The organism is Labilibaculum sp. DW002, assembly GCF_029029525.1.
Lineage (GTDB): Bacteria > Bacteroidota > Bacteroidia > Bacteroidales > Marinifilaceae > Paralabilibaculum > Paralabilibaculum antarcticum.
The window spans coordinates 1,211,102-1,268,772 of the sequence record NZ_JAKJSC010000001.1; the positions used below are offsets into that span (position 1 = coordinate 1,211,102).

The 57,671-nt window shown below is 35.2% G+C and carries 51 protein-coding genes; 13 read left to right on the forward strand and 38 right to left on the reverse strand.

Annotation, left to right across the window (positions count from 1 at the left end):
- Positions 1 to 38 precede the first annotated feature (38 nt).
- On the reverse strand, positions 39 to 1,367 hold the full coding sequence (locus L3049_RS04705; protein ID WP_275108640.1) for an aminotransferase class V-fold PLP-dependent enzyme: 1,329 nt from the start codon (positions 1,365 to 1,367) through the stop codon (positions 39 to 41).
- A 513-nt stretch (positions 1,368 to 1,880) separates the two neighbouring features.
- On the opposite strand from L3049_RS04705, the gene L3049_RS04710 reads away from it, so the two are divergent.
- The 3 genes from L3049_RS04710 (at position 1,881) to L3049_RS04720 (ending at position 6,628) form a co-directional block, all read left to right on the forward strand.
- Positions 1,881 to 3,782, forward strand: a complete 1,902-nt coding sequence (locus tag L3049_RS04710; RefSeq protein ID WP_275108641.1) for an AMP-dependent synthetase/ligase — start codon at positions 1,881 to 1,883, stop codon at positions 3,780 to 3,782.
- A gap of 80 nt (positions 3,783 to 3,862) precedes the next feature.
- Positions 3,863 to 5,392 (forward strand): alkaline phosphatase, encoded by a 1,530-nt coding sequence (locus L3049_RS04715; RefSeq protein ID WP_275108642.1) that lies wholly within the window; start codon positions 3,863 to 3,865, stop codon positions 5,390 to 5,392.
- A 93-nt stretch (positions 5,393 to 5,485) separates the two neighbouring features.
- Entirely contained in the window at positions 5,486 to 6,628 is a 1,143-nt protein-coding gene (locus tag L3049_RS04720) for a YibE/F family protein (protein ID WP_275108643.1), read from the forward strand.
- A gap of 29 nt (positions 6,629 to 6,657) precedes the next feature.
- Here L3049_RS04720 and L3049_RS04725 read toward each other — a convergent pair whose 3' ends face one another.
- A complete protein-coding gene (locus L3049_RS04725; RefSeq protein WP_275108644.1) occupies positions 6,658 to 6,951 on the reverse strand; it encodes a two-CW domain-containing protein in 294 nt (97 codons plus the stop codon).
- Between the two features lie 394 nt (positions 6,952 to 7,345).
- Here L3049_RS04725 and L3049_RS04730 point away from each other — a divergent pair, with 394 nt between their 5' ends.
- The gene (locus L3049_RS04730; RefSeq protein ID WP_275108645.1) at positions 7,346 to 8,467 is read left to right on the forward strand and encodes a hypothetical protein; all 1,122 of its coding nucleotides are present in this window, start codon (positions 7,346 to 7,348) and stop codon (positions 8,465 to 8,467) included.
- Positions 8,468 to 8,542: 75 nt separating this feature from the next.
- Here L3049_RS04730 and L3049_RS04735 read toward each other — a convergent pair whose 3' ends face one another.
- The 28 genes from L3049_RS04735 to L3049_RS04870 all read right to left on the reverse strand — a co-directional run bounded on the left by L3049_RS04735 (position 8,543) and on the right by L3049_RS04870 (position 37,212).
- Positions 8,543 to 9,349: a Cof-type HAD-IIB family hydrolase gene (locus L3049_RS04735; protein ID WP_275108646.1), complete on the reverse strand. Its 807-nt coding sequence runs from the start codon at positions 9,347 to 9,349 to the stop codon at positions 8,543 to 8,545.
- A 147-nt stretch (positions 9,350 to 9,496) separates the two neighbouring features.
- The gene (locus L3049_RS04740; protein WP_275108647.1) at positions 9,497 to 10,252 is read right to left on the reverse strand and encodes a hypothetical protein; all 756 of its coding nucleotides are present in this window, start codon (positions 10,250 to 10,252) and stop codon (positions 9,497 to 9,499) included.
- Between the two features lie 126 nt (positions 10,253 to 10,378).
- Positions 10,379 to 11,257: an SDR family oxidoreductase gene (locus tag L3049_RS04745; protein WP_275108648.1), complete on the reverse strand. Its 879-nt coding sequence runs from the start codon at positions 11,255 to 11,257 to the stop codon at positions 10,379 to 10,381.
- 481 nt (positions 11,258 to 11,738) lie between these two features.
- Complete coding sequence (locus L3049_RS04750) at positions 11,739 to 13,424, reverse strand: serine hydrolase (protein ID WP_275108649.1); 1,686 nt, start codon at positions 13,422 to 13,424, stop codon at positions 11,739 to 11,741.
- Positions 13,425 to 13,604: 180 nt separating this feature from the next.
- Positions 13,605 to 14,606: a metallophosphoesterase family protein gene (locus tag L3049_RS04755; protein WP_275108650.1), complete on the reverse strand. Its 1,002-nt coding sequence runs from the start codon at positions 14,604 to 14,606 to the stop codon at positions 13,605 to 13,607.
- 24 nt (positions 14,607 to 14,630) lie between these two features.
- On the reverse strand, positions 14,631 to 15,851 hold the full coding sequence (locus L3049_RS04760; protein WP_275108651.1) for an Lcl C-terminal domain-containing protein: 1,221 nt from the start codon (positions 15,849 to 15,851) through the stop codon (positions 14,631 to 14,633).
- Positions 15,852 to 16,069: 218 nt separating this feature from the next.
- A complete protein-coding gene (locus L3049_RS04765) occupies positions 16,070 to 16,429 on the reverse strand; it encodes a DUF1801 domain-containing protein (protein ID WP_275108652.1) in 360 nt (119 codons plus the stop codon).
- Between the two features lie 212 nt (positions 16,430 to 16,641).
- Positions 16,642 to 17,199, reverse strand: a complete 558-nt coding sequence (locus L3049_RS04770) for a hypothetical protein (protein WP_275108653.1) — start codon at positions 17,197 to 17,199, stop codon at positions 16,642 to 16,644.
- Positions 17,200 to 17,253: 54 nt separating this feature from the next.
- Positions 17,254 to 17,508: a putative signal transducing protein gene (locus tag L3049_RS04775; protein WP_275108654.1), complete on the reverse strand. Its 255-nt coding sequence runs from the start codon at positions 17,506 to 17,508 to the stop codon at positions 17,254 to 17,256.
- Positions 17,486 to 17,881, reverse strand: coding sequence for a hypothetical protein (locus tag L3049_RS04780; protein ID WP_275108655.1), 396 nt, complete (start codon positions 17,879 to 17,881; stop codon positions 17,486 to 17,488). The genes L3049_RS04775 and L3049_RS04780 overlap by 23 nt, the downstream gene beginning before the upstream one ends.
- A gap of 71 nt (positions 17,882 to 17,952) precedes the next feature.
- A complete protein-coding gene (locus tag L3049_RS04785) occupies positions 17,953 to 18,627 on the reverse strand; it encodes a TonB family protein (RefSeq protein WP_275108656.1) in 675 nt (224 codons plus the stop codon).
- 263 nt (positions 18,628 to 18,890) lie between these two features.
- Complete coding sequence (locus L3049_RS04790; RefSeq protein WP_275108657.1) at positions 18,891 to 19,214, reverse strand: DUF3192 domain-containing protein; 324 nt, start codon at positions 19,212 to 19,214, stop codon at positions 18,891 to 18,893.
- A gap of 167 nt (positions 19,215 to 19,381) precedes the next feature.
- Complete coding sequence (locus tag L3049_RS04795; RefSeq protein WP_275108658.1) at positions 19,382 to 20,029, reverse strand: hypothetical protein; 648 nt, start codon at positions 20,027 to 20,029, stop codon at positions 19,382 to 19,384.
- Between the two features lie 236 nt (positions 20,030 to 20,265).
- Positions 20,266 to 22,794 carry a YCF48-related protein gene (locus L3049_RS04800; protein ID WP_275108659.1) on the reverse strand — a complete coding sequence of 843 codons (2,529 nt, stop codon included), beginning with the start codon at positions 22,792 to 22,794 and terminating at the stop codon, positions 20,266 to 20,268.
- A 307-nt stretch (positions 22,795 to 23,101) separates the two neighbouring features.
- Positions 23,102 to 23,983 (reverse strand): energy transducer TonB, encoded by an 882-nt coding sequence (locus L3049_RS04805; protein ID WP_275108660.1) that lies wholly within the window; start codon positions 23,981 to 23,983, stop codon positions 23,102 to 23,104.
- A 269-nt stretch (positions 23,984 to 24,252) separates the two neighbouring features.
- Positions 24,253 to 24,657 carry a hypothetical protein gene (locus tag L3049_RS04810; RefSeq protein ID WP_275108661.1) on the reverse strand — a complete coding sequence of 135 codons (405 nt, stop codon included), beginning with the start codon at positions 24,655 to 24,657 and terminating at the stop codon, positions 24,253 to 24,255.
- Between the two features lie 456 nt (positions 24,658 to 25,113).
- A complete protein-coding gene (locus L3049_RS04815; protein WP_275108662.1) occupies positions 25,114 to 25,824 on the reverse strand; it encodes a hypothetical protein in 711 nt (236 codons plus the stop codon).
- 759 nt (positions 25,825 to 26,583) lie between these two features.
- Positions 26,584 to 28,152: a glycerol-3-phosphate dehydrogenase/oxidase gene (locus L3049_RS04820; RefSeq protein ID WP_275108663.1), complete on the reverse strand. Its 1,569-nt coding sequence runs from the start codon at positions 28,150 to 28,152 to the stop codon at positions 26,584 to 26,586.
- A 5-nt stretch (positions 28,153 to 28,157) separates the two neighbouring features.
- Positions 28,158 to 29,168, reverse strand: coding sequence for a lipase family protein (locus L3049_RS04825; RefSeq protein ID WP_275108664.1), 1,011 nt, complete (start codon positions 29,166 to 29,168; stop codon positions 28,158 to 28,160).
- Positions 29,165 to 29,932, reverse strand: coding sequence for a glycerophosphodiester phosphodiesterase family protein (locus L3049_RS04830; protein ID WP_275108665.1), 768 nt, complete (start codon positions 29,930 to 29,932; stop codon positions 29,165 to 29,167). The genes L3049_RS04825 and L3049_RS04830 overlap by 4 nt, the downstream gene beginning before the upstream one ends.
- 447 nt (positions 29,933 to 30,379) lie before the next feature.
- Positions 30,380 to 31,030 (reverse strand): HD domain-containing protein, encoded by a 651-nt coding sequence (locus L3049_RS04835; RefSeq protein ID WP_275108666.1) that lies wholly within the window; start codon positions 31,028 to 31,030, stop codon positions 30,380 to 30,382.
- A complete protein-coding gene (locus L3049_RS04840; protein ID WP_275108667.1) occupies positions 30,972 to 31,577 on the reverse strand; it encodes a hypothetical protein in 606 nt (201 codons plus the stop codon). The genes L3049_RS04835 and L3049_RS04840 overlap by 59 nt, the downstream gene beginning before the upstream one ends.
- 355 nt (positions 31,578 to 31,932) lie before the next feature.
- A complete protein-coding gene (locus L3049_RS04845; RefSeq protein WP_275108668.1) occupies positions 31,933 to 32,073 on the reverse strand; it encodes a hypothetical protein in 141 nt (46 codons plus the stop codon).
- Positions 32,074 to 32,130: 57 nt separating this feature from the next.
- A complete protein-coding gene (locus L3049_RS04850) occupies positions 32,131 to 33,123 on the reverse strand; it encodes a Kelch repeat-containing protein (RefSeq protein WP_275108669.1) in 993 nt (330 codons plus the stop codon).
- A 40-nt stretch (positions 33,124 to 33,163) separates the two neighbouring features.
- Complete coding sequence (locus L3049_RS04855; RefSeq protein ID WP_275108670.1) at positions 33,164 to 33,934, reverse strand: ThuA domain-containing protein; 771 nt, start codon at positions 33,932 to 33,934, stop codon at positions 33,164 to 33,166.
- Between the two features lie 136 nt (positions 33,935 to 34,070).
- A complete protein-coding gene (locus L3049_RS04860; RefSeq protein ID WP_275108671.1) occupies positions 34,071 to 35,114 on the reverse strand; it encodes a sugar phosphate isomerase/epimerase family protein in 1,044 nt (347 codons plus the stop codon).
- A 22-nt stretch (positions 35,115 to 35,136) separates the two neighbouring features.
- Positions 35,137 to 36,294, reverse strand: a complete 1,158-nt coding sequence (locus L3049_RS04865; protein WP_275108672.1) for a Gfo/Idh/MocA family protein — start codon at positions 36,292 to 36,294, stop codon at positions 35,137 to 35,139.
- Positions 36,295 to 36,321: 27 nt separating this feature from the next.
- On the reverse strand, positions 36,322 to 37,212 hold the full coding sequence (locus L3049_RS04870; protein WP_275108673.1) for a 3-keto-disaccharide hydrolase: 891 nt from the start codon (positions 37,210 to 37,212) through the stop codon (positions 36,322 to 36,324).
- 222 nt (positions 37,213 to 37,434) lie between these two features.
- Between L3049_RS04870 and L3049_RS04875 the strand changes: the two genes are divergently transcribed.
- Positions 37,435 to 38,433 carry a helix-turn-helix transcriptional regulator gene (locus L3049_RS04875; protein WP_275108674.1) on the forward strand — a complete coding sequence of 333 codons (999 nt, stop codon included), beginning with the start codon at positions 37,435 to 37,437 and terminating at the stop codon, positions 38,431 to 38,433.
- Between the two features lie 18 nt (positions 38,434 to 38,451).
- Positions 38,452 to 39,171 (forward strand): J domain-containing protein, encoded by a 720-nt coding sequence (locus L3049_RS04880; RefSeq protein ID WP_275108675.1) that lies wholly within the window; start codon positions 38,452 to 38,454, stop codon positions 39,169 to 39,171.
- A 9-nt stretch (positions 39,172 to 39,180) separates the two neighbouring features.
- On the opposite strand, the gene L3049_RS04885 is transcribed toward L3049_RS04880, so the two are convergent.
- The 5 genes from L3049_RS04885 to L3049_RS04905 form a co-directional block, all read right to left on the reverse strand.
- A complete protein-coding gene (locus L3049_RS04885; RefSeq protein WP_275108676.1) occupies positions 39,181 to 39,855 on the reverse strand; it encodes a GOLPH3/VPS74 family protein in 675 nt (224 codons plus the stop codon).
- Between the two features lie 122 nt (positions 39,856 to 39,977).
- Positions 39,978 to 40,220 (reverse strand): hypothetical protein, encoded by a 243-nt coding sequence (locus L3049_RS04890; RefSeq protein WP_275108677.1) that lies wholly within the window; start codon positions 40,218 to 40,220, stop codon positions 39,978 to 39,980.
- Between the two features lie 216 nt (positions 40,221 to 40,436).
- Entirely contained in the window at positions 40,437 to 41,465 is a 1,029-nt protein-coding gene (locus L3049_RS04895; RefSeq protein ID WP_275108678.1) for an ATP-binding cassette domain-containing protein, read from the reverse strand.
- A 28-nt stretch (positions 41,466 to 41,493) separates the two neighbouring features.
- Positions 41,494 to 42,201, reverse strand: a complete 708-nt coding sequence (locus L3049_RS04900) for a GTP-binding protein (protein ID WP_275108679.1) — start codon at positions 42,199 to 42,201, stop codon at positions 41,494 to 41,496.
- 48 nt (positions 42,202 to 42,249) lie between these two features.
- A complete protein-coding gene (locus L3049_RS04905) occupies positions 42,250 to 43,539 on the reverse strand; it encodes an ABC transporter substrate-binding protein (protein WP_275108680.1) in 1,290 nt (429 codons plus the stop codon).
- A 269-nt stretch (positions 43,540 to 43,808) separates the two neighbouring features.
- Here L3049_RS04905 and L3049_RS04910 point away from each other — a divergent pair, with 269 nt between their 5' ends.
- The 5 genes from L3049_RS04910 (at position 43,809) to L3049_RS04930 (ending at position 50,574) form a co-directional block, all read left to right on the forward strand.
- Positions 43,809 to 46,097 carry a T9SS type B sorting domain-containing protein gene (locus L3049_RS04910; protein WP_275108681.1) on the forward strand — a complete coding sequence of 763 codons (2,289 nt, stop codon included), beginning with the start codon at positions 43,809 to 43,811 and terminating at the stop codon, positions 46,095 to 46,097.
- 78 nt (positions 46,098 to 46,175) lie between these two features.
- Positions 46,176 to 47,102, forward strand: coding sequence for an ABC transporter ATP-binding protein (locus L3049_RS04915; protein WP_275108682.1), 927 nt, complete (start codon positions 46,176 to 46,178; stop codon positions 47,100 to 47,102).
- A 59-nt stretch (positions 47,103 to 47,161) separates the two neighbouring features.
- On the forward strand, positions 47,162 to 48,397 hold the full coding sequence (locus L3049_RS04920; RefSeq protein WP_275108683.1) for an ABC transporter permease: 1,236 nt from the start codon (positions 47,162 to 47,164) through the stop codon (positions 48,395 to 48,397).
- 106 nt (positions 48,398 to 48,503) lie between these two features.
- Positions 48,504 to 49,175 carry a Crp/Fnr family transcriptional regulator gene (locus tag L3049_RS04925; RefSeq protein ID WP_275108684.1) on the forward strand — a complete coding sequence of 224 codons (672 nt, stop codon included), beginning with the start codon at positions 48,504 to 48,506 and terminating at the stop codon, positions 49,173 to 49,175.
- Between the two features lie 199 nt (positions 49,176 to 49,374).
- Positions 49,375 to 50,574, forward strand: coding sequence for an FprA family A-type flavoprotein (locus tag L3049_RS04930; protein WP_275108685.1), 1,200 nt, complete (start codon positions 49,375 to 49,377; stop codon positions 50,572 to 50,574).
- A 54-nt stretch (positions 50,575 to 50,628) separates the two neighbouring features.
- Here L3049_RS04930 and L3049_RS04935 read toward each other — a convergent pair whose 3' ends face one another.
- Together L3049_RS04935 and L3049_RS04940 are read right to left on the reverse strand one after the other, a co-directional pair.
- Positions 50,629 to 51,252, reverse strand: coding sequence for a hypothetical protein (locus L3049_RS04935; protein WP_275108686.1), 624 nt, complete (start codon positions 51,250 to 51,252; stop codon positions 50,629 to 50,631).
- A 160-nt stretch (positions 51,253 to 51,412) separates the two neighbouring features.
- Entirely contained in the window at positions 51,413 to 52,606 is a 1,194-nt protein-coding gene (locus tag L3049_RS04940) for a pyridoxal phosphate-dependent aminotransferase (RefSeq protein ID WP_275108687.1), read from the reverse strand.
- A 183-nt stretch (positions 52,607 to 52,789) separates the two neighbouring features.
- On the opposite strand from L3049_RS04940, the gene L3049_RS04945 reads away from it, so the two are divergent.
- Positions 52,790 to 53,314, forward strand: coding sequence for a DUF7935 family protein (locus L3049_RS04945; RefSeq protein WP_275108688.1), 525 nt, complete (start codon positions 52,790 to 52,792; stop codon positions 53,312 to 53,314).
- Positions 53,315 to 53,417: 103 nt separating this feature from the next.
- Positions 53,418 to 54,758: a DEAD/DEAH box helicase gene (locus L3049_RS04950; RefSeq protein ID WP_275108689.1), complete on the forward strand. Its 1,341-nt coding sequence runs from the start codon at positions 53,418 to 53,420 to the stop codon at positions 54,756 to 54,758.
- A 112-nt stretch (positions 54,759 to 54,870) separates the two neighbouring features.
- Here L3049_RS04950 and htpG read toward each other — a convergent pair whose 3' ends face one another.
- The gene (gene htpG, locus L3049_RS04955; protein WP_275108690.1) at positions 54,871 to 56,922 is read right to left on the reverse strand and encodes a molecular chaperone HtpG; all 2,052 of its coding nucleotides are present in this window, start codon (positions 56,920 to 56,922) and stop codon (positions 54,871 to 54,873) included.
- Between the last annotated feature and the right edge of the window lie 749 nt (positions 56,923 to 57,671).

Consider the following 57,671-nt stretch of genomic DNA (forward strand, 5'->3'; position numbering starts at 1 on the left):
GGATTAATATAGTATTAATATACAAAGAATAATATTGGCTAAAGATTAAATAAATCATTCACAACAATTTCCTTTTTTGGCTTCTTTATGCCAGAGTAATAAAACTCATTTGTTTTTCTGTTGTAGGTATAATCCTTCTTCCATTCTTCAAAATTATCAACAACTGACTTTAAAGCCTCAATAAAAAACAAAACTTCCTTATTTGTCGTTGTCGGGTGTAATGACCAACGTACCCAACCTGGCTTATGAGTCAAATCGCCAATATTAATCTCATCAGTAATCGATTGAGATTTCTCGTGAGTTACATCAAGCATAAAGTGTCCATAAGTACCAGCACATGCACATCCTCCACGAACTTGAATACCAAAATGATCATTCAATAATTTAACCAATAGGTTGTAATGAATATACTCAACGTAAAAAGACAAAATTCCCAAACGATCTTTAACCGTATCGGCTAGTACATGAACATCTTTAACAGCTTTCAATTTATCGAAGGCTAAATCCAAAAGTTCTTCCTCTCGTTTTGCAATATTATCGGTACCCATTTGATTTTTTATATCAATGGCCAAGGCTGTTCTTATAGATTGTAAGAAACCCGGGGTTCCACCATCTTCACGCGCTTCAATATTGTTAACAAACTTGTACTCACCCCAAGGATTTGTCCAATCAACTGTTCCTCCACCCGGATGATCAGGGGCAGATTTAGGATCGTATAATGCCGCATCAAAAATCATAACACCAGAAGAACCAGGTCCTCCTAAGAATTTGTGTGGCGAAAAGAATATACCATCTAAACGACATTCAGGATCGGCTGGATGCATATCAATATCAACATAAGGAGCAGATGCGGCAAAATCGACAAAACAAATACCGCCATGTTTATGCATCATCTTAGCCATTTCGTGATATGGGGTAATAATACCTGTTACGTTTGAACATGCACTAAAAGAACCAATCTTCATTTTACGATCAGCATATTTTTCAAGCTGTTTTTCCAATTCATTCAAATCAATTGTTAAACCTTCCCCAGGAGGTACAACCACAACATCAACATTGGTTTCGTACCAAGATGTTTGGTTTGAGTGATGTTCCATATGGGTGATAAAAACAACTGGTTTTTCTCTTTCTTTTTGACAAGCATGTCTTCCAATGATACCACACCCCTTTAATCCAAGAATACGTTGCAACTTATTAATTACAGCTGTCATTCCAAATCCTGCATGTATAATTACATCCTCAGGTCCTGCATTTACATGTTTCTTTATTAATTCTTGTGCCCGATGATAAGACCGAGTCATTAAAGTTCCAGTCACATTTGTCTCAGTATGCGTATTTGCAACATAAGGACCAAAATCCTTTAACATTCTTTTTTTCGATTGGAGCATACAATCTTCCACTGGCGATCCAATCACCGTAAACAATCTTTTGCTTCCCAAATGGGGAATAAAAACAAGCATCGTGTCCAATGGTGTTTTTTCTAAACTTTTTAAAATATTTTTCTAGATTACTCATTCGGTTTGGTTAGTTTGAGGTTAATTCAGTTAATCATTTCTATTACTAAGACAATTAAAATCCTATTAAGGGTGAAAAAATTGCTAAATAAATAACCAATACACCTCAATAATTTGTTTGTTTAAGTATTGCTCGGGAAAATAGATATTCTTGAATTGAAAATCAAGGAGTTTAATCATGTTTTTCGCGCTAATTTTGAGAATAAAAATATCCTTTCATTTATTTATGTTTTTTTAATTCAAACTGCTTGTTTTGGATAGGCTAATCTGTTATTTTTGAAATCCGTAAAATTAGGCTGCAAACATACTTAATTTACTTTTAAGTAATTTTTTCTTGGCTAGCTTACCTTAAGATTTTTGATAGAAATGAAAACAATTATAGAACTCTTTGAAAATAGCGTTGATCAGTTTGGTAAAAATCCATTTTTATGGGAAAAAACCAATTCTAAGTATCAATCTGTTAGTTACGAAGCTTTATACGAAGATGTACAATTATTTGCCGCTGGTCTTTTCTCTTTAGGGATAAAAAAAACAGATCGAATTGGATTACTTTCTGAAGGAAGAAATGCTTGGGTACTTTCAGAATTAGGTATTTTATTTTCGGGTGCAGTTAATGTACCCTTATCTGTAAAGCTTGATGCTCAAAATGAACTTAAGTTCCGTTTAAATCACTCTGAGTCACGCTTTGTTATTGTTTCAAAAAATCATCTTGAAAAAATCAGATCAATAAAAGATCAATTGGAAACCGTTGAAAAAATTATTGTTCTAGATGAAAACATAGACCTAAAGGATAAAGAAATATCTCTTCAACAGTTATTAATCGCTGGTAAAGAAATTTCGGATGCAGATAAGGCTAACCTAAAAGAGCTTCAAAATAAGATTGAGGCTAACGATAATGCCAATATATCCTACACTTCCGGAACAACAGCAGATCCCAAAGGAATTGTCCTGTCTCATAACAATTATACATCGAATGTTATACAGGCCTCAAGCTTAATGGAAATTCCTCCCAGCTATAAAACGCTACTTATTTTACCCTGGGATCATTCATTCGCTCACACAGCAGGGATTTACAGTTTCATGCTAAAAGGTGCTTCCATTGCGGCTGTTCAGCAAGGAAAGTCCCCTATGGAAGCTCTTAAAAATATTCCAAATAATATAAAGGAAATCCAGCCAGATATAATTTTAAGTGTACCTGCTTTAGCTAAAAACTTCAAAAAGAATATTGAAAAAGGAATTAAAGCTAAAGGACCTAAAGTTGAGCGCTTATTCAACAAAGCCCTTAATGTTGCCTATCGTTATAATGGAATTGGTATTGATAAGGGCAAAGGATCGAAAAAACTTCTGAAACCTATTTATAAGTTCTACGATAAAATCATATTTTCTAAGGTCAGAGCCAATTTTGGAGGTAATTTAAAGTTCTTTGTTGGCGGAGGTGCACTTCTTGATATTGAATTACAACGTTTCTTTTATGCTATTGGTATCCCAATGTACCAAGGTTATGGTTTGTCAGAAGCTTCACCAATTATCTCTTCAAACGCTCATCATCGTCACAAACTAGGGTCTTCAGGTTTCCTAGTAAAGAATATGGATTTCAAAATTTGTGATGATCTAGGTAATCCGCTACCTACTGGTGAAAAAGGTGAGATCGTGATTAAAGGTGGCAACGTGATGAAAGGCTACTGGAAAAACGATAAGGCTAGTGCCGAAACCCTAAAAAATGACTGGTTACATACCGGAGACATGGGACATATTGACGAAGATGGTTTTCTCTATGTTTCTGGCCGTTTCAAATCACTTCTAATTGCCAATGATGGTGAAAAATTCAGCCCTGAAGGTATTGAAGAAGCTTTCGTTGATCAATCTCCTTATATCGACCAATGTATCTTATACAACAATCAAGATCCGTATACAATTGCTATGTTAGTACCTAACAAAGGTGCTATTTTAGCACAGCTAAAACCGCACCAGCTTGGATTGGATTCTGAAGAAGGACAAAAAATGGCCTTAGAAATTATTCAAAATGAATTGAATCAATATCGCCCAGGTGGCAAATATCAGGACATGTTTCCTCAAAGATGGATGCCAACTGCGGTTGGAATTCTACCTGAAGCTTTCACTGAAGAAAATAAACTAGTGAACTCAACCATGAAAGTTGTACGTGACAGGGTTGTTAGCTATTTTAAAGAATATGTAGATTTCCTTTACACTCCTGAAGGGAAAAATATTCAAAACAATAAAAATAAAGACAGTCTTAAATCATTATAAAGTAAATCTTTTCTAATTCTCTAGTCAATTATTAAGCAATGAGTTTTTATTAGATTTACGAAATTATAAAACTACTTACAATGTTACATTACACAAATAAGCTAAAGCCGATATTAGCCATTCTATTGGTTTGTGTTGCTTTTGTATCCACTGCCCAACCAAGTGAAAGAGAAAATTACAAGGGCAAAACTCCTAAATATATTTTCTATTTTATAGGTGATGGAATGGGACTTTCTCAATCGAATGCCGCAGAAGCATATCTAGGTGCAATTGAAGGCAATTCTCCAATTAAGCAACTCAACATGAATAGCTTCCCAACCCAAGGCTTCTACACAACTTATGCAACCGACCGATTCATAACAGGATCGGCTGCAGCGGGAACAGCCTTGGCAACAGGTCATAAAACAAGTATCAGTACCATTTCTATGGCTGCGGATCGCTTAACTCCATTAAAAACAATAGCCGAAATCGCAAAGGAGAAAAATTACAAAGTTGGAATCGTTAGCTCGGTTTCTATCGATCATGCTACTCCTGCAACATTTTACGCACACCAGCCTACTCGTAATATGTACTACAAAATTAGCCTTGATTTAAGTAAAAGTGGTTTTAACTATTTTGCTGGGGGTGGATTAAAGCATCCTGAAGGTGATGGAGAAGTTAATGTTAATGCTAAAAACTCCATGTCGAACTTTGGAATGGGAAGCGAAAAAGAAATCCTAAAAAAAGAGCCGAATTCAATTTCTGTAGCTAAATCTAGAGGATACCGAGTTGTTAATACGCTTGAAGGTTTTAAGAATCTGAAAAAAGGCGATGATAAAATTATTGCTACTGCTCCTAATTTATCAGGAGGATCTGCTCTTCCTTATTTTATAGACCAACAAAATGGAGCCGATATTTCACTTGCTGAATTCACTCAAAAAGGAATCGAATTGCTGGATAATCCGAAAGGATTTTTTATGATGGTTGAAGGTGGTAAAATTGATTGGGCCAGTCATGCCAATGATGCTGCAACTGTAATTAAGGAAGTTATTCAATTGGATATGGCAGTTGAGAAAGCTCTTAATTTTTACAAAAAACACCCTAAAGAAACCTTGATTTTAGTTGCTGGCGACCATGAAACTGGTGGATTGGCACTAGGTTTTGCAGGTAGTCATTATGTATCTGCCTTTGGTTTGCTACAACATCAAAACATATCGTACGAAGGTTTTTCATCAAAAATAGCTGAGTACAAAAAGGAACAGAAAGAAAATGCAAAATTCTCAGATGCCTTAGAGATGGTAAAAACACACTTCGGATTAGGAGATGCAAGCAAAGGACTTGAACTATCAGCTTTTGAAATAGAACAACTAAAGACAGCTTTCGAAAAAAGCATGACTTACAACAAGGAAATGAAAAAAGAGGATCAATTTTATCTTTTATACGGTAGCTACGATCCTTTCACCGTAACTGCTTGTCATATTTTATCGCACAAAGCAGGAATTGGCTGGACTTCTTATTCTCATACTGCAGCACCTATTCCAATTCGAGCTATTGGTGTTGGAGCTGAATTGTTTAATGGTTTTTATGACAATACAGATGTTCCTAAAAACTTAATGAAATTGATTGAATAAAGTAATTTTAAGCACATAATTATAGAAAAGCTCTACAAAATGTGGGGCTTTTTTCAAAGGCTAAATTTTCTTGCATTTTAATACCTTTATAGCATGTTCAAATTCCAAGTCCCTCAAAAATCAGACTTACTACTAGTCTCAATTTTACTAGTATTAAGTATTGTTATTCTATATCTGCCAACTGGTTTTTCTGAAACAGATACAAATAATTCTGAGAGAGTAAAAGCCTTGGTTTTGGAAACGGACAACTCTTTAATTGTAGAAACGGGAATTATTAAAACCGGTACACAAAGCCTAAATATCAAAATTCTGAATGGACAATTTAAAAACAAGGAATTAAGAGCATTTAATCAACTCGTTGGTAGAATGGAGTTTGATAAATATTTTATTCCAGGCGATAAAACACTAACGGTATTGAACTTGAGCAAAGATCGATCGCAAATTATTAGCGCCAATGTAATTGATCATTACCGAATTAATATTGAAGCCTTCCTATTGGGTTTATTTGTAATCTTCTTAATATCATTTGCTGGATGGACAGGCGTAAAGGCAATGCTCTCCTTCCTCTTTACTGGAATCTGTATTTGGAAATTGTTACTTCCTGGATTGTTAAAAGGCTATGCTCCTATTCCACTCTCTTTAATAATTGTGGCTCTTTTGACCTCTGCAATTATATTTTTGGTGGCAGGAACAAACAAAAAAGGAATCGTTGCCTTTTTAGGTGCCATGAGTGGTATAGCCATTACCTGTTTTATGGCTATTTTATTTGGCACACTATTTAATATTCATGGTGCTATAAAACCATTCTCAGAAACCTTACTTTATTCAGGCTATTCTTATTTAAATTTAACTGAAATTTTTCTTGCTGGAATCTTCATCTCCTCGTCAGGAGCAGTAATGGATATATCGATGGACATAGCAGCTTCGCAGGCTGAAGTATATCAAGCGAACAAAAACATAAGTACAAAAGAATTAAGAGGTTCTGGGTTTGCAGTAGGTAAAGCGGTAGTTGGAACCATGACTACGACCTTACTGCTTGCTTATTCTGGAGGGTTTTCTGCTCTACTAATGGTATTTATAGCGCAAGGAACACCAATGGTAAATATTCTAAACCTTAATTATGTATCTGGTGAGATTCTGCACACCCTTGTTGGTAGTTTTGGATTGGTTCTAGTTGCTCCTTTTACGGCAATTATTGGTGCTTGGATTTTTACACGAAAAAAAGTGAAGAAATGATTCTTCACACATGCTTAGTTTATTAACTTCTATTTTATTTTTCTTGTTGATATAATAAAATCTCGCCCCTCTTCTAAATTTACTTGCTTCAAAAATTTACAATTGATACAATTTGCCAATTTTTGAGAATAATTTCCTGATGCATCTTCTCCTTCACAATACGTGTCTGCAACTACCCAGCAAAAGCGGCCTCCGTTGGTTCCATTGTTAAGGCCATCAAAAGTACTTAATTGAGCAGCAGGACAAATTCCAAGCTTAATAGCATTTACACCATTTAATTCCCTTCCACAGTTCATTACTTCCCAGCAGTTTTCATTTCCCATAACAAGCAAGTGATTTTAACATACCTTATTATTACGCAAAATTTAACCAATTGTTTTCACCAAGTGCCTTACTAGATCGATAATTTAACTAATTAGAATTGTTCTATAATTCTTCAAAAGAACTAAACAATTATTAAAATTCAAGAAGTAAGTAACTTAAAACAAAACTAAGTCGATAATAAATCCAGATTCCAATCCTAAAATTATTGGATTCATGACTGTCATGATTTATAGTCAAACTACAAGTTAGCTTTACCCATTCTAAATATGATCTTACCGAACAATCTCTTAGTCGTGTTTGTCATAAATCCTTACATTTGCTGAACATCTAAGCTATTCGAGTAAGTAAATTAAGTCTTATAGGCTTGATACGCATTAAATTTCATTCTCAATTATGAGCATCCAAATTGTAGAAGTCCAAAATCAAAGACAACGCAAAGAATTTGTAAACCTTCCTTTTACATTGTATAAGGACAATGAATTTTGGGTACCTCCTTTTAAATCAGGCGAATTGGAGCTATTAATGCCCGATAAAAATCCTGCTTTTGACTTTTGCAAAGCTAAATTTTGGCTTGCCTATGAAAATGGAAAAACGGTTGGACGAATTGGTGCTATCGTTAACAAGTTGAGCATTGAGAAAAGCGGTGAAAAAATTGGCCGCATCACTCGAATGGAATTCATTGATAAATTTGAAGTTTCTGAAAAACTTTTTTCGATAGCCGAAGAATGGTTAAAGAGCGAAGGAATGATTGGTGTGAATGGACCATTGGGCTTTTCGAATTTAGATCACGCTGGTTTGTTAATAGAAGGACAAGAACACCTTCCTTCTATGGCTTCGGACTATCATTTTGCTTACTATCAAAATCATTTTAAAAGATTGGCTTTTGAGAAAGAAATTGATTGGTTGGAATTCAGAATTAGCCTTCCTGAAGAAACACCAGAAAAAGCAGGACGTATTGCGGAATTAATTAAGAAAAGATACAGCCTGCAAACGGTTAACTTCACCACTAAAAAAGAACTGGAGCCATATAAAGAGAAGATATTTAAAGTTTTTAACGATGCCTTTTCTGATCTATTTGGCACATTTAAATTACCTGAAAAACTAATCCGTTTTTACATTGCGAAATATTTTCCAATCTTAAACCCAAGATACGTTAAAATAATCTTAGACAAGGAAGATAAATTGGTTGGGTTCATTATTGCTTTACCATCTTTATCGAAAGCCCTGCAAAAAGCAAAAGGAAAACTGTTGCCTTTCGGATGGTGGCATTTACGAAAAGCGTTAAAACATCCAACTGAAATGGATTTAATGCTAACTGGAATTGATCACGACTGTCAGAAATTAGGCTTTGTCTCGATTCTAATGCATGAGTTATTAAAAACATCGAACAGCGATGGGCTTCGATTTGCTGAAACTACTGGAATGTTAGAAAATAATCATGTTGCCATTCAGCTATGGAAATCGTTCGATCACGTTCAACACAAACGCAAGCGTTGCTACCGAAAAATGTTTTAGCATCGCAATAAAAAAGCGAAGCCTTGGTAGACCTCGCTTATGATACTATTTTAATTCCTTTTGTAATCTACTTGACTAGTTCGCAAGGATATATTTCTCGACCACTTCGGCTACGCCATGGTCATTATTAGAGGCTACAATAGCATCGGCACGATCGCGAAGTTCTGGTGTCACATTATCTACCCAAACGCCTAATCCAGCGTATTCGACCATTGTTAAATCATTCCCTGCATTACCAACAGCCACAATCTCTTCCTGACGAATGCCTAATTTATCAGCCAATCTAGCAATACTTGCTGCTTTATCAATTCCTTTTGGCATCACCTCTAGAAAGAAAGGCTTCGAAATCGCAACGCTTTTATTCGGCTTCTCTTTTTTTAGTTTCGTTTCAACTTTCTTCAGGTATTCTGGATCTTCTAATAGAATACATTTTACCGCAGACTCAGTTACGGCAGTTTTAAAACAATCCACTTTGTTAAACTTCATCTGCGTGAGATTAACTTCAACATCGATATACTTAGATGTTGTCTCACTAATGATACTATCGGAAGTGTAAGTAATGATATCCAAATTATTGGCCAAAGAAAAATCGTGCAAACCATGAATTTGCTCCTTACTTAAACTCTGCTCAAAAATTGGAATTTGTTTATTTAGATCGGTAATGATCGCGCCATTATACGAAATAATGTACGAACCGTATTTTTTCAATTCAAGTTCTTCGGCATATTGAAGCATTGCAGGTGTTGGACGGCCCGAAGCCAAAACAACATATATTCCTTGCTCTTGTGCCTTCATTAGCATCTCTTTATTTCTCTTCGAAATGCTGTAATCATCACGCAAAAGCGTATCGTCCAAATCCAGGACTAACATTTTGTATTTCATCTCTAACTCTTTTCACCATCTCTCCTTCGCAACGCCTCCATCCCCCTCACAAGATGACTTCCTAAATCGAGATATTTTAATTTAAGCCTGCGAAAGTAAAAACAATTATTGAGTTCTCCCAAAAATGAATCTTAATTTAATGTAAACTTACTTATCTGCTAAAAGCTCACGAAGAAGAACTTGTACTTGTAAATCACCAAAGCCATAAATACTCTCTCTTTTACAAAACTCTTTAAAAACAGGACCAAACTCAGTAGTTTGCAAATCTTCTGTAATCTTTTTTAAAGTTTCCTTTGGTCTCCCCAAAGAATTTTCTGATGGTAATCGATCTATTTGGGCATTAACAGCTTCAAGTACAAAAGGAAAATCACTTTGTAAATCACTCGCAATTCTTCCCATTTTCATCCAATCTTCTTTTTGATAGAATCTCCACAACTGACTCATTTTTTCTAATGATTCTCCTTTTATTTCGATTCTATTTTCAAAAGCTACCAAAAGCTCTTTTTGATTCATTTTCCCAAAAATGTATTCATTTCCTTTGTTGGGGCGAATTAGATATATCCCCTTCTTTTTACCATGTTCATATAATAAATTCAATGTAAACCAGAAGTTCACCTGACAAAACAAATCATCTTCAAACCATAAATTTACGTCTGCATTAGAGGGAATAGCGAGCATCTTTTTAATTTCAACAGCTGTTCCCTCATAATAATCTTCTTCGCTAAACATAGCATATTGATTAGAGATAAACTTAGCTCTTACTTTCAATAATTCTTCAAGAGTTTCTCCATTCACTGCTCCATCAACCAAACATTCTCTGGCAACAATTCGTTCTCCCTCTAACTCTTTTGGAAATTGATCTTTTAAACAATCCCCATTTAAAATGTGATACTGATTCTGCATATTATACAAAGCTTGATTAATTGAAGACAAGATAATTAAAATGCAAAAACGGAGCATCCCATATACTCCGCTTTTCCTTACAAATCAATTAAAAAAAAATAATCAATTAATCTCCATTTTTCGTTTCTAACTCACCTTTTCTGCTGGTCCATCTAAGCTCAGAATATCCATCGACTCCAAAATTGTTTTGCGAAGTGGTTCTACGGCATCATTTATCGACTGCGCACCAAAATCCAAGCCTACAATATTACGCAAAGGACGAGTTCCAGCAGGCATATCTATTAATCTTTCAAAAGTTTCGACAACAAGCATCGGATCCGTAGGACTACCGCCTTGCTCGTAAATTTCTTTCACTTGATTTTTAAAGCCCTCGTAAAAGTCATGTACGTGCTGATAGGCTTGTTTCAACTCCTCATCATCTGGAATGATAATGTTGTCCAGAAATTTAGTTGAGAAAGGACCTGGTTCCACTAAAACAACATCTATACCTAAAGGAGCTAATTCGTAACGCATGGATTCGCTCATACCTTCCAAACCCCATTTACTTGCGTGATAAATTCCAAAAGCTGGAAAAGCACATCGACCTGCAACAGAGCTAAGTTGAATAATCAATCCTGATTTTTTGGCACGCATTCTAGGTAAAACGGCTTTTGCTACACGCAAGGTTCCTACAATATTTAAATTTAATTGATCCAAACACTCCTCTGCGGAAAATGATTCCACAGGTCCGCCAAATCCTAAACCTGCATTATTAATCAACACATCCATGACAGGTAATTGGCTCAATGCAGAATTGACACTTTCATCCAAAAGGACATCCATTTCAATAAGATCAATTTTAACTCCTTTTACGTTAGCGAAATCTCTTAATTGTTTTGCTGGCTCACTATTTCGACCATTTATATTACGCATGCTTGCAAATATATGATGTCCTTTAACGGCAAGGTATTTTGCAGAATCAAACCCAAATCCTGAACTACATCCAGTAATTAATATCTTTTTCATCATCCTCAATTTTATACTTGTTTTATTTCTTCTGATTGTATTCTTCCCATCTCCTTGTTCCGCTAAAAAGAGGTCAACAAATGGTAAATACGGTAGTACTTATATCTTAACGGAGAGAACTATACTTCAATGGAGAAAAGCCAAATTGGTGGTGACCTTAACGATTTTCAATTTCTTCAAGCTTATCTAATGTAAAAAGATTCTAAATAAAGCGCAAGTATATTGTCATCATCCAAAAAATAGGGACAATTAGAATTAAAGCGTAAACAAGCCATCCAGCTAGAGGTAATAGGCCAATCACTATTTTTAAAAGATAAACTGATAGTCTGAATATAAATAGGGAAAGAATTCCCTGTTCGGGGATTTGTTAAAGGAAATTAAACAAAACGACGAAACTTCTGATCTGAAGCTTCGTCGTTCCAATTTTTGAAATGTATTTCCCTAAGGTCTTTGATAATTTTTTAAATCACAAATATCAACTTTATCCGATTACCCTTCTTCTATTTTTTATTCTCCTAATTCGTAATAGTATCAACACAAATAACACCAACAAAAAAGGATACCATTGCTGATATATGCATAAATTCCTATTCCCCTTTACTCTTGTTAGGTCCAAATCCTGGAAATCGAAGCTAAAATCAATATTTGGGGAGATCCCCTTCATTTTAATGGAGATTGCTTTGCCTTCCTCATCCAGATTAAAAGTTGCAAAAGCATCGCAATTCATATCTCTGTAATCCCACTTAATGGCAAAAGTTGTGGCTTTGTAAAAATACATGCTACCTGCTAGTTTAGGCGATCGAAGAGCTTTAATCATCAACTTTCCATCCTTCTCGAATACCTCCATTTTCCCAAACCATTTGTCTTCGAAAGTTCCGGTATACTTCTCAATATCTAATTTCTTTGGTTTTGCTAATTCTACTGTTTCCCAAACCGCATTTACAATAGAATCTACCTTGGTGTTGGTTCCCTTCAATTTTTCCGAAGCAAAGGCATTCCAATCCATTGCTTCAACACCAAGATAGGAGTCGATAATGGCTTGTGCAAGGGTAAAGTACGTATAACCTCCCGGTAAGGTGTTGGTTAATACTGCAAGGCCCAAATCCAACTCAGGAATCAACAGCGTTTTTGAAAGCATGCCTGGTAATCCACCTGTGTGACTGATGATGGTATATCCTTTGTAATCTTCAATTACCCATCCCAGGCCATATGCTTTATAGTGGTTTTGATATCTCTTACTTCCTCTTGCCGAAAAACTCATCATGGTATGTGCTTTCCACATTTCACGCTGGCGATCCTCCGAGAACAATTCATTTTCTAATTCCTTACCATATTTGCCGGCATTCAATTGTACCAACAACCAATTGCTTAGATCTTTTACACTGGAATTGATTCCTCCGGCGGCATCGGTCAAGGAACTTGCGTAAGGAGCAACCTGAACCAAATCTCCATGCTCCGATGAATGAGGAAATGCAATGTTATTTTTGCCTTGCAACCTCTCCTGCGATCCTACTGATCTTTCCATTCCAAGAGGTTTCAGAATTCTGCTTTCCACAAATTCTGCCCAGCTTTTTCCACTTATTCGGTGAATGATTTCTCCTGCTACGACGTACAACATGTTGTCATAGTCGTATTTGGTTCTAAAACCGGATACCGGTTTCTGATGCTGAAAACTTTTTAATATATCATCAATAGTGTAATCGCCACCATCAGGGAATATCATTAGATCTCCTGCTCCTAAACCTAAGCCACTACGATGGCACAACAAATCTTCAACTGTAAAGTTTTCGCGAACATAGGAGTTGTACATGGTAAATTCCGGGATGTGATCTACCACCTTATCCATCCAATTTAATTTTTTCTCATCTACTAAAATGGCAAGAGCTGCTGCTGTAAAAGCTTTGCTGTTTGATGCTATGGCAAACAAGGTATTTTCATCAATCGCTTCTTTGCTTTCGATTGAGGCGTAACCGTATCCTTTGGCATGAATCAACTTCCCATCTTTTACTACAGACACTGCAAGTCCAGCCATTGGAAAAAGATCCAAGGCTTTGTTGACAATGGAATCAATCTGATTGCTCGATAATCCTTGTGCTTTTGTGTTTAGATTAAAAAGACTAATTAGCAGAATCAAAAATAAGCTTAGTGCTTTTGTTGTTTTCGACATGTTACGAGGTTTAGTATGCGTTAATTTAGTGGTATTGAGAGGAATTATCCATCATTAGATAATTGGATTATTTTCAAATATAATTCAGATCAAATTAATAGTCAAATCTTTTACCAAAGGATACAAAAAAGCGAAGCCCATTGAACCTCGCTTAAAATATTTTCAGACCGATTAAAACAATCAATTTCGAACTTGTTTGTATTCAATTATAGCAGAAGTAGTCTCGTACTTCACACTTGTTCCTTCCATTGTACGTTCTTTCCAAGTTATGCTAACATCAAGGTCTAAAGCCGATTCACCACTAATTTCAACAAGTGCATATCCGTGCTCCTCTCTATGACACTTGGGCGTTACAGTATAAGGATCATTCTCTCCATTGTACTTGTATTTAGGCATCAACCAGCCTCCTCCTCCTCCAACTAAGCATTGATAAATATCGTTTTCCACATTGCCATCTCCATCATCAATTTGAGTCGCATCAAAGAAATGATCGTGTCCACAAAAATAGGTTTTAACACCTGCTTCGATCAAGCTATTCCAAAACGCATTTCGTTCTGTAGGAAAATCATCAAGACAATCGGAATGAAATACTTTAAAAGCAGCCTCGTGTCCAAAAACAAAAACATGTGCTTGTTCATTTGCAGCAAGTTCCTGATTTAACCAATTTTGATTCACTTTATGAATGTTTACATATTGGTCGAGCCCGATGAACATTGCATTCTTGTGTTCGAATGAATAGCTAAGATTAATTTCACCTTCAGGGCCGTTTTGTGGTAAAGCTTTTGCACTTGTAAATATCTTGTTCCAAACGGCAATGTTATCCCTTGCATCATCTTCATGATTTCCGCGAACCGGATAAATACCTATTCCCTTTTCATACAAAGGAGTAAAAACTTCCATCCACATATTTAGTTCGGCTTCCAATTCTGCTGAGCTAGTTTTTTTTCCTCCCTGAACCAGATCACCACAAACTAAGATTAAGTCGATGCCATCTTCAATAAAGTAAGGAATCATCTCTTTTATGGTATCTGAATTGTTGGTTACATGTGTATCTCCAACAACTGCAAACTTCCAAGATATATCTGTATCATTTTCTTCTACACTTGTACTTGTGGAATCTTTCTCGCAAGCAAAAACAAACGGTACAAATAAAAGCAAGAGCAAACTTTTTAGCTTATTCATATTTGGGTAGATTTTTAGGGCCTTTTACTCATCAATGTTTCTCACACATCGCACAAAATTGTAGACGTAACGCACATCTCCCTGCGGACCCCAAAACTGTGGGTAAGTATTTTGATCTCCACTTTTCGGATCGCTTCTTTGACAGCCAGCTCCATGAACATCCATAAGCGTTCCATTCATTTCCCCTTGCCCTTCGCCAAAAGCAATATAAGCTGCACTTGCATAAGGATTTGCTCCATCTAAATGTGTGGTTCCGGTCCAAAAGAATGGATACTGACCATTATTTCCATCTGGGTCGATGATTTCTGTAGTTTCGAAAACAGGATCAATAGCAGGAGAATTGCTCGTTTGTGGCGATCTTGAATAATCGACAATACTTTGCAATTCCTTAGCATTTGGCAAGCGCCAATCCGTTTTTGATGCCAATTCTAAGTTTTCAGCATAATCTAAAGCCTCAGCCCAATCCTTTCCTGCACCATCATCAGCTTTTTGCCACATTAGTCCCGTTGCCAAATCACTCACCGTGCCATCTCCATTGTCCACTAAATTATTTATACCATACTCCACATTCCCACGCACCATTCTAAAATACATGGAGTTTGCAGCTCCAGATGCTGCTTTGTATTTTGGATACCCTTTTATGCGACCATCAACAAAATTAACTCCAAAAACCGTTTCATCTGCATTCATGGTACGACCTACATACTGAGTAGATGACCAGGTTTGTGCATCAATTTCACGTTCGCCAATACTTACATCACCCAAAGGTTGCGTAAAATAATCGGTATCGATAAAGAAATTGATTGCTACCTCTCCCTTTACCTTGCCAGTAAACAGAATTAGGGAATACAGTTCTTTAATGCTTGGCACTCTCCAATCATTGTGTCCACCTAAATTTGATGCTTCGGCTTTTGTACTGGCTGCGGCAAAACTAATTTTGTCGCCCATATCTTGTTCCCACATCAAACCTGTAATATTATCGGTAATTGTTCCATCACTGTTGTCGGTATAGGAAGGCTCATTCGTTTTATATGTGGCATCTTGACCATAATAGTCATCATTTACCGAAGGCTCAGAGATCATTGCCTCATCGCTATAAAAATCTTTAACACCCGTATCAACAATACTGTAGGTGTTTGTTGGAATCACCTCTGATTCATCAATAACATTCTCCTCCGGTGAATTATCATCCGATCCACATGAAATGAATAGGCTTAGAAATAGTAAAAGTGTCATCATCCTCATAATTCTGCGTTTTAAAATTTAGAGGTAAGACTTCAAGAAGTGGCTTTGGTTTAATCTTGATTCTAAATGAAATTCAAATAAAAAACTACAAAGCACTTGAATAAAGCTTTGTTTCAGGGTATTCTAAGTAGTTGACTTAAATAACTACCATGTACATAAAAAAAACGAAGCCATCTGAGCCTCGCTTATTCATTTGTATTAAAATTTTGATTCTTTTATTAATCTATAATTGGTGCTTGCTTCACAAAAAAGTCAAGTTTTTTCGTTTCTACCTCTTGCAATGTTTTCATTTTTAAATGACGACGAAACTTTCCATTTCCCTCTAATAGATGATCTGGATCTTTAAATTTAAAACCTATACTGAACTCGAAAGAAACATGATTTTTATAGGCAAACACGCCTCCAAAATCCTCATCTAAAGAAAATAGAATTCCTCCATACATCATACGTTCTTCAACCTTTGGGAAATTCTTAAAAACGATTTCACGCGAAGCTTCTACAATTTGATGTTTTACGGGATCGGTACGCTCTAATTTTTCAATAAACTCTTGTACTCCTTTGTTTGTATATTTTTTCATTAATGATACGTTTTAAATTCTATTTTTCTTCGGATTAAAGATGCTATAAATTATAAGTGAGATACCTAATCCAAAAAGTAATCCAGATAAAAAATGTGTATATTCTTTATCAACAAGCAAGATGCTTTCCTCGAAAAAAAACTGATAAACCAAACTTGCGGAAAGGCAAATAATGGCAATAATAATTTTGTAAATGGGTTTCATAGTTTGTATTAGATGTTAATTGATTTAAGGTTCTTTTTAAACTTAAAGCCGATGTAAGTTATTCTCACCAATAAAAACGTGCTAAAAACAAACACAATTACTGGAAAGTAATTCCAATACGGATTCACTTCAAAAACTTGCAAAAAAGCGCTAAGCACAATTATTCCAGTAATTACCCAAAGTACAATTAGGATTGTTTTCTGATTAAGCTTACTGATCATTCTTTCCAATTCTATATTTAGTTCGGGATTAAAATCACCATCCAAATTCTTAATTGATTCGATGTGTTCTATTAATTTCACTTCAATGTAAGCATAGGGAGATCGTAAAGCCATTCCTAAACTAACACACACTAAAAGTGCTGCATTGTCCCAGCTTGAGGCAAAAAAAATAGTAGATGCAGCTGAATACAGCAGGACAAGTAGCAAAACCAATGAAATAGGATACTCCAAAAATGCCGTTTGCTTGAGCATTGCATTTCTTCTTTCGGGTGATTTAAATTTCAACTTATGAATCGTCTTGAATTTTTCAGCAATAGCAATTCTTTCCTTAACTAGTTCGTTCATTTAATTTGGGCTTATATTTTTCTAATAATCTTCGTAAAGATCTGTAAGTCTTCTTTACTTATCTGAATTCAGATTGTTAATGTAATCTTCAACAATCAATTTTGCGCTATCCATGTTTAAACTTGAAATAATTACTTTTACAGCACCTGCTCCACCTGCTGCAGCATGCCAAGGAGCGATTGTACCTATGTTTTCATCTTTCAGAAATGCGTCTATCTCAGCATCTAATAAAATACTTTTAACGATTTCTGCATCCATCGGAGACCCAGCAAATATTTCCACCAAGTCAAACTCTTTCTTTGTTGTCATGATTGCTTTGTTTATGAAGTTTAAATAAAGTTATACCATATAAAAGTAAAAACGGAATTAATGTCAGAAAGAAAGTATCATCTCCTCTACTTTTATATTCCGATATAACAAGATACGAATAACGAATTATTGGAATAAATAAGATAAGACCACCTACCATAAATACATGTAAATCGTATTTTTTAAATGCTTTGTAAGAGCTGAATAAAAAAGCAATCAAAACAGTCAAAAATATCGCCGATATCAGTATCGTATAAATACTAAACAATCCAAAAATGATATAATAAGCAAATGTTCCTCCAATATGATCTCCAGACCATGTTATCAAAAGATAAGCTATTACTGTTCCTATTTTTAGAATTTTTACATCCATTTTGTTTTGATAATCGTAATCGAGTTTTAAACAATATGCAATTGAGATTTCATAATCTATTTCTCACTCAATTAATATCTGGTTCTTCTCTCAACTTTAGTGACTGTTCTTATTTTAACCAAACCTTCAATGTTAACCAGCGAAATAATTTCATTTTTAAGTCGGCTAGCTTGCTCCGTATCCATCAATGCGCCATCAAAATCCCCAAGTTTTTCTTTTACTTTAGATCGCATTTCAAAAAACTCATAATCATATTGATTATCACTAATTAATCTGTTGTAATACTTTAATGCTTTTTTGTACTTTTCTTTTTTAACAAGCTTTGCAGCAATTTTTTTATCACTCGGTGGTAAGGCATTCTCATATAAACGATACCTAAACACAATCAAATAAGTTTTACTTACCGGTACTCCATCAACTTGACATGAACTCCATTCATTTTCAACATTATCAAATGCAACAATTGCACTTGATGAGAATATTTTGTTTGCAGAACTTACAAGATCCAGATTATCTAAATTTCCATTCTTATCAATAGTAATGGATACAATAACGTCGCCTTGAATCTTATTTTTAAAAGCTTCAATTGGAAATATTGTGTTTTTCGCTAATAATTTATCTAAATCTTCTTTTAAATATTTCGCCTGTACAATTTCTGCATTTGTTTCAGAATCTTTACTTGTTTGGGCTTTTAGAATAATCGTAAAAAGAAAAAGAATGGTAAATAGTACACTTAATTTTTTCATGTTAGTTAATTTTCACTGTGGTTTAAGGGTTTGCTAATATTTTAGGGTATTATAAATTAACAAGAGATCATATTGTCTTTTTACAATCAGTGTTTACAATGAAATCTATCTCCTTTTCCGGACCAAAGGATTATTACAGATATACTTTTTCATTTATTTCAAAATGTTCCTTACAAACACATTTGTCATCGTCAAATATTTCAATCTGTACAAATCTATCTTTGTGATCATATTTTAGAATTGCCCCACCGCTGAGTTTAAAACTACTGGATTTCTATTCTTTCTATGGGAATTAATTCTTGATACCACTTTTCTAATTTTTTATTTTTAAAAACAAAATAATAAACTTCGTCCTTTTCAACCCGATCTCTATAAGATAAAACTTCTATTTCATTGTTGTCTTCCAATCGCTTTTCAGCAATCTTATAATCAGTTCCTAGTACCTGAGTAACTTGCTCTTTAGACATACCTAATTCAAGCTTATTCATCTTAGAACTTGTCATATATGCTATCGAATACATCGGCATACAGGAAGCTAGCAACAACAATAATAAAGTGGAAAGAATACTAATTTTATTTTTTTTCATGCACATAATTACTTTAAAAGCTTGTTACTATTTTCGGTGATTTATTTTTATAATTTGCCCAAACCTTGTATTACATTGGCTTGAGTTTTTTATTGATTCAAAATCTAGCAAAAACTCTGTTTGTTTTGCCTTCCTACTGCATGATACAATTGTGAAGTAACTATGCATCATTTGAAATCATTGGTTAAATTTTCAATTTCCAACACCAAGGCATCACTCAATTTGCATTTTCTTAATGTGCTTTTGGTCAAAGTCACCAGCTTTCTACTTAACATCGTCAGGCGTTCAATTTTATTTTTACCAGTTAACTTCCCTCCAAACCATGCCTTTCCTGCCTGTGTCATTGTTGCGAATTGGTAAGAATGTCCATCCAAACCAATCCTGACGCCTGCACGCACCTTTGAAAGCGCCGCAGAATATAGAGCTTCTATCTTCATTGCATCATCTTTTGATATGGGTTTTCTATATTCTTCAACGGTTACTTTTTTGGGGTCCATTATGCCTTCGGAATACAAATTCCATGATTTACATTGACGAAAAATAATCGTATACTTCGATTTCTTTTGACTTTTCATGTCCCATTCAATCACAAGGACACTTTTCCTGCCAGATGTTGACAAGAACTGAATGATTTGCTTATCTGAAATACCGTCAAATAGAATGTTTTGAATATTCTTGTTATAGTCTCGTTCCCAACCAAATGGTGATCCTAATGGTACTAAATAGTCATCATCTATCTGGCTTTCATTTGTAATCTGACCATAAGTGGTTAAACTAATAACAATTAGAAAGATGAATAATATGATATTTTTCATTTTATGATATTTAAAATCCAGTATAAGGTAATTATTTAACTTATTGAAGCTCTCAGAATTTTATCCTTGTTATAAAAAGGACTCAAACCTGATTGTAACGGCCTGAATATGGTGTGTTTGGTGTTTGGTGTTTCAATGCTCCAACTTTTCAGTTTACTACTAATTGTATTTATTGCTATTAATTTCATTTTTAGTACTATCCGCCAAATGCGCTATATTTTTTATTACGGCCAGTTTTATTTTTTAATTATTTTTTTAGTTATTATTTTATCATCAGATATTAATTGAATTAAATACATACCATTTGGCATTTCACTTAAATTAAGTTGCACAACATCCTCTGTTATTTTTTGCGTAAAAATTACTTGTCCATTAATACCTACTAATTTAATAATGCCATCTTCAAAATTATTTAAATGTTCTATTGTTAACATAGCAGATACAGGATTGGGATAAATTTTGAAATCACGATCCAAAGTTTGAATAGAGGTGTACAATCCGAAATGAATAGTATTTGATTTTTCTGAATGGCAGTTATTGTATGATACAATTATATGAAAATCTCCTGTTACATTAGTAATAATTTTTTGTGTTGTAGCTCCAACTATTAAGTTTTGATCCCAATACCATTGGTTACCGTACTCAGAGTCTGAAATTAGAGTATCCTTACTTAGTCTAATTTCAGGAGTAGGTATTGTAGTTGCATATACTGGTATTTGGATATCAATAGAATTCATCTCAAAATCTGTAATAGTAACAGTATAGGTTGTTTCATAATTAGGAGATACTAAAATTGAAGATGTCGTTTGTGAATCTTCCCAACGGTAGGTGACTGGTTTGGTACCACCTACAAAATTGGGTTTTATTAAAACTGTATCATAGCTACAAGTAAAATATTTTGACTGATTAAACGCTCTTAAACAACTCCCACTATTGGTCGTTTTCAGAATAATACCATTTCTACCAACCGCATAACCTGTGTTTACATCAGTAAAAAAGACAGACCTTAATTGTTTATCCGTTCCCGACTTAACAGCTGTCCAATTATTACCGCAATCTTCTGTCATAGAAATTTCACCACGATCTCCAACTACATATCCCGTATTTTTATTTGTGAAAAAGATATCGAAATAATTATTCCCATTCTGATAAGATTGTTCCCAATTATTTCCTCCATCACTAGTCTTTAAAATTCCCCCACTACTACCAGCAATAAACGCAGTATCAGTACTAACAAAATCTATTCCCCTAGGATCACTAACGGTTCCAATGCTCTTTTTTATCCAATTTCCTCCACCATCTATAGTTTTTAATAATATTGTAGAATCAATTTCATAAGCAGGAATATAACCTGTATTTATATCTTTAAAGTATAAACTACGTAGAGTTCCATCAGTAGGTGAATCTTGCTTATCCCAAGTATCACCGCCATCATTGGTTTTTATAATTGTACCATTATTACCAACTGCATAACCAGTACTTGTATTTAAAAACTTCACAGCATAGAGGTTTTCTGATGTATTTGAGTTTTGTTCTGACCAAGTTGTGCCTGCATCCGAAGATTTAAGAATTTGACCACGATTAGCCACAACATAAATAGTGTCAATATTAGGAATAGATATATCATTTATCCAATAAGTATCCAGCCCTGTATCTAATTTATTCCAAGAATTACCTGCATTCAAAGTTTTCATGATGTATCCGCTATAGGTAGCTGTAACATGACCTCCTACTGAATAACCGATGTTTTTATTAACAAATTTAATTTTATCAATATATTTGGTGGTAGCTGTATAGGAATTCTCATTCCAATTATTGCCGCCATCTGCAGTATTAAGGATTTCTGGAATTCCGTTTAACCAATCTCCCCCCACTGCAATACCATTAACAGAGTCAAAAAAACTGATTGAAAACAGATCTAATTTAGATTGATGAATTATTTCCCAATTATTACCACCATCATAGGTTTTCAATATTTCTTTTTGCCCGACTACAAAACCTACATCATTATTTATAAATTCAATCGATTCAAGATTAGAATTAGTTAAATTTGCGGGGAATTCATTCAATACAGTCCAACTTTCACCAGCATTATTAGTTCTTAATATGGTACCAGACGATCCAACTAAATAACCGCTGTTTTCATCAATAAAAAATATAGATTTGTATACAGAGCATTTTGAAAGGCGTTTTTGCGACCACGTGATTCCACCATCAATTGTTTTTAACAATTCACAATCTCTAACTCCATAGCCTACATTTTCTGAAGTAAAATAAATAAAAGAGACGTTTTGAAATTCAGTACTAACATTTAAATCGATCCAGGTTTTACCATAATCGCTCGTTTTATATAGACGCATACTACCTCCAAGCAGATACCCAATAGCAGCATTAACAAAAAAAACTTGAGTGGCAATGCTGGAACCTCCAGAACCCTTAAATACTTTCTTCCAGATTTCTCCACCATTAATTGTCTTGAATACCGAATGATCCTCCCCGCTAATATATATCGTGTCCTTATCTACCAAGGAAATAGAGTTTAAATCCACATCTGTTCCCGATGTTTGAATACTCCAATCAAGCCCTTTGTTTGTTGATTTTAGAATGGTTCCCTTTTTACCAATAGCAATAGCTGTCAAGGAATCGATACATTTCACTTTATTTAAAATATTCCCTGTTGGTATGGGATTCTTCCATTTCCAATCTTGTCCGTTTGCACAAAATACCAATAAGAGTAAGATCAAAGCAACGATTATGTTTTTCATTATGTTTTATATAGTTCTTGAATTTCAGCTAATGTTAAATTTTAGTTTCTATTTTATATCTTTTTATTCATAGTCTATTTAGTAAAACCAAAGATTTTTATTAAAAAAAGCTAAAACTTCACATTAGCAAGAGAAAGTAATTTAGATTTTGTGATATGGAGAATTGCCCTATAACGGTAAATTGTAATAATAGTGTCAGATTGCATGGTAGTTTCCTGTCAAACCGCTACGCTGATTGAGCGGGCTACGAACCTTGCTATTTAGCACTTTCCTTGCCAATACTTATACAAAATATTATGCATAGTTATTAACGAACCCATACAAACACCTTTGCATCCCCTCCTAACTTATAAGGCCATTCGTCACAAGAAGGAGTCAGAGTATCATACAACTCTCTTCTACAAAAGGTTAAGTCAAAATAATATCTTCCTTCATCCTCTCTTGAATGACAAAAGATAGGTACTGAAAGCTCATAATCAACTGGTTTACCATTTTCATATGCTGGTATCCATTTGAGCCCTTGTGCGAGAATATTCCTTTTCACATCATTCATCTTTGGACTTGAAGAGAAATCAATATTAATATCTTCTAGAATTCCTTCTTTGTTTATCTTCAATTTGATTATACTAGTAAAATTATATGAGACATAGGCATTATACTGAATAGCTTTTATTATGCTAGCAAATAAAATATTATAAAATTCTGAATCTCCTGTAACAAATATTGGCTGTGAAATATTTTCTGATCTTGCATGATCAGACACAACAGAATAAACAAAACTAGTAGCATACATATTTGGTTTATCCGTATACATATTTATTCGTTGTTTTAAATAAAACTGCTGATACCTTCTCACTATTCTCTTTGCATTTTTATTAATAAATTCAACTGTATCACGATCATAATTGAATGCATAAATAGAATCCCCTTCTGTATTATAATAAGTCCAAATACCGTATTTTTTATCATTCTTATACTGACCTTTTTTAATCAAAATGTCGCAGTTCCGAGTGCTTTTATAATATTTCTTATAATCTCCTTCTTTAACTTTGCCCACTCCCTTAATTTTCTTTTGATAATAGATTTCTTTCATGCCACCATTGGCATTAATCTTTTTCTTAAGTACCTGAGCATGGCTTAAATTAGGAATTAAAACAGAAAAAAGAAACAAAATAATATTTTTTGCCATATTAAAAAAGTTTAGGGTGTATCTCAAATTATGCATAACAGGCTTGCTAAGTTTCTTGGGCGATTTAAAGTAATAGCCTTATCAATGCGCCAAGTAAGCAAGCCGAATAAATTTACATATTATTTTATTATGGATTGATTGGCTTAATAAATTCAGAAAGCATATAAATAGGAAAGAGGAGAGTTTGGCTTGCTGGTTTCGTTTATTGCACTGAACTATCAATTAGCTCGTCAACGCCCATGATAATTTAGCTTTAGTTACCAACTGTATTATATCTTTTTCAAATCAGATAATATTCCCATTGATAATGAGTTTAACGCTTTCCAATCATCCGTTTCAATGTATTCAATAATGTCTGGAAGAATGTTGTTCGATTTATCTGAACGGAGAATTATCTCAGCCTCGAATTTTTCCAACAATCTTAGTTCATCGGGTTCGAAAGCTTCTATTAATACTTCAGATTCTGGAGTGTAAAGATCATCCCATTGTTCAAATAGTTCCGTTGTAACGCTTATTGATGGAACATTTTCTTGATACTCCAATTGTTCTTCTTTTGAAGACCATAATTTTAGTGCTCCAATAATATTTTCACGTGTCGCTTCAATAAATTCAGAATCATCTATACTATTATCTTCTAGTTCAAACTTTTGATTTGTAATTATCTTATTTCTCAAAGGTCTTTTTTTTATTTTTACACGGTAATAATATATGGGCGCATAAATAAAGTTTAAAAAGAATAATGGAAAAATTGATTTAGAATATCTGTCATATCTGAATAGAAATCTAATACAATAGCACCAATGAAAAAATGCTATTAAATTAAAACATAGATAAATGAATTTATAGATGTTCATTCCTTTATCAAATAGAATGTCAGTTGAATTTGGAATATTTACAATTAGTATCGGCATTCCAATAAAAACAAATGGTATGAATAGTATACTTATCCAATAACCAAAATAGGCTAATCTATCAGGCATTAATGTGCTGTATTTAATATTGTGGTGATGGTCTTGCTAAAATTTGTGGGCGATTTACAACTGTCACCTTATCAATGCCGCTTGTGTTTATTGTTACTTTATCTAGTTGAGCGTTACCGCCCATTAATTTTAACTTTTGTTGTGTCGTCGTTACTTTTGTCTTTTATGTTTTTCTTTAAACAATTCAAGATAATGCCCCAATTCAGGTTCTTCTACGTTCCATAATCCTACTTGAATTTTTTCTTTGCCAATCAGTGTGTCAATCACTAAGTTTGTTACGGAGTTTCTACTGTCATCTTCTTTCCATTCCTTTTGAAAGCTTATTAAAACAATATTGGACCATTCTATTAATTTCTTTTTGTAAATTATTCCTTCGTCATTAAGAGTCAGTATTGGGATTTTCACTCCGGAACTTTGATATAAAAAGAAGCACCCTCCTAAAAACATTGCAATGGGAATTACAGCACGAAACCAATTTTCAATTACTAATTCTATTTTTGATCCTATAAAGATAGAAGCACCTATTCCAATTATACCTAGAATGCCATTAATTAGTTTTGAAGAATAAATATCAATACTGGGTGGTAACTGAGATATGTTTTGAATTGAATTATTTAATTGTCTCCTTGTAATTCGTATATCAAGATGGTTATTCGAAAAATTCAATTTTCTCCCTAGTATTTTGTTATAAAACTCTTTCTGATCTATAACTAACTTCTCAAATACATCTTTATCGTATTGATAGTTAATACATTTATCGACAAAGGTAGGAATGCTTTCATTCAATCCACATACAATTCCAAATCTTGTATTTCTTTGTCTATGTTTGCAGACATTACAAAAGTTTAAGTGTTCATTCATATATTTGCATTCTTTGGTAATGCGACACAACGTATGTGTAAAGTGCACTAATGCACTTTACAACACCAAATGGGGGGGATAAGTTGCATTAATCTACTTTTCGCCTATGAATCTACAAAACAATAATACTTAAATAAAATAAGCATTAGAATATTTTACAGGACATTATAGATTAACAAAATAAAAGATAAAATCATCTTTTAAAACATATGAAGGAATTTGTAATATTGTGGCTAAAGCCTATTTATCAATCTCATGTTATCAGTTGCTTAAAAGCAAGAGCAATAGATACTTTACACTTCTACTTAAATCAGTAAATACTTTGATTTTTTAACAATTGCAGTTTGTTAGTTCTAAGAAGCAACACCTAGCTTAGAAGTGCGGCTAGGTACTTCTGAGCACCGGTTTTGTTGTTTTGAGGTACTCCCCCCTACCTCAAAAGGACAAAACCGAGCCTTTTTATTCCCTCGCCGAGTCTTTTTGCTCCGGTTTGGTACTTCTGAGGTAGCTTCCCCTACCAAAAAGGTGCGAATTGGTACCTTTTTGCTCCGACTTGGTACTTCTGAGGTACCCCCATAGTCTGTTAAACAGAAAACTCTTCAATCGAGGTATTAAGGATTATTCAAGCAATGATTAACTATATTTATTCTTAACTAAAATAATTTTTTGAACATGCTTGTTTAAATAAGCTAAATGATGAAATCGTTTGACGAGAAACAGATAAATCAATCTAAATTCTAAAACTTCTTCATGGTGTTTTTAATTCACTTGTTTTGGTCTATAATTTCTTGTCAAATCAGTATATTTTTCCAACTCCAGATTCTCCCAGCCTTTGTTATGTCCAAGTTCTTGCGCCATTAGTTGAGCCACTTTTGGAGCAACAAGCAATGAAGCTTCCACATCTAAAAACAACAAACGGGTTCTTCGAGCAAGAAAATCTTCAATGTTTCGAGCCATTTCTTTTCTAACTGCCCAAATTACTTCTCCTTCTACATGTGAATAATCAGGATGCAATTTGTTCTTGTAATTTGGCTTTTCATCAAGCAAGTTGATCAAATTAGCAGCTGCTGAACCAAATTGTTCCAAGTCTCCAAAAACCTCAGCATATTGGTGATAACCATAAATCTGCAAATCTTCGGTTAGGCATTTTTTTGAGTCTAAATCACCAATTAAAATAGCCTGATCGACAACATCTTCTGCCATTTTTCGATAGGTAGTCCATTTGCCACCAGCAATAGACAACAAGCCACTTCGGGAAATGTTGATGGTATGTTCTCTAGATATCGCAGCTGTGTTTTGAGTATCTCCCTCCATAACCAATGGGCGAAGTCCCACAAAAATACTTTTAATGTCCTTGGAACTTGGATCATTGGTCAAGTAACGTGCTGCATGTGTCAGCAAAAATTCTATTTCTTCGTCGAGAGCGATTGGTTCTAAAGGGTACTCTTTTACTGGGGTATCTGTAGTTCCCACAATAATTTTATCGTGCCAGGGCACTGCAAACAATACTCGGCCATCATCGGTATGAGGAACCATGATAGCACTGTCTCCAGGTAAAAAACTTTTGTCTAAAACAATATGCACTCCCTGACTGCTAGTCATGATCGGTGTTGCACTTGCATCATCCATTTTGCGAACAGTATCGGTAAATACCCCTGTGGCATTAATAACAAGTTTCGACCTTAGCTTATACATTTTACCCGTTTCCTGATCCTCTACTTCAACACCACTTATTAGATCTTCGTTTTTTAAAATGGATACAACTTTCACGTAATTGGCAATACTTGCCCCTTGTTCATGAGCGGTTTGTGCCAAGTTAATAAGTAAACGAACATCATCAAACTGTCCATCGTGATAAATTACGCCTCCTTTTAAACCATCTGTTTCAACAGTTGGAATTTTTTTTATGGTTTCTTCTTTCGACAAAAACTGAGATGCACCCAGGCCTTCTTTTCCTGCCAATATATCGTACAATTTTAATCCTATTCCATAAAAAGGGCCTTCCCACCAGTCGTAAACTGGGACTACAAACTCTAAATCTTTTACCAGATGCGGTGCATTACGCTTCATGATACCTCTTTCTTTTAAGGCTTCGAGTACCAATGAAATGTTCCCTTGCTGCAAATAACGCACACCTCCATGTGCCAATTTTGTGCTTCTACTTGATGTACCTTTGCCAAAATCGACTTGCTCAACTAGTAAAGTTTTATAACCCCTTGCTGCAGAATCAACGGCTACACCTATACCAGAAGCACCACCTCCAATAATAATTACATCCCAAAGGATTGATGTATCTGCAATAACTGATAATGATTTAGCTCTATCCATAGTTATTAAATTTTTAATCGGTCTTTAACAAATTCCGTTTGCACTTTAATATCTTCAAGCACTTGATCCAATTTATTGACAAGCCTGTTGGCAAAATTTTTCTTTTTCCGAACTATAAAATCGCCTAAAATTTTTGACATCTCTGGAGCTCGCAGGTATCCAAATGATTTGTGCGGATTTTTATTCTTGTTAATTTCATAATCGTTCACAATCATAAAATCGATTGGAGAGATTCCAAGTAAATTCGGACTAAAGTCATCATTGAGTTTATAATTCAAAGCGACCTTATCCTGAATATCAGCAAGATTAAACCAATTATTAAGCACGCCAGGCGGTGTAGCCATATAAGTATGCCCATTGCTGATTTTTCGGTATTCCGATGCGATTTTACTTATGACTACAGGCAAACCTAAAGGAGAACCAATGGTCACCAGAGTATGAATATTTATTTCTGGAATCAAAAACGTGAGCACATCAAATGTAATAATGGATCCCATTGAATGAGCAATTATCATGATCTCACAACCTTCATATTTCTTAAGTACTTCAATGATTCGATTTTGAATTAAATATTTTGCTTTACAAGTTAACTCATCCTCTATCTGACACTCTTCGGTGTAATAAATCTCCAGGTCTTTGAAGTATTTGTGAAGAATAAAATCAGTAATAAAACCATAATTTAAAGTTTTATCCTCGTTCAGAAATATTTTATTTAACTGATTTGATATAAAATCAATTACATCTTGCTGAAAAGAAGTGTCTTCGACTTCAAGTCTCTTAGGAGATTTTTTGTAGGGTTCATCAAGATAATATGGGCTATCGGCATCCTTTTCCCATTTGTTTAGCGGTTTTTCATAAAGTATATCAGCCCAGTAAACAAGTTCAAATTCAGGCAAATCATTTGCAACACCATTGTTACAAAAACCTTCTTTTATGGCATCTTTCCACCATTTTTCAAGAAGATATTTAGGTGGTTTATTTCCAAGACCATGAACACCTATGATTACTTTTTTCATTGTTTTCTCCCTGCTAATTGTTTTGTTATCCATTCGGCTCGGTCAGTTGTAATGGCATCTATTCCATAGTCTAAAACTCTTTCTGCTTCATCTAATTCGTTTACTGTCCATACATAAAAATGAAAACCCTCCTTTTGAAATGCTTTTACAAATGATTTATTAATTATTTTTCCAGCCCAAACATTCACGCCATCGAGCCCATTTTCCTTAATCTTCTTAATAATTGTCTTCGGCCTAATATACAGTAACCAATGCGGTAAATAATAGTCTAAATCGAGCAACCATAAGGTTTTGTATTGTGGAGCTTCCTTTTTCATTAATCCTAACACATCCAAGTGAAAGGATATAATTTCTATTTGATGATTCTTAAGTGCTGAGTTTTCTAATAATTGCACCAAAGGCTTTATTATATTTTTTCCACATTTAATTTCAATTACCAATTTCGCTCCCAAAGGAACCGTTTCAATCACCTCATTTAAGCTTGGAATTTTTTCTCCCTTAAAAGTTATTGCTTTTTTAATGCCCACATCAACTTCCTTCAGCTCCTGCAAACTCGTTTTTTTTACAAATAATTTTCGATCACCAACTCGCCCCGTATGTTTATCGTGAATAACAGCTATTTCATTATCTGCTGTTAAATGAATGTCTATTTCAACTATTCTTGCGCCTCTATCCCATGCCATATTAACGGCCGAAAGAGAATTCTCTGGTGCGTCAAAAGACTCACCTCTATGCGCCACAATTTTATCTAACATATCACTCATTAATTTAAGCTATTTAAATCTACAAACGGTTAATTTTCAACAAAAAAAACTGCACTACATCAAAAAAACTCTAATTATTTTATTGCTTTAGCAAACTATAAAAGAAGCAAGCCTTATAAATTTACATATTTATATTTTCAGTAAAAAAGTTTAATTGCTTTGTAAGGAGTTTTTTGTGCCATAAATTGCAAAAACGAACATCACAAATGAGGATGAGTAACTTTTGTTAGTCGTTCGTAGTTTTTTCCTTCTCTAATTGGCAGGTTTCAATCAATTCTTTCTGAGAAACAAGTTAAGAATCAAAACAGCTCTACAGATTTAGGGCACAAAAAAAGGCACCCTATTGGGCACCTGTAATTATTTCTTTTTTGCTGACTATGCTTAACCAGCTATGTAAACTTTAATTCTTATCTGTTCACTGATCGCTTTACTGTTTACTGAATACTGTTATTTTCCTTCCCACTCTAAATAAAATTGATCTAGGTAAGCCATCATAAAAGCATGACGTTTTTCGGCCATGGCAATTCCTGCTTTGGTGTTCATTCGGTCTTTTAGTAAAAGCAATTTTTCGTAAAAATGATTAACAGTTGGGGCATCGCTGTTTTTGTATTCCTCTTTGGTCATGTTAAGGTTTGGCGGAATTGCTGGATCATAAATTGCTCGGTTTTTATGTCCTCCATAATTAAAGGTTCGGGCAATTCCAATGGCACCAATAGCATCCATTCGATCCGCATCTTGCACCACATCTAATTCTAACGATCTGAATTTCTGAGCTTCTTTCCCGCCCTTAAAAGAGATGTTGTTGATAATCTCTACCACATGCTGTATGGTAGCTTCGTCTACCGAAAGTGAAGAGAGAAATTCTCTGGCTATTCTTGGACCAACTTCTTCATCTCCATTGTGAAACTTTGAGTCAGCAATATCATGCAGTAAAGCACCCAATTCTACAACAAACAAATCGACCTCTTCACTAATGGCTAGTTGTTTAGCCGATTTCCATACCCGATAAATATGAAACCAATCGTGCCCTCCTTCGGCATCAGCAAGGGTTTGTTTTACGAATGTTACGGTTTGATCTATTATGCTTTCTTGCTTCATTCTTGGGGCTATTTTGTTGTGATGTCAGTTCTTTACTTATTTTCTTGCATAAACTAATTGCAAATTCTTCTTCCTGATACATTTCATGCTCGCCATTTTCGATGTAATTGCAATCTAAAGTTAAGCTGGCATGCCAATTTACACTTGGTTTGTATTGATCTTCTTCACCATAAAACAAAGCACATTTACAATCTGGCTTCTCTGTTTCGTAGCGCAAACGAGTTGACGAAATTGCGTATAGTTTTTTAATTGATAGTCCTCGAAATGCAGCTTTCCAAGCAATAACACCTCCAATACTGAATGCCAAAACATTTACGTCTTGTTTTTCTTTTCTAGATAGTTTGCGTGCTGCTCTATCAATTCCACCATTCACAAATTGCGCGTGAATGCCATTTTTTGAATTATCCGATAAATCTAAATCCACTAGCTTGCGGGAATCGTAAAATTCCAGTTCAAAGTACGGCTCTAATTGCTTCTGGTAGGTAATCATCCATTCAGCATCTTCAAGGCCCCACAAATCAGATAGTATGATTAATCGTTGTTTCAATTCGAAGATTTTATTTCCGTTTCGAATATAGCGATTTTGTGAAACGGTTTGGAATTTATTCGTCAAAATATAGCAAGGCTTGCTCATTTTTATTTCTTGATTTTCAAGCTAGCTAACACTTTATCAAGAGTATTGTTAAAAACACAAGAGATATCATGAAGAGTTTATTTGTAAACATGCACCCCTCTGTTCTTCGAACATCTCCCTTTAAAATGGGAGAATTCACGACTTTAACTTTTGCACATACTTTCATATTCAATCTCTCCCTTGAAAGGGTACCGTAGCGAAGCAGAGCTCGTGAACACACTTGGAAAAAAAAGTAAAAGTGAACAAAGTACCGACAGGTGAAAGGGTGCTAACTCTTAAAATCATCTCTTTTACACATCTTATTGCACTTGATTTGCTCTGATTTTGGAGATGCGTTCTCTTCTTCTTCAGGAGAAGGATAGGATGAGGTATCTGAATAAAAAAATCCCAATGGAACAATTTGATTCATTGGGATTTCATTTGAATTATATATTCTACCGAAATATCAAATCGGTCATTATTCATATCATGGTTTCACAGTAAAAACCTCTATGGAATTCATATTACCACCACCTTGATTGGGGCTACCTGCAGCAAAATAGATTTTGTTATTGTAAAAAATCGCATTGCTTCCATGTCTCCCAATTTTTAATGGAGCCAGAAGCTTCCACTCTCTGGTTTCTAAATCAAGACATTGAGTTTCGGCGTAAGCCTTTCGACTCATTCCTTCACCACCCATGTAAACAATATTATTGCCAATGGCTGCAATTCCACCTGCTGCTGTTGGTACAGGAAGTGTACTTTTATGTGTGAACCATTTTCCTAATTTAAAATCATATTCATCAACAAAAGGAATTGTTGCCGAGAAAAATGCACCAAAATTGTCTTTGTAATGCACACTGGTATTTCTTCCTCCTATGCAATACAGCTTATCGTTCACCACAATAGCCGAGAAATGATCTCGAACATGAGGCGCTTTTGTCAGGCTCTCCCAATTGTTGGTCTTCAAATTAAAACAATCAAATCGATTGGATACACCACTAGTGTGACCATATTCGATTCCACATACCATGTAAATTTTATTGTCACGAATAGCAGCACCTGCTCCTCCTCTTCGCATTTCCATAGGTACTTCAGGTCCTTTCGTCCACTTGTCTTTATCAGGATAATAAATCCAAATATTTTCTGCGGGTAACTCCTTTGGATAAGGTCCAGTCATTGCCCCTACCAGATAAATGGCATCTTCATGAACAATTGCCTGAAAATGATGCAGCTCCAATGGTGTTTTGCCTTTGGTTTCCCACGTATTCGTTTTCGGATCAAAGACATTTACTGGCTTTATTCCACGGCCTCCAATCAAATAAAATTTATCTTGAAATTCGACAAAAGCATTCTCATGACGTCCAACTACATCTCCACTGGTTTCTACCAGTTCCCATCGGGAATCTTGTAAATTTTGTGCATTTGTTGTTATCGCAATTGCCAACAACACTAATGCGAGGTATATTCTTTTCAACATTTTCTAATTCTAAGAAGTAACTATTATTTTCCTGATCAACTTATTTTGGGCATTGTTTGGAATCGTAAACTGGCGACATCAAATTCTCCTTAGCCTGATATTTACTTTCAGCAGCCCAAGCAAATCCTCTTTTCAATAGCGTCCATACCGACGGATTGTCAAAATCCTTAGGCTCATGACCTATCGACAAATTGTACACTCGGCCTTTTCCATAATACTTTTTCCAAACAACAGGTATCACAGCACCTTCTATCCAAGCATTGTGCTCTCCACTAAATGTTGTAGTTGCCAATACCTTTACATTAGGATCTACCAACATGTAGTATTGTTCTGTGTTCATCACATCAAAATCGCTTAAACCTTCGGTAATTGGATCTTTTGTATCGCAAATGTTTACATCGTAGTTAATTTTGCCACCAGGATGCGCGGCCCATTGTCCGCCAACCATATACAAATACTCCGAATTATCGCGAAAAGAATCGCCAATACCTCCATGGCAACCGGCTAAACCTGTTCCATTTTTTACGGCAGTAAGTAAACCATTGGCTTGTTCTTTCGAAATTTTGCCCATGGTCCACGATTGGATCACCAAGTCGGTTTCTGCCATTAACTTTTCATCAGTATAAGAATCCAATGATTCACTTGTGGTGATAATAGCTCCCTCTTCCTTTAGCCAAGGAGTAATTCTTTCGACAAAAGCCTGCGGATTATGTCCTTTCCAACCGCCATATACAATTAGTACATTTTTGCCTTTTAAATTGGGCACTTCATTCGTAGGATTATTCTGTGCAAAACCAGATAAATTAGTCATAAAACAACAGGCAATTAATAGGGTAAATCGAATTTTTTTAAACATTACTTTCATTCGCTTTAATTAATACTATTTGGCTGGTGGGCTAAATAATTTTATAAAAATAAGAAATATTCGTTTGAATAAACGACTTCGTTTAAATCCCTAATATTTCACGATTCATCTTTTCATCGGTTCCCGCATTTGCAAAATCATCGAATGCTCTTTCCGGCTTTCTTATCATGTGTTTGTTTACAAAATCGACACCTTCTTTTGCTCCATCTACAGCATTTTTCATGCAACATTCCCATTCTACAACAGCCCAACCTTCAAAGTCGTACTGTGTTAATTTGCTAAAAATGGCTGAAAAATCGATCTGACCATCACCCAAAGATCTAAAGCGTCCCGCTCGTTCTTCCCAAGATAAATAACCACCATAAACCCCACCTTTTCCGCTTGGGTTAAACTCAGCATCTTTCACATGAAACATTTTAATGCGCTCATGATAGAAATCGATAAAATCGAGGTAATTCATTTGCTGCAAAATAAAATGACTCGGATCGTACAAAATGTTTGCACGCTTGTGATTGTTAGTTACTTCCAAGAAACGCTCGAAAGTGTGTCCATCATGCAAATCTTCACCGGGATGAAGCTCAAAACAAACATCAACATTGTATTTATCGAACTCATTCAAAATGGGAACCCATCTATCAGCTAACTCCTTAAAACCCGCCTCTACCAATCCGGCCGGGCGCTGCGGCCATGGATACATATAAGGCCAAAGCAATGATCCTGAAAAAGAAACATGCTCTGTAATTCCCAAATTAGCACTTGCCTTTGCCGAAAGCATTAGCTGCTTAATTGCCCATTCGCTTCTCGCTTTTGAGTTGTTATGAACTTCGGGAGGTGCAAAACCATCGTACATTTGATCGTAGGCTGGATGCGTAGCGATCAATTGCCCTTGCAAATGAGTAGACAATTCGGTGATTTCAACACCTGCTTCATTGGCAATTCCTTTCAATTCTTCAGCATAGGTTTTGCTGTTGGCTAATTTCTCCAGATCAACACATCTGTTGTCCCAAGTTGGAATTTGTACTCCTTTATACCCATATGCAGCCATTTGTTCACAAGCCGATTTAAAAGTATCAAAGGGTGGATTGTCATCCATAAATTGAGCCAAAAATATTGCGGGTCCTTTCATTGTTTCTTTGGGTTTAGAATATTTAATCTGCTAGTTTGATCCATTTCTGCTCACTATTTCCCGATTCTACTGCACGGGTAATGAATCGCATTCCGCGAACACCATCTTCAATTGTAGGAAAATCATGAGTCTCAGCAAGAACAAGTCGTTCCGAAGAATCTGCCTTTATTCGAAATGCAAAATTCCGATAAATGTTCGCAAATGCTTCTAGATATCCTTCAGGATGTCCGGCAGGAATTCGGGTATGTGCCTGCGTTATTTCAAACAAATCACCTACTCCTGTTCGTAGTACTTGTAGCGGCTTATCAAGCTGTCTGTAGCGCAAACTATTTGGTTCTTGCTGATGCCATTCCAAACCACCTTTCTCACCATAAATTCTAATGCTCAAACCATTTTCTTCTCCTACACTAATCTGGCTGCAATGCAATATCCCCTTCGCTCCTTTGTTAAAGCGGAGTAAAACATTGGCATCGTCATCGAGTAATCTTCCTTCCACAAAAATATTAATGTCTGCACAAATCTCCGAGATCTCTTGCGAGCTAATGTATTCAGCCAAATTAGCAGCATGTGTTCCAATGTCTCCCAACGATCCTCCAATTCCCGAACGAGTAGGATCGGATCTCCATGCAGCCTGTTTCTGCCCAGTTAATTCCAATGGTGTTGCCAACCATCCTTGTGGATATTCAACAACTACTTTACGGATTTTCCCAAGCAAATTCGTTTTCACCATCTCTCGGGCTTGCTTTACCATCGGGTAAGCAGTGTAGTTATGAGTCAAAGCGAAAATTAAACCTGTTTGCTCAACAATCCTGGCCAATTCCTCAGCCTCTTCCAAAGAAAAACAAACTGGCTTATCGCAAATTACATGAAAACCATTCTCCAAAGCCATTTTTGCAGGCGCAAAATGCATGTGATTGGGAGTTACAATGGATACAAAATCCATTCTTATCTCCTTGCTCAATTCTTTTTCTTTGCGGATCATCTCCTCAAAACTGCCATAAATCCGATTTTCGGGCAAATACAATTTCTTTCCTGATGCAAATGATTTTTCGGGAGAGCTACTAAAAGCTCCACAAACTAAATCTATTTCATTATCGAGAGCTGCAGCCATTCGATGAACACCACCAATAAAGGCTCCTTGTCCACCGCCAACCATGCCCATCCTTAATTTCCTATTCATAATGGAGTCAAATAATTCGAGTGCGGTTTATAATCCTGCTTCTTTCTTGAAATTTTTAGGGAACCTTTTTATCGATTTAATCTGAACATCCTTATAGTAAGCTTCTGCACCTTCGCATTGCAACTGAATTTTTCCTTTTGTAAGCGGAAGTTCCTTGCCATCAATCTCTTTTCTGGTATTCAATACGACCATAACTACCTTACCATTTACGATGTGTAAACTTTGATTTTTATAACAGATTACCTCGATGGTATTCCACTCTCCATTTGGCTTCTCGTTTGACTTATTGATGTGGCAATAACCAGGATTTCCCTTCCCACCATAATTAAGTAATGCATCATCTTCACCTGTTACCTTATAAAGGTTTTTACCAATTTTAGATGAACGCACCTGTGCTCTTGCATGTACTAATGAAACAAAGTCTCCCATGTCATCTTCTTGAATCTGGCATTCCAAACTCGACATCCAAACATTCCAAAAGGCACCATGCTTTCCATGACAATGGTATAAAATCCCATTATCTCTTTTTGCGTTTAATCTTGGTTCCCATTTTTTCTCTCCCCACTTAAACTGAGCCTTTAAATGATAGTTCTCGAACTCCTGTAAAGAGGTTAATCCTGCATAAATCTCACCAGTCACCTTTAAAATAATCTCACCATTTTCTTCAATCGTCGACATCACCTTTTTAGGATCATTATTTAATCCCATTGGTGTTCCCTTATGCACGTTCGCACTCTTGTGATCGTAATCAATATCAACGGAAGTGTGAGGAACACCAATAAAAACCTCAAAATTTGTTAAGTTCTTGTCAAGCAGATTCTGCCATTTTTTAGAAATTTCAAAATCATTCGTTGGCGCTTTCTGAGCAAATGATACCGTAAACAGGCTTACAAATAGGAATGTGAAAAATGTTTTCATCGTAAATTATTGAGTTAATTTTGTAAATATGTCTTCTTAAATTCTTGTTCGAATTCATTCACCTTCATTTATTTCATTTATCTGCAAGGAATTAGACAAGTCCAATTCAGCGTGATAAACTACTGAATGATAATAAGCTTAAATCTAAATGAGAGTTTCTCAAAATTATTAACTTTGTTCGAATTAGCGGTTTAAAATCACTCACTGAAAATATTTAAACAAATGATCATTCAGCCATTCAAAGAAGAAGACAAAATATACTATGCCGATACATGTCAGAGCTTGGTTGGTGCTGGTGATCGTGGTAAAATAAAATACAATGCGCTTTCGCGATTTACTTATCCAGGCAAACGATTAACCGACGAAACAACAGGATTGAATTCTGTGGGTTACTGGGATGGTGCTTCGGAGCAAGATTGGGGATTGGATTGGCACCGAAACGAAGGAATCGAAATCCACTTTCTGGAAAGTGGTAACATGCCTTATCTTTTAAAGGATTCTGAACTTCACTTACAAGCTAATGACATGACCATTACTCGTCCCTGGCAATCGCATAAGGTTGGCAACCCTGAAGTAGGCATAGGGAAAATGTACTGGTTGATATTGGATGTTGGGGTAAGAAAACCACATATGGATTGGATTTGGCCCGATTGGATTATCTTATCGGATACAGATTTGGAACGTTTAACTCTATTTTTAAGACAAAACGAACAAGCCTATTGGAAAGGCAACAAACGAATAAGAGACTGCTTTCAGAAATTAGGAGAATTGATCGATTCAGATGTTGAGGGAAGCAATTCTTCAAAACTACGCTTTCGTGTAAACGAGTTGTTTCTTCTGATATTGGATTTATTCGATCAGGGTGGTGTAAAACTAAATCCGCACTTAACCGACAGCCATCGAAGTGTCGAATTGTTCATTAGCGAACTTTCCGAAACCTTGCAAGATCCGTGGACAACTGAAGAAATGGCAAAGGCCAGCGGCCTGGGCATTACAAGATTCACCTATATTTTTAAGCAAATTACGAATCAAACACCCATGCAATATTTGAATCGTATTCGTCTGGAAATGGCCAAACAGATTCTAATTTCGAAGCCTGACAAAAGCATTGCCGACATTAGTTTTTCCTGCGGTTTTTCGTCGAGTCAGTATTTTGCAACCAGCTTTAAAAAACACTTGCAAACCACTCCTAATGAATATCGATTAGCTGCACAAGCCTAATCATCGAAGTCAGAATTCATGCTAGAGAAAAAACAAGCGAACATAGATACCAATCAACAAAATCAGTTTGTTCTAAAAGCAGAAATTGAATCTTTGCAGAAGGAACTAGAATTAATTGAGCAGGAAACGAATGCATTTGAAGCTTTGCTTCGCTCTAAATTGGCCGAAGAATTAATTGAAGTTCAAGAACTAAGAATCCTTTACAAAAAGAGGAAACAGCTTAAAAAAGAAAAAAGACTGGAGCAAAAACGCAGGGGCAAAAATTACAAGGAACCTGTTGGAATAAAACTTGCTTGCAACAAACAAGATTCCACTCAAAACCCTGAAAATCAAAAAGAAATTAAACGTTTGTATCGAGAAGCGATGTTGCATGTTCATCCTGACAAATTCTCTATGGATGAAGAAAAAATTGATTTGGCAACGGAAGTTACTAGCAAATTGATCAACACTTACCAAGCTGGGAATTTACTTGAATTGAAATTGCTTCACAGACACATTACCAGCGGTAATGCAATGAACCAAACGCAAGAAACTACTACAACATCAAAAACATCAACATCAGACCTCTACCTAAAAAGAGAAAAGGAAAAATTGGAAGCCTTACTGTTTGCAGCCAAGAGCAAACACACCTACAAAGTGCTTACAGGCTATCCAAATCCTAACACTTTCATTGATGAATTGAAGATTTTCTATGCCGATAAAATTGCCAAATTAAGGAAACGTACCAGAAGAGGATAATTTAAAATCTTAATTATTAATAATTGTCGTAGTTGTTAACATCATAACAATTACCATCATTAAAGCATCATGAATTTCTTGTACTGCTTTCCCTACCTCCGAACTTAGTTTTGCATTTTCAATAATTGCTTTGATTTTCTTTTCGTATTCCTTGGCTCCCTCTTTGCCAAAAACTTCCTTATTCAAAGAACACATATCAATTAAGCTAATCAACATACTTTCCTTCAAGTCCAACTTACGATCATTTAAAAGAATATCATTTAGACGTTTTCTTAGTTCGTTTTCGGGCTTTGCATTTATGGTTGGATACTTGTCATTTGAAAAGACCCAAAGAATCTTTTCTTCTTTTTTGCGCAGAATACCATCGCCAATCAGCTTTTTAACAGTCTCTTCTTGAACAAAAGAAAGCTTATCTCCAATTATCTGAACCCACGACTGTATATCTCTCTTTTTCTTCGAGTTTCGAATCTGATCCATGAAATGATCAAGCAATAAATCTCCACAAGTTTTATGCGAATTCACTTCTATCTTCTTCTCCCTAATCTCAATCTTATTTTGCAAAGAAAGCTCCAAAATAATAGCTCCTGCTAAGCCATATGCAAATGAAAAAGAATCGGCAACAAAATTTCCCTTTTCATCATCTAATGCAAGAAGGGTTAATTGATCAACTAAATTTAAATTCATTGTATATCCTGTTTATAAATTGGAATCAATTTACTAATAAATAGGCACAAAAAATCCCAATAGAATTAGAATATTCTATTGGGATTTTTTAAAAGCTCTGGAATTAATCCAAAATCAATTCATTAATAGCCCACACCTGCAGCCATAATATTGTTAGGGTCAAAGGCATGGCATGGTGTTACACCGTGAACCATATCACATTTTGGGCAATGTCCTTCGAATTCTTCCATAGTAAAAGTTTCCTTGCAACCATGACATTCGATATCTAATGGCATTGGCATTAATTGCTGAGCAAATCCCATCATTCTTACCTTATCAACTACTTGTTGTCCATTCTCGAAACTTCCTGCGCATCCGTCGTGCATAATTTTATCCTCCTTTTAATTAGATTTTAAATTGGAAATCTTAGAACTTATCCCATTTCAAAACCTGATTTTATAATTTGTATTATTTTCTAATAAAAACACCCCTCTGACTATCGCCATCTCCCCTCAAAAAGGGAGAACTCTTATACTATCATCTGTTTCTTAAATAAGAAGCAAATGCCATGATATTTTTAATTAATAATTCATCATTTATAATTAAAAGCCAATATCTTCTTTCTGAATAATTTCTCCTTGACGTAATCTTGTTCTCATATTTTGAACCACGGCATCCATTCTTTCAAGATCACTCAATAAATTTTGCTCCTCATCACTAGTTTCAATCACTTTATGAATACCGCCATTTTTAATTACGATACGCTTATCACCCATAAGAGCAAGAATAGGATCGTGAGTTGCCATCAGAACAATCTTTTCTTCGCCGACTAATAAATCCAAAGCACGTTTTCTATCAATACCGGCATTCTCAATCTCATCAATTAAAATAATTGGCGACTTACTTAAAATTGCGGTATCTGCAATCATTAAAGCTCGCGATTGACCACCACTCAAACTCGTAATAGGCGTTGTTAATTCGAACTTCTCTCCTGCCAAATCATTGGCTTGTGCAAAAATCTTATTTATGACACCTTCAACATCTTCAACCAAACGAGACTGTGCATGTAGTTCAATAAACTCATAAACCGTTAAGTCCATTACAAAGTTCATATTTTGCGATAGCTGAGCAACAAGTTTATTACCTGAATTTAATCGCCACTTAGAATCACCTACTTCCCCATTAACAAGTACAGAACGAGAAGTTGGTGTATCTTTTTGTGCTACCCATTCAATATCTGCCAATAAACGACTTTTTCCGGAACCAGTAGGACCTACAATACATACAATCTCACTCTTATTTATCTTTAACTCTTCAAATTTTTCAACCTCACCAGATTTATTCGTTCCAGGTAATAATGTGATTGAATGAACACCATCATCCTCATCTTCTCCTAAGAACTCCAACATCTGAGTAATGTAAGTGGTCATCGATGCCATCAACTGGTCTTTATCAATGGCTCTGTTCTCGGCTTCTTCCTCATCATCTAAAAACTTCAGATAATCGATTAATTTCTCATCAATCTGACCATTAACCTGTAAGGTATTCTCCTCAAAAAAACCAGGAAGAAAAGGATATTGCTCGAATAATTCGGCGATTGTTTTTTGTTGTATATCTTGAACTGTGATCATGTCGTGTTTGTTTTTAGCTTTTACTAGTCTACTTTTCGTCCTTCTTATCACTCATGTCAATCTTTCGAACATTACCCATTTGGTAAGATTCACCAATTCGGGTTTCACCCAAACAATATGAGCAAAGAGCCGATGGCATTGAAAATCTCAACTTCTCACCAACAAGTGTTTTCACTTCAACTTTATCATCATATAAAAGAGTACTTAACTCATAAGCTCCCTGCCCCGTTAAACCATTTACGTGCATAATCGTCGCTCCTGGATTCACCGTATTTACTCTTGAAGCAAACACTTCACGCTCAGCCTGAGAAACGATATCGCCTTTTGTGATGATAACAATATCAGCCGTTTTTAGCATGGGTCCAATCTTCTTTGGCGTATTAATACCACTTAAATTATCTATTACACAAACAGCAGTAACAGTTTTGATGTATGGAGAACAACGGTTACACAAACCTGCCGATTCTGTAATTAACAAATCCAATCCCTCTTTCAATCCCCACTGTGTTACTTCCTCAATATTACTTACAAAATAATGATCCGGACAAAGCGAACCCGAAAGTCCTTTCTTAACTTTTACTCCTGCTTTTTCGTATAGTATATCGTCATCGGTATACAAACAGTCGAATTTGACAACTCCAACCTTTAAACCACGCTTTTGAACGGAGTCAATAGTCTTTAAAATAACGGCTGTTTTTCCTGATGAAGGAGGTCCTGATACTGTAACTAAATTCATATCTGGTGCTGTTTAAGTATTCAATTTTTTTTACTGATTTTACGATTATTAATCGTTGCTTGGTGTATAATTCAAAGGTCCTAAATTTGCAAACGATTCATCCTGTATGGATTTCTTAAAGATAGCTTCACATTTTGTAATTAACGAACCAATATCGTTACTATTGATATAATCCCAACCCAACCACATAAACTTATTCTTTTCTGGAAGTCTGTTATCGACTTCAGGATTTATACTAGGGAATAAACCTTGATGTGAAAGAATTTCACCAACACCTTTTGATGCAAAGAAATCAATAACATCCTGAGTTTTATCCAATTTATCTTTCTTTGTTAGCATGAAAATAGGACTAATAATAGCTCCATCTTCTGGCCAAACCGCAACCATACTACCACCCTCTTTCACCATTTTAGTAAAGAAATAAGGCATAATAGTAATGGCTGGTCTATCCTTTTTCTTCGTATGTGATTTCACCATTTGCGATGGGTGCATACTTTCCAAAAGACATTCTCCTAAGCCTTTAACACCTTCTTCACCATAAGCTTTATAGATATGTAACAACATAGAGTTGAACAAATCAAAGTCACTAATTGGAAGGCTCACACTATTTTTAAATTCAGGCTTGAATAAATCTGCCCAAGTACGAGGTACTTCTCTATCTCCTAATTCATCCTTATTTACAAGAAATACAGCTGGCACAACACCAATCATTGAATAGTGTCCTTCAGGATCTTTTAAACATATATCTTCGTTATCAAAATCTTTATTCAAACGCTCAAATCCAGTGCTATCAGCAAATACATCACGCTTCTTAAATTTACCCATCAGCTTCTCGTCAAAAAACAAATCGAAACCTGCAGAGATAAAGATATCAGCTAATTTATCTGGGTTATCTTCGTTAATAACATCTCCCATCAACCAATCTAGCCCCATTGAAGCTGCCTTCAAATCATAAACAATCTCTCTATCGTTAGCTTTCTTGTAATCTTCAATAAAAGCATCAATTCCTTCAACCAGTGGCACACGAACAGGACATGGCAACAACCCCTGAACATGAACAGCATCCTCATCAGTACTCGTTTCTTTCTGATTTAAATCTGCATCAATTTGGTTTCTTGTCAAGTCAATACCTTCAACTAATAAAGATGCAAATGCGTCGACATTTAATTTTTTCATCTTTAAAGCCATATCGAGAGTCAAAGACTTACCGAAAAGTTCTCTTTTCTTAGGATCTTCCAACTGCTTGAATCCGTTTGAGACAAAAATCTTAATTGTTTCAGGGAAACGTGTGCAAATATCAAGTAAACTATCGGTATTTTTAAAATATTGATTCTCCATATCGAAAAAGATTTTTAATGATTTCTTGATACAAATGTAGATCTAGCAAGAGAAAAAAACTGTAACCGATGTTACACATCTAAAAAATACTTGCCCTGAATCAAAACAAAAGAGGATTAATTCACGTAAAATATCGGACTAATAGATGTATTTTGATGATCAATACACCTTAACCCCTGACTAAATGCCCATTTTCGGAGTTTTAAGAGTACGTTGAATTTTGATAAAAATGATTCTTTTACTCCGAATAACACCACAAAAAAGAGCTCATGAGCAGAAAAAAGAACATTTTCGAATTTATCAGGAAGCAATTAAGTTTGTTCTTCGTGCTTCTAAGTGTTGCATTTTCAAGCTATTCACAGCAAGATACAGTTCGTATTGACTCCGACTATCAAATCATGTATTGCTCTGCGAATAATGGAGAAATCTTACCAATGCAAGAAGTTCAATTGTTATTGGAAGGTCCGAAAGATAAAAAGTGGTATGTAAGCTTTTCTGTTAACAATAGTCCTGCAATAATTTTAAATGGCAATATCGGAATTCACTTTATGAACTTCTACATGTCTCTGTTTTTCAGAAACACTTCCGATCAAATTAAAAACTACCATATAGAACTAAAAAAAGCATGGCTAGCAGATTTCACTCCTATTGTTATTCCAGAAGATTCCAAATCGGCTACCATACAGGTAATGCCTTTAGCAAAGCCTGAAATCAATGACTATTTCCCAAAAGCTAAAACCAACTCTACTCAAAACTATTCTGCTCAAATAAGTAAAAATTCTTCCTACGAAATTTGGGTTCCGGATGGAGCCAGTTTAATCGAGCATAAAAGTACAATAAAGGATAAAAAACAAGAGCTCGATGTGAAAATTAAATGGCCGAAGAATGCAACTAACAACTACTTTAAATTAATTGAAACAGATGCCTTTGGTTGCAATAGCGATACCATTTTTGCTGGAATGGAAGTGGTAAAAAGCTTTACCATCGATCTGGGTGAAAACAAAAATATTTGTGAAGGTGATAGTATTGTCTTATCGCCCGAAATAGATTTGCCCTCGGATTATTCTTATTTGTGGAGTACGGGAGAAGTTACAAAAGACATTACCGTAAGCAAAAATGGCAACTACCATGTTTCCGTTACAGACTTAACCGACAATCAAGAAATTAAAGCCGATATCGATATTGTTGTTCATGAAAAGCCCTCGATTAAGATTGAAGATCGAATAATAATAGATGATAATAATCCGTTGTTCACACTTACGGATGAAGCAAGCTCTTATTTATGGTCTAATGGTTCTACAGATTCAGAAATAAAAATCACAGAATCGGGCAGCTATTCAATTCGTGTGGAATCATCTCATGGATGTGCAAATTCCAAGAGTTTCTATGCAAAAATGGAATCGGATCTTTTCAATATCCATTTGCCAGAGCTTATTCACATGTGTGGGAATGAGAAATTAAATTTAGAACCCAATCTAAACATCAATCAAGAGTATCAGTTTGAGTGGAGTAATGGATCTACTGATAGTGTGATAAACATAGATGAAGCTGGAGAATATTGGGTGAAGATTACCGATCCCGATGGATTTCAAAAAACAGGAGAAACAGAAGTAGACTATCACCCAAATCCAATTATCGATTTAGGTTCTGACCGCGTTCTTTGGGATCAAGATTCAATCTTGTTAGATGCTGGAAACGAAGGTTCAGACTTTATTTGGAATACAGGAGAAACAAGCCAAACCATCACGGCTAAAAGTGGCGGTGTTTTCATGGTTGAAGTTTCCGATCAATATGCTTGCTCAAACAAAGATACCTTATACATCGATCATCGAAAAGGTGAAAAGTTTGGTGTTTTCCTTGGCGATGATCAAATCATCTGCTCTGGAGATTCCGTTTATGTTAGTCCTCAGTTGGAAGGAAATCCAAGTTTGCCTTTGGAATACAAATGGCTTGGCTTAAATAAAAATACGGCCGAAGTCTATTTAAAAAATAAAGGCCATTACTGCTTAGAAATTATCGATGCAAACGGCAATGTTGAGTCAGACTGTATCGAAATCACGATGCTATCAACGCCCGAGATTAACTTGGGACAAGATTTAGTAAGTTATCCAAACCAAAAAATTCAATTAGACGCAGGAACTCCGAATTGCTTTTACAAATGGAGTACGGGAGAAATTACTCAAAAAATAACACTTAGCACTGAAGGTCGGTTCTGGGTTGAAGTAACTACTGATCAAAACTGCACCTCTAGCGATACAATTGATATAGGATTTATTGAAAACTATCCATTTGTAGGTTTGCCTAAGGCATTTACCCCAAATGGTGATGGTCACAACGACAAACTATTTATTAGAGGTGGTGATGTAAAGGAAGCAAGCCTTGTTATTTATAATCGCTTAGGACATAAATTATTCGAAACAAGCAATATTAATACAGGCTGGGATGGTTTTTTCAAAGGTCAACTTCAAGATATTGACGTTTACGTTTATGTATTAGAAGTAACATTTTTAGATGGTAAGCATGTTGTTAAAAAAGGCAATGTTGCACTTCTAAGGTAATATCTAAATCAAACTCATAAAAATTCGATATAAGTTATGTAAATTTAGGCTTGATAAATAATCATCAATCCTATTACTATGCTCGTTGCAAAAAATCTAAGTAAGTCTTACAATGATGTAAAGGCGCTTTCAAATGTTTCTCTCTCCATAAAAGAAGGGGAATTATATGGCCTATTAGGCCCAAATGGTGCAGGAAAAACAACTACAATAAGTATTTTAAGTTCCCTCCTCAAACCTGATGGTGGAGAAGTTCTTTATCAAGATAAATCCTTGTATAAGAATACTTCTGAGTGCAAAAAAATAATTGGTGTAGTTCCTCAAGAAATTGCTCTTTACGAAGATCTTACAGCTATCGAGAATTTAAAATTTTGGGGCACTTTATATGGAATCAAAGGCAAGCAATTGCAAAGCAAAACGGATGAATTGCTTGAATTCCTGGGCTTGGCTGATCGGAAAAATCACAAAATAAAAACCTATTCGGGCGGAATGAAGAGAAGAATTAACATTGCCGCTGCACTTCTTCACGATCCCAAAATTGTTTTCATGGATGAGCCAACGGTAGGTATTGATCCACAAAGTAGAAACTTAATCTTTGAGGTTATAGAAGAATTGCATTCTCGCGGTCTTACCATGATTTACACCACTCATTATATGGAAGAAGCAGAACGCTTATGCGATCGAATAGGAATCATTGATGAAGGTAGAATCATAACCGAAGGTAGTCTTGACGAACTAAAAAAAGCCTCATCTGTTAAAGAAGAAATTCAAGTAAAGTTCACCAATCCACAAAAAACAGATTTGGTTAGTATGAACAATCATTTTAATGGTCAACTTTCTATTCAGGATAATCAAATGATACTTTCAACATCAAAAACCAATACTGATTTACCTGAATTAATTCAATTGTGTACCAACGCGAATTTACAACTGGAAAAACTGGATGTTAGAAGTCTTAGTCTAGAAAGTATTTTTCTGGAACTAACTGGAAAATCTTTACGAGATTAATCCATTCCAATTGTAAGTTTTATATCATTTTTCCAACCCGTTTTTAATCCTACAATATCATGTTCAATTTAGCATTAAAAGATATACAACAATACTTCAAGGATAAAACAGCAGTCTTCCTCTCACTACTATTGCCTATAGCACTAATGACAATTTTTGCTTTAATGTATGGCGGAATCGGAGGTTCTAAAGAATCTAAACCAATCACTCTTCTTTTTACCGATCAGGATAATACTGAGATTTCAAAAGAAGTTTACACCACTCTTAATAAAGAAGATGGATTAAATTTAATCGCTAAAACTTTACCTGAAGCTGAAATGCTTGTGAAAAAAGGTAAAAACAGTGCCGTATTAGTTCTTTACAAAGGATTTCAAGATTCGGTTGAAGCAGGAAACAAAGCCCCTATGGAACTTTTCTATGATGAAGCCAAGGAAATTGAAGTTGGATTGCTTCAACAGGCTTTATGGTCCAATCTGTTTGGTATTACCATGAAGAGAAGTATGAAAGGTAAAGTCAATTCTTTCATTAAAGAGAAAAACCCTAAGCTTTCCGATTCTGAAATTATAGATATCCAAGAACAAGTGGCAAGTCAATTCGGAGAGTTTGAAGCTTCTGATGACTCTACTGAATTAGAAGAAAATTCTAATTTACCGATGACAGCATTAATTGGAGAAGAAAAAAATGGGAACCTAGGCTTGGTTCAAGCCATTGCAGGTATGGCTATAATGATGTTACTTTTTAGTGTATCTGCTAGCGGAGCATCTCTATTGAAGGAGAAAGAAGAAGGAACTTTACGTCGTTTACTTGTTGCACCTATCTCTCCTCAGAGTATATTGTATGGTAAAATGCTTTCAACACTATTCCTTGCTATTCTACAGCTTACGGTTATGTTTCTGTATTCGTGGTTAGCTCTTGGCTTAGATATTTTCATCAACTTACCAGCTTTGATTCTTATGATTTTATCATCGGCAATAGCCTGTAGTAGCTTTGGAATTTTTATGGCTTCTGTTTGTAAAAGTCGCAAGCAGGTTGAAAGCCTATCAACACTCATCATTCTGGTTATATCTGCCTTAGGTGGAAGTATGATGCCAATGTTCTTTATGCCTGCTATTATGCAAAAAATTGCCGTTATATCAGTAAACTATTGGGCCATGGATGGTTTCTTCGATATTTTCTGGAGGCAACTTCCAATCTCCGAAATCTATCCAAAAATGTTAGTTTTATTAGGAATAGGAGCTCTATTAACTACAATTTCTGTTATTAGTTTTAAAAGAAACTTATTAAAAATGGTGTAAGAAAGTTTAGGAGGTATTCGTTATTAAGACAAATACCTCTTTTATTCCTTGCAAAATTCAAGGAAACTCGTAATCTTGCAATGCTTTTTAAACGGAATACTACAAAATGCTATATCAACAACTTTCGCAATCGCCTGTATTTAGAGGAATTTCTCCTGAGGATTTGGAAGAACTCTTGAGTAATGCTCAATTTCAAATTAAAAAATATACCAAAGGAGACATGATTGCTTTTCGTGAAGATCGCTGCGAAAACTTAATGATCGTTTTAAAAGGTAGTGTTAAGGGGGAAATGCTAGATCCATCAGGTAAAAGCATTAAGATTGAAGACATTATGGCACCCTATCCTATTGCTTCAGCGTTTTTATTTGGGCAACGGAATCAATTTCCAGTTAATGTTACTGCAAACGACGAAGTCGAAATTTTCTCTCTTGCAAAAGCATCAGTAATTGATCTTTTCATGGAAAATAAAGTTTTTCTTACCAATTACCTTAATTCAATATCGAATAGAAGTCAGTTTTTGGCCAATAAATTGATGTTTTTAAACTTTAAAACCATAAAAGGAAAATTAGCCAATTACATTCTAAAATTAGCTGCTCCAGATAAAAGTGAAATTACAATGCCTAAGTCCCAGTCGGAAATGGCCCAATTCTTTGGCGTAACACGCCCATCTTTTGCCCGTAGTTTAAAAGAAATGGAACAAGAAGGTTTAATTGAAACCAACAGAAGAGAGATAAAAATCATAAATAAGCAACAACTCATCAGGCTTTTGCAACAATAGGTAAGAATTTTAAAAGAAGATGTTGTAGAAGCATTTCGAAAATAAAAATATTCTTAATTTTGTGGGCTGTAAACAAAGTGTTCTAGTTTCTTGTTATAAATCTGAGCACGTAAGACTTTTAACTCTACTTCTACCCTAGAGTAGTTGTGAAAATGGGTCTGAAAAGTCTGAATACACAAAATTGACAAAAACATTAAAAATGCACAATAAGAACAACATTAGCGATAAAATTTATTGGGTCGGATGTAACGATAGAAGAACTCATCTTTTCGAAAATTACTGGCCTATTCCAAAGGGAGTCGCATACAATTCATATGTAATTGTTGACGAAAAAATAGCAATTGTTGATACCGTTGAAAAAGGAGCTATGGATGAATATCTTGATAATATCGAAGCGGTATTAGACGGACGTCAGGCTGACTATTTAATTGTGAATCATATGGAACCTGATCATTCAGGATCTATTCGATCATTAACAGAGCGCTATCCAAACATGCAAATTGTTGGGAACAAGAAAACATTCCCAATGTTGAAAGGTTTTTATGGCATCTCTCAAAACTTATTAGAGGTTAAAGAAGGTGACTCTATCGATTTAGGTGAGCACAAGCTGAACTTTGCAATGGTTCCAATGTTGCACTGGCCAGAAACTATGGTAACATTCGAATCAACAAAAGGAATTTTGTTCTCGGGTGATGCTTTTGGTGCTTTTGGTACTTTAGATGGTAGTATTTTCGATGATGAGTTAGATCTAGAATATCTTGAAGAAGAAATCAGCCGTTACTACTCAAATATTGTAGGAAAATATGGTAGCCCAACACAGCAAGCGCTTAAGAAATTAGGTGGTCTGGATATTAAAATGATTTGTGCAACTCACGGTCCTATCTGGAGAACACATATTGCTGAAATTATTGCAAAATATGACAAGTGGAGTAAGTATGAAACTGACGAAGGTGTTGTAATTGTTTTCTCTTCGATGTATGGAAATACAGAAAAGATGGCTGACAATATTGCTCGCCAATTGGTTAAGCGTGGCATCAAAAAGATCAGAATTCACGATGCTTCAAAAACACATCCTTCTTATATCATTAACGATATTTTCCGTTTCCGTGGTGTTATTTTAGGATCATGTGCTTATAATGGAGGTCTTTTCCCAGCTATGGAAACTCTTGTTCATGAGTTACAAAACATGGCAGTTAAAAACCACGTATTGGCTCTTTTCGGATCGAAAGCCTGGGGTGGCGGTGGTGTTCGCACACTAAACAAATTTGCTGAAGCAATTAAGTGGGAAACCATTGAAGCTACACCTGAAGCACTTTGTGCTCCAAACAGCGAAGATTTCGATCAATGTGCTGCACTGGCTGAAGGAATGGCAACTCGCTTAAAAGAATTGTACAAATAGAACTGATCTACTTGATATATAGAAACTCCTCCATATGGGGGAGTTTTTTTGTGCTTAAAATACAATACCAACCTGCAAGCGAATAAAATCGTAATTATCGGAAAGGTTCGCACTTAAGCCAATATTTCCGCTTACATCGGGCCCCATATCCCAACGTATTCCTACAGAAGGAACAATCCAGGCATTGTAATTTCGATCATCATCGTAATGATCACAATAAGAATCGTAACAACAATCCTCATCATCCGGTTCCAGTATACCCAAAACAATTGTAATTAAATCGGTTCCCAATCCAAAATACGGTTTCACCTTTCCATCTCCCATAAATATTTTTGCATGCATTAACCATAGAAAATTAACATCGTCAAAATTCATTTCACTGGCCTCATTTGAATCTTTAAAATCTCGCCAAGAAGTGAGCGTAAATTCTGATCCGAAATAAAAATTATTTGAATGGACTCCTAAATCCAAACTAAAGGAATTACCCGATTTGGCAAAGTATTTTGAATCTCCAGTTGTCCATGCCGGACCATAATGAAAACCCAACTCAAACTTATCTTTACGATCAAGATTCACCGTTTCGCGTTGAACGGGCTTTTCATAGCTGTATTGTGCATGTAGTAAACTGGCATTAAAAACAAAAACCAGCAATGTGAATAGTAAGATTATATTTTTCATAAGTGTCTTTATTTAAGTAGGCTTATTCAAAACTTCCTTTCAATACTAAGACACTTATCTACGTCTCATCACGTATCTCCCTTTTCCACCTTAACAGCTTTTAACAAAAAAGGCTATCTCATAAAAATGAGATAGCCTTCTAAAATATGATTTGTGTTGATTAGCTTAACTTCTCAACCGCAGTTTTAATTCTACGAATAGCTTCAGCCATTTGTTCTTCGCTAGTAGCATAAGACAAACGCAAGCACTCAGGTGCTCCAAAAGCCTCTCCTGTAACAGTTGCTACATTTGCTTGCTCTAACAAATACAAACTAAGATCTGTAGCAGAATTAATGCTAACACTTCCATTCGACTTACCGAAAATCTGACTTACCTTAGGAAACAGATAAAATGCTCCATTTGGTTCTCTCACTTCAAATCCTGGAATTTCTCTTAGTTGAGCCAATGCCAAATCTTTACGTTTTTGAAATGCATTACGCATAGCAATCGTAGTTGATTGATCACCATCTAAAGCAGCTACAGAAGCAATCTGCGCAACTGATGATGCTCCAGATGTCATTTGACCTTGCAGTTTACCACAAGCCTTAGCAATCCATAAAGGAGCTGCGATGTAACCAATTCTCCAACCGGTCATGGCATATCCTTTCGAAACACCATTTATGACAACAACACGATCTTTCAATTCCTCAAATTGAGCAATGCTTTCGTGCGCTCCAACATAATTGATGTGTTCATAAATTTCATCAGACATGATTACAATATCTGGATACTTTACAAAAACATCAGCTAAAGCTCTTAGTTCTTCTTTAGAATACAAGCTACCCGTTGGATTACTTGGAGAACTAAACAAAAATGCTTTAGTTTTTGGTGTAATAGCAGCTTCTAATTGTTCTGGTGAAATTTTAAAATCCTGCTCAATACTTGCAGGAACAAATACATTAATACCTTCTGCTAACTTTACAATTTCGCTGTAACTAACCCAAAATGGTGTTGGAATGATTACTTCATCACCTTTGTTAACCACACTCATCATCGCATTAGCAATAGACTGTTTGGCTCCATTAGAAACCACAATTTGATCTACCGTAAAGTCAAGGTCGTTTTCGCGTTTTAGCTTACGAACAACTGCTTGACGTAATTCTACATACCCAGGAACTGGAGAATAGTGCGAATAGTTATCATCTATTGCCTTCTTCGCCGCTTCTTTAATGTGGTTAGGGGTATTAAAATCCGGTTCACCAACACTCAGATTGATAACATCAATCCCTTGAGCTTTCATTTCTCTACTTTTCTGTGACATTGCAAGTGTTGGAGATATCTCCATAGCTGCAATTCGATCCGAAACTTTCAACATTCTAAATTAATTTAGGGATTTCGTAAATTGGTTAATACTTTTGTGATCATTATTCCCCCTTTGTAAACAAAATAGTTTGTGTGATTAAGCTATCTTAGAACAATTATTTCACTGAACAAATATACTGTTTTTAAACATTCGGAGAACTGATAAAAAATAAAAATCGAAAAGAAAATTATAAAAATGAAGGACCTAATTGAAATTTTCAAGTATATCATTCCATCGCTGGTTGTTTTTGCAACAGCCTATCTTTTAATAAAGGCTTTTTTAAAGCAAGAGGAACGAAAAATACAACATCAGATTTTACTGAAGAATAACAAGCAAATAACTCCAATTCGTTTACAAGCTTGTGAACGTTTGCTTCTTTTTCTTGAGCGCATTCATCCAGAGTCTTTAATTATTAGAGAAAACACGAACGGACTCAATAACTTACAATTTCAACAGAAGCTGATCATTGCTATCCGTACCGAATTTGAGCACAATTTGGCTCAACAGCTTTATGTCACCGATGAATCATGGGTAAAAATTAAAAATGCAAAAAACAGCATTGTTCAATTAATTAATACAGAAGCTGCTCAAATTGCAAAGGAAGATCCATCTATTGTGTTGAGCAAAGCTGTAATTGAATCGCATATGCAACAACAAAAACCAGCAATCGAAATTGCAATTTCGTCGCTTAAAGCTGAAGTGCAAGTGCTTTGGGGTTAAATTAGAATTGATTTTTTAAGACTAATTGCGATCCACATTAACAAAAAGACCTTAATGTCGGTTTATTTGCCTATTTTTGCACAAATTTTCAAATACCATAGTAATGATTTCATTTGACGACATCAAATTAAGCAAACAAATACGAATGGCGCTTGACGAAGCGGGATTCGAAAAACCAACAGAGATACAGACTGATGTATTTTCTCCTATTCGTGCAGGTAAAGACGTAATTGGAATTGCCCAGACAGGAACAGGAAAAACCCTAGCCTATCTGATGCCGATTCTAATGAAACTAAATTATGCAAAAGGACATGATCCTAGAGCATTGATTGTAGTTCCAACTCGCGAATTAGTATTACAGGTGGTAGAAACCATTGAACTACTAACTCCTTTCATGGATCTTCGTGCTGTAGGTGTTTACGGTGGTGTAAACATCAATACGCAAAAAGAAAATTTGTATGAAGGTATCGATATCATTGTGGCGACTCCTGGTCGTTTAATGGATATCTACATGACGCGAATTGTGAAATTCACACTCATTAAAACTTTGGTTATTGATGAAGCGGATAAAATGATGGACTTGGGCTTCATGCCTCAGCTAAATGCCATTTTTGAGATTTTGCCAGAAGTTCATCAGAACTTATTGTTCTCAGCAACATTCTCAGATACTATAGCTCAAATGGCTGAAACTTTCTTGTTGAATCCGGTGCGAATTGAAGTAGCGCCACAGGCTTCAACTGTAGAAAACATTCATCAATTGCAATATCAGGCACCAAACATTCTAAGTAAAATTGCCTTATTAAAAGAGCTTTTGAAAGATAAAGAGACTTTTAATAAAGTAATGATCTTTACGGAGACAAAAAAGAATGCAGATCGAATTGTTGATCGCTTGGAAGATTTCTTAGGTGGCGACCTAAGTGTAATTCACTCGAACAAAGCTCAGAACACAAGGATTAATGCTCTAAACGATTTCAAAGAAGGTCGATCTAGAGTTTTAATTGCATCGGATGTTGCAGCCCGTGGTATTGATATTGAAAACATCAGTCACGTAATTAACTTCGATATTCCTAGCAACTACGTTGAGTATGTTCACCGTGTTGGTCGTACGGGTCGTGCCGAACGAGAAGGTACTGCTATTAGCTTTGTAAATAAAGGCGAAGAAGAATTGATGGAAAAAATCGAAGCTTTAATTAAAAAGCCTATCGAAATTGGAGCCGTTCCTATCGAAGTAATCTTCACAAGTCAATTGCTTGAAGATGAAAAAATTCAAACTCGAAATATCAAAATTAAAAATACAGTACGTTTGGATTTAAAAAGTGGAGCTTTTCATAAAAAATCTGCTAAAAATTCTAAAACTCCTTCCGTGTCTAAAGGTCGACAAAAACAATTGGAAGCTCAAAAGAGAAACCGAAAGAAAGGTAGAAAACTTAAAAATAAGAAATAAGAAAAGCCCGTTAAGGGCTTTTTTTTTGTGCCCTATACCGAGCAAAATATTTGATTCAAAACAGCCGAACTATGAATAGTTCGGCTGTTTTATATTGTTAATAATAAGATCCTTACTTGATCATATCTACACTTCGTTTTACGAACTTAGCTAATTCTTCGCCTTTAAGCATGTTGTTAGCAAGTAATGCAAGGTCGATCAATTGTTTCACAATTTGATTGTCCTTACCAAAGCCTGTTAATAGAGCCTCGCGTTCAGCATTAATCTCTGTAATTTGTTTCTGTACCTCAGTCATTTTATCTTTTTCTTCCTGAGGAACTTCATCTTCTTTCTTATCCTTCTTCAAAGCATCTAATTGCGCTCTTTCTTCGAACAATGGAGTCAATTTAGCATTAACATCAGTTAAATTAGCACCCATTTTATCATCCTTATCGCTTAAGATATTTTCGATTAAAGCATGATCAGTATTAACAACTAAGTTGTATGAATCAGGCATTTCACCGTACATTGCCATTCCAGGATTCATAGCAGCCATATCTTTCATACGACGCATAAATTCAGCTTGAGTAATCATTACCGGCTGAGATTCTGCACCTAATGATTCGAAAGCAACAATGTAGTTAACCTTCTCGCTTGGCAATTGTGAGTTGAATACCGGAATTAAATCGTTCTTTTGCTCTTCTGTCAAGTTTGAAGCTTTTACTTCATCTTTCTGAATCAACTTATCAACAACATCAGAGTCAACACGCACATATTTAGTCGTTGTTGTCTTCTGCTCCAGCGTGTTAATTAGGTGATTATCCAACTGACTATCCATCAACAGAACATCGTACCCTTTAGCTTTAGCCAGGTCGATATAGGTGTATTGCTCTTCTGCATTGGTAGCATATAAGCAAATCATATTACCTTCTTTATCAGTTTGGTTTTCCTTAACGATAGTTTCGTATTCTTCAGTTGTGAAATACTTACCATCTGTATTCTTAAGCAACATGAATTTCTTAGCACGATCGTAGAATTTCTCTTCGCTAAGCATACCGTACTGAACGAAAATTCTTAAATCATCCCATTTGTTTTCAAAGTCTTCACGATCTTTTTTGAAGATATCGAATAAACTATCAGCTACTTTTTTAGTGATATGGTTTGAAATTTTCTTTACATTTCCATCAGACTGAAGATATGAACGAGATACGTTCAATGGAATATCTGGTGAGTCAATTACACCATGTAACAGAGTCAAGAATTCAGGAACGATACCTTCTACTGAATCGGTAACAAATACCTGGTTACAGTACAATTGAATCTTGTTCTTCTGAATTTCTACTGAGTTTTTAATCTTTGGGAAATAAAGAATACCTGTCAGGTTGAACGGGTAGTCAACATTCAAGTGAATGTGGAACAATGGCTCTTCACCCATTGGGTAAAGCTGACGGTAGAAATCTTTATAGTTTTCTTCAGTTAAATCAGATGGCTTTTTAGTCCAAGCCGGTGTTGTATCGTTGATAAGATTTGCTTCTTCAGTAACAACCTCTTTACCATCTTTCCACTCTTTTTTCTTTCCGAAAGTAATCTCAATTGGTAAGAACTTACAGTACTTATTTAAAAGATCCTGAATACGCCCTTCCTCTAGGAATTCTTTCTCATCTTCTGAAATGTGCATCACGATATCAGTACCACGATCCGCCTTTTCAACTTCTTCAAGTGTGTATTCCGGGTTACCTTCACAGCTCCACTTTACAGCTTGAGCACCTTCTTTGTGAGAAAGAGAAATGATATCGACTTTATCAGATACCATAAATGAAGAGTAGAAACCTAAACCAAAGTGACCAATAATGGCATTTGCTTGATCTTTATACTTGTCCATGAACTCCTCTGCACCAGAGAAAGCAATTTGGTTGATATATTTTTCAATCTCCTCTTGAGTCATACCAATACCATTATCTGAAATCGTAATGGTTTTAGCCTCTTTATCGATTGCAACGCTAACTTTCAAATCACCTAAATCACCTTTAAATTCACCTGTTGAAGATAGAGTTTTAAGTTTTTGAGTAGCATCTACAGCATTCGAAACGATCTCACGTAAAAAGATATCGTGATCTGAGTATAAGAATTTTTTAATGATCGGGAACAGATCCTGACTGGTAACACCAATTTTTCCTGTTGACATATTTATATCGTTTTTAAATTTTGAATTACAATTTTTCGGAAGTGCTATAGTCAAAGCTTATGCCAAGAAGTAAATTCTGTCATTAAGACAGAAAATGCGTAAAAATTGCAGAATACTGTCAGTTCTTTTATTAAAAACGTGTTAAAACTTCACTTTCTCCTTCAATATTCATGTTAAACACGATCCAGATAATAGTATGATGCTAGAATTAAACTTAAAAAAATATTTAATGAATAATAATCATGACAGGTTTTCCTTTTAATGATAAACTTGTCCTATAAAAATCCTTCTCTAATTTAAATGTAATTCGACCCCATTGGGGTCGTAGGTTTATAGAATTACAATTCTATAAACATCTGACTCCTTCGGAGTCACACTTAGCCTTAAAAAATTAAATCCTAAATTTTTCTGAATCCTACTATTCAACTATTAATATTGGAAATTTCATCCTAAAAAAGAGTCTTTACCATACAATGACTCCTTGAACTGAAAGCTGTTAAAAAAACATAAAGAACATTAATCGGCTTAATCCCTATCTTCTTTTTCCATAAATTCACACTTTACATTGTAATTAATATTGTTTTATTCCACTTAACACATAAGCAATATGAATTTTTAAGAAGTGTATTTTTAAACTCATGCCAGACAACCATACTCATGTAAAATGCATTGTTACTGCATAGAGTTGATGATGTTTGTCTAGAAATACAGAAATAACCAGCAAACAACTGTAACAAAATTAAAAACAA

Excerpts from the sequence above, each read along its gene's own strand:
- L3049_RS04705 (WP_275108640.1), bottom strand. The coding sequence starts at position 1,367 with ATGTTAAAGGATTTTGGTCCTTATGTTGCAAATACGCATACTGAGACA.
- L3049_RS04710 (WP_275108641.1), top strand. The coding sequence starts at position 1,881 with ATGAAAACAATTATAGAACTCTTTGAAAATAGCGTTGATCAGTTTGGT.
- L3049_RS04715 (WP_275108642.1), top strand. The coding sequence starts at position 3,863 with ATGTTACATTACACAAATAAGCTAAAGCCGATATTAGCCATTCTATTG.
- L3049_RS04720 (WP_275108643.1), top strand. The coding sequence starts at position 5,486 with ATGTTCAAATTCCAAGTCCCTCAAAAATCAGACTTACTACTAGTCTCA.
- L3049_RS04725 (WP_275108644.1), bottom strand. The coding sequence starts at position 6,951 with ATGGGAAATGAAAACTGCTGGGAAGTAATGAACTGTGGAAGGGAATTA.
- L3049_RS04730 (WP_275108645.1), top strand. The coding sequence starts at position 7,346 with ATGAGCATCCAAATTGTAGAAGTCCAAAATCAAAGACAACGCAAAGAA.
- L3049_RS04735 (WP_275108646.1), bottom strand. The coding sequence starts at position 9,349 with ATGAAATACAAAATGTTAGTCCTGGATTTGGACGATACGCTTTTGCGT.
- L3049_RS04740 (WP_275108647.1), bottom strand. The coding sequence starts at position 10,252 with ATGCAGAATCAGTATCACATTTTAAATGGGGATTGTTTAAAAGATCAA.
- L3049_RS04745 (WP_275108648.1), bottom strand. The coding sequence starts at position 11,257 with ATGAAAAAGATATTAATTACTGGATGTAGTTCAGGATTTGGGTTTGAT.
- L3049_RS04750 (WP_275108649.1), bottom strand. The coding sequence starts at position 13,424 with ATGTCGAAAACAACAAAAGCACTAAGCTTATTTTTGATTCTGCTAATT.
- L3049_RS04755 (WP_275108650.1), bottom strand. The coding sequence starts at position 14,606 with ATGAATAAGCTAAAAAGTTTGCTCTTGCTTTTATTTGTACCGTTTGTT.
- L3049_RS04760 (WP_275108651.1), bottom strand. The coding sequence starts at position 15,851 with ATGAGGATGATGACACTTTTACTATTTCTAAGCCTATTCATTTCATGT.
- L3049_RS04765 (WP_275108652.1), bottom strand. The coding sequence starts at position 16,429 with ATGAAAAAATATACAAACAAAGGAGTACAAGAGTTTATTGAAAAATTA.
- L3049_RS04770 (WP_275108653.1), bottom strand. The coding sequence starts at position 17,199 with ATGAACGAACTAGTTAAGGAAAGAATTGCTATTGCTGAAAAATTCAAG.
- L3049_RS04775 (WP_275108654.1), bottom strand. The coding sequence starts at position 17,508 with ATGACAACAAAGAAAGAGTTTGACTTGGTGGAAATATTTGCTGGGTCT.
- L3049_RS04780 (WP_275108655.1), bottom strand. The coding sequence starts at position 17,881 with ATGGATGTAAAAATTCTAAAAATAGGAACAGTAATAGCTTATCTTTTG.
- L3049_RS04785 (WP_275108656.1), bottom strand. The coding sequence starts at position 18,627 with ATGAAAAAATTAAGTGTACTATTTACCATTCTTTTTCTTTTTACGATT.
- L3049_RS04790 (WP_275108657.1), bottom strand. The coding sequence starts at position 19,214 with ATGAAAAAAAATAAAATTAGTATTCTTTCCACTTTATTATTGTTGTTG.
- L3049_RS04795 (WP_275108658.1), bottom strand. The coding sequence starts at position 20,029 with ATGAAAAATATCATATTATTCATCTTTCTAATTGTTATTAGTTTAACC.
- L3049_RS04800 (WP_275108659.1), bottom strand. The coding sequence starts at position 22,794 with ATGAAAAACATAATCGTTGCTTTGATCTTACTCTTATTGGTATTTTGT.
- L3049_RS04805 (WP_275108660.1), bottom strand. The coding sequence starts at position 23,983 with ATGGCAAAAAATATTATTTTGTTTCTTTTTTCTGTTTTAATTCCTAAT.
- L3049_RS04815 (WP_275108662.1), bottom strand. The coding sequence starts at position 25,824 with ATGAATGAACACTTAAACTTTTGTAATGTCTGCAAACATAGACAAAGA.
- L3049_RS04820 (WP_275108663.1), bottom strand. The coding sequence starts at position 28,152 with ATGGATAGAGCTAAATCATTATCAGTTATTGCAGATACATCAATCCTT.
- L3049_RS04825 (WP_275108664.1), bottom strand. The coding sequence starts at position 29,168 with ATGAAAAAAGTAATCATAGGTGTTCATGGTCTTGGAAATAAACCACCT.
- L3049_RS04830 (WP_275108665.1), bottom strand. The coding sequence starts at position 29,932 with ATGAGTGATATGTTAGATAAAATTGTGGCGCATAGAGGTGAGTCTTTT.
- L3049_RS04835 (WP_275108666.1), bottom strand. The coding sequence starts at position 31,030 with ATGAAGCAAGAAAGCATAATAGATCAAACCGTAACATTCGTAAAACAA.
- L3049_RS04845 (WP_275108668.1), bottom strand. The coding sequence starts at position 32,073 with ATGAATCAAATTGTTCCATTGGGATTTTTTTATTCAGATACCTCATCC.
- L3049_RS04850 (WP_275108669.1), bottom strand. The coding sequence starts at position 33,123 with ATGTTGAAAAGAATATACCTCGCATTAGTGTTGTTGGCAATTGCGATA.
- L3049_RS04855 (WP_275108670.1), bottom strand. The coding sequence starts at position 33,934 with ATGACTAATTTATCTGGTTTTGCACAGAATAATCCTACGAATGAAGTG.
- L3049_RS04860 (WP_275108671.1), bottom strand. The coding sequence starts at position 35,114 with ATGAAAGGACCCGCAATATTTTTGGCTCAATTTATGGATGACAATCCA.
- L3049_RS04865 (WP_275108672.1), bottom strand. The coding sequence starts at position 36,294 with ATGAATAGGAAATTAAGGATGGGCATGGTTGGCGGTGGACAAGGAGCC.
- L3049_RS04870 (WP_275108673.1), bottom strand. The coding sequence starts at position 37,212 with ATGAAAACATTTTTCACATTCCTATTTGTAAGCCTGTTTACGGTATCA.
- L3049_RS04875 (WP_275108674.1), top strand. The coding sequence starts at position 37,435 with ATGATCATTCAGCCATTCAAAGAAGAAGACAAAATATACTATGCCGAT.
- L3049_RS04880 (WP_275108675.1), top strand. The coding sequence starts at position 38,452 with ATGCTAGAGAAAAAACAAGCGAACATAGATACCAATCAACAAAATCAG.
- L3049_RS04885 (WP_275108676.1), bottom strand. The coding sequence starts at position 39,855 with ATGAATTTAAATTTAGTTGATCAATTAACCCTTCTTGCATTAGATGAT.
- L3049_RS04890 (WP_275108677.1), bottom strand. The coding sequence starts at position 40,220 with ATGCACGACGGATGCGCAGGAAGTTTCGAGAATGGACAACAAGTAGTT.
- L3049_RS04895 (WP_275108678.1), bottom strand. The coding sequence starts at position 41,465 with ATGATCACAGTTCAAGATATACAACAAAAAACAATCGCCGAATTATTC.
- L3049_RS04900 (WP_275108679.1), bottom strand. The coding sequence starts at position 42,201 with ATGAATTTAGTTACAGTATCAGGACCTCCTTCATCAGGAAAAACAGCC.
- L3049_RS04905 (WP_275108680.1), bottom strand. The coding sequence starts at position 43,539 with ATGGAGAATCAATATTTTAAAAATACCGATAGTTTACTTGATATTTGC.
- L3049_RS04910 (WP_275108681.1), top strand. The coding sequence starts at position 43,809 with ATGAGCAGAAAAAAGAACATTTTCGAATTTATCAGGAAGCAATTAAGT.
- L3049_RS04915 (WP_275108682.1), top strand. The coding sequence starts at position 46,176 with ATGCTCGTTGCAAAAAATCTAAGTAAGTCTTACAATGATGTAAAGGCG.
- L3049_RS04920 (WP_275108683.1), top strand. The coding sequence starts at position 47,162 with ATGTTCAATTTAGCATTAAAAGATATACAACAATACTTCAAGGATAAA.
- L3049_RS04925 (WP_275108684.1), top strand. The coding sequence starts at position 48,504 with ATGCTATATCAACAACTTTCGCAATCGCCTGTATTTAGAGGAATTTCT.
- L3049_RS04930 (WP_275108685.1), top strand. The coding sequence starts at position 49,375 with ATGCACAATAAGAACAACATTAGCGATAAAATTTATTGGGTCGGATGT.
- L3049_RS04935 (WP_275108686.1), bottom strand. The coding sequence starts at position 51,252 with ATGAAAAATATAATCTTACTATTCACATTGCTGGTTTTTGTTTTTAAT.
- L3049_RS04940 (WP_275108687.1), bottom strand. The coding sequence starts at position 52,606 with ATGTTGAAAGTTTCGGATCGAATTGCAGCTATGGAGATATCTCCAACA.
- L3049_RS04945 (WP_275108688.1), top strand. The coding sequence starts at position 52,790 with ATGAAGGACCTAATTGAAATTTTCAAGTATATCATTCCATCGCTGGTT.
- L3049_RS04950 (WP_275108689.1), top strand. The coding sequence starts at position 53,418 with ATGATTTCATTTGACGACATCAAATTAAGCAAACAAATACGAATGGCG.
- htpG (WP_275108690.1), bottom strand. The coding sequence starts at position 56,922 with ATGTCAACAGGAAAAATTGGTGTTACCAGTCAGGATCTGTTCCCGATC.